Annotated in this window: 55 protein-coding genes and 1 tRNA gene (1 of these 56 only partly in view); 18 read left to right on the top strand and 38 right to left on the bottom strand. The window is 72.8% G+C overall.

All coding sequences use genetic code 11. The features are described 5' to 3' along the window. Both ABD207_RS10055 and ABD207_RS10050 read left to right on the top strand, forming a co-directional pair. Positions 1–313: the 3' portion of an ABC transporter ATP-binding protein gene (locus ABD207_RS10055; RefSeq protein ID WP_344011738.1), read on the top strand. Its footprint begins 596 nt before the window's first position; only the last 313 of its 909 coding nucleotides appear in the window; its start codon lies beyond the left edge, outside the window; the stop codon is at positions 311–313. Further along, positions 310–1,026: an ABC transporter ATP-binding protein gene (locus tag ABD207_RS10050; protein ID WP_344011735.1), complete on the top strand. Its 717-nt coding sequence runs from the start codon at positions 310–312 to the stop codon at positions 1,024–1,026. The genes ABD207_RS10055 and ABD207_RS10050 overlap by 4 nt, the downstream gene beginning before the upstream one ends. A gap of 129 nt (positions 1,027–1,155) precedes the next feature. Here the strand turns inward: ABD207_RS10050 and ABD207_RS10045 are convergent, their stop codons facing one another. Further along, the gene (locus ABD207_RS10045) at positions 1,156–1,812 is read right to left on the bottom strand and encodes an ANTAR domain-containing response regulator (RefSeq protein WP_344011733.1); all 657 of its coding nucleotides are present in this window, start codon (positions 1,810–1,812) and stop codon (positions 1,156–1,158) included. 105 nt (positions 1,813–1,917) lie between these two features. On the opposite strand from ABD207_RS10045, the gene ABD207_RS10040 reads away from it, so the two are divergent. After that, a tRNA-Leu gene (locus ABD207_RS10040) sits at positions 1,918–1,990 on the top strand. Between the two features lie 27 nt (positions 1,991–2,017). On the opposite strand, the gene pyk is transcribed toward ABD207_RS10040, so the two are convergent. After that, a complete protein-coding gene (gene pyk / locus ABD207_RS10035; protein WP_344011732.1) occupies positions 2,018–3,451 on the bottom strand; it encodes a pyruvate kinase in 1,434 nt (477 codons plus the stop codon). Between the two features lie 218 nt (positions 3,452–3,669). Next, positions 3,670–4,350: an SIMPL domain-containing protein gene (locus tag ABD207_RS10030; protein WP_344011730.1), complete on the bottom strand. Its 681-nt coding sequence runs from the start codon at positions 4,348–4,350 to the stop codon at positions 3,670–3,672. A 139-nt stretch (positions 4,351–4,489) separates the two neighbouring features. On the opposite strand from ABD207_RS10030, the gene ABD207_RS10025 reads away from it, so the two are divergent. Beyond that, a complete protein-coding gene (locus ABD207_RS10025) occupies positions 4,490–6,295 on the top strand; it encodes a bifunctional metallophosphatase/5'-nucleotidase (RefSeq protein ID WP_344011728.1) in 1,806 nt (601 codons plus the stop codon). A 22-nt stretch (positions 6,296–6,317) separates the two neighbouring features. Here ABD207_RS10025 and ABD207_RS10020 read toward each other — a convergent pair whose 3' ends face one another. Continuing rightward, positions 6,318–7,712 (bottom strand): lysine N(6)-hydroxylase/L-ornithine N(5)-oxygenase family protein, encoded by a 1,395-nt coding sequence (locus ABD207_RS10020; protein ID WP_344011726.1) that lies wholly within the window; start codon positions 7,710–7,712, stop codon positions 6,318–6,320. Between the two features lie 104 nt (positions 7,713–7,816). On the opposite strand from ABD207_RS10020, the gene ABD207_RS10015 reads away from it, so the two are divergent. Next, entirely contained in the window at positions 7,817–7,981 is a 165-nt protein-coding gene (locus ABD207_RS10015) for a hypothetical protein (protein ID WP_344011725.1), read from the top strand. Positions 7,982–8,182: 201 nt separating this feature from the next. Here ABD207_RS10015 and pepN read toward each other — a convergent pair whose 3' ends face one another. The 3 genes from pepN to ABD207_RS10000 all read right to left on the bottom strand — a co-directional run bounded on the left by pepN (position 8,183) and on the right by ABD207_RS10000 (position 11,787). Beyond that, positions 8,183–10,678, bottom strand: coding sequence for an aminopeptidase N (gene pepN, locus ABD207_RS10010; RefSeq protein WP_344011723.1), 2,496 nt, complete (start codon positions 10,676–10,678; stop codon positions 8,183–8,185). Between the two features lie 88 nt (positions 10,679–10,766). After that, on the bottom strand, positions 10,767–11,237 hold the full coding sequence (locus ABD207_RS10005) for a response regulator (RefSeq protein ID WP_344011721.1): 471 nt from the start codon (positions 11,235–11,237) through the stop codon (positions 10,767–10,769). A gap of 166 nt (positions 11,238–11,403) precedes the next feature. Further along, complete coding sequence (locus ABD207_RS10000) at positions 11,404–11,787, bottom strand: chorismate mutase (RefSeq protein ID WP_344011720.1); 384 nt, start codon at positions 11,785–11,787, stop codon at positions 11,404–11,406. 163 nt (positions 11,788–11,950) lie between these two features. On the opposite strand from ABD207_RS10000, the gene ABD207_RS09995 reads away from it, so the two are divergent. Beyond that, positions 11,951–12,850, top strand: a complete 900-nt coding sequence (locus tag ABD207_RS09995) for a hypothetical protein (RefSeq protein WP_344011719.1) — start codon at positions 11,951–11,953, stop codon at positions 12,848–12,850. Between the two features lie 106 nt (positions 12,851–12,956). Here the strand turns inward: ABD207_RS09995 and ABD207_RS09990 are convergent, their stop codons facing one another. Then, a complete protein-coding gene (locus tag ABD207_RS09990; protein ID WP_344011717.1) occupies positions 12,957–13,865 on the bottom strand; it encodes an SDR family oxidoreductase in 909 nt (302 codons plus the stop codon). A 66-nt stretch (positions 13,866–13,931) separates the two neighbouring features. Continuing rightward, positions 13,932–14,672: an SDR family oxidoreductase gene (locus tag ABD207_RS09985; RefSeq protein ID WP_344011715.1), complete on the bottom strand. Its 741-nt coding sequence runs from the start codon at positions 14,670–14,672 to the stop codon at positions 13,932–13,934. A gap of 51 nt (positions 14,673–14,723) precedes the next feature. On the opposite strand from ABD207_RS09985, the gene ABD207_RS09980 reads away from it, so the two are divergent. From ABD207_RS09980 to ABD207_RS09965, 4 genes are read left to right on the top strand one after another with little or no spacing between them, the layout of a single operon-like run. Next, the gene (locus ABD207_RS09980) at positions 14,724–15,515 is read left to right on the top strand and encodes an enoyl-CoA hydratase family protein (RefSeq protein WP_344011713.1); all 792 of its coding nucleotides are present in this window, start codon (positions 14,724–14,726) and stop codon (positions 15,513–15,515) included. Positions 15,516–15,520: 5 nt separating this feature from the next. Continuing rightward, positions 15,521–16,375: a CoA transferase subunit A gene (locus tag ABD207_RS09975; protein WP_344011756.1), complete on the top strand. Its 855-nt coding sequence runs from the start codon at positions 15,521–15,523 to the stop codon at positions 16,373–16,375. After that, complete coding sequence (locus tag ABD207_RS09970) at positions 16,372–17,106, top strand: CoA-transferase subunit beta (protein WP_344011712.1); 735 nt, start codon at positions 16,372–16,374, stop codon at positions 17,104–17,106. Before ABD207_RS09975 ends, ABD207_RS09970 begins: the two co-directional genes overlap by 4 nt. Then, a complete protein-coding gene (locus ABD207_RS09965) occupies positions 17,091–18,146 on the top strand; it encodes an NAD(P)H-dependent flavin oxidoreductase (RefSeq protein WP_344011711.1) in 1,056 nt (351 codons plus the stop codon). The genes ABD207_RS09970 and ABD207_RS09965 overlap by 16 nt, the downstream gene beginning before the upstream one ends. A 72-nt stretch (positions 18,147–18,218) precedes the next feature. Here ABD207_RS09965 and ABD207_RS09960 read toward each other — a convergent pair whose 3' ends face one another. From ABD207_RS09960 to ABD207_RS09950, 3 genes are read right to left on the bottom strand one after another with little or no spacing between them, the layout of a single operon-like run. Continuing rightward, positions 18,219–19,376 (bottom strand): acetyl-CoA C-acetyltransferase, encoded by a 1,158-nt coding sequence (locus ABD207_RS09960; protein WP_344011709.1) that lies wholly within the window; start codon positions 19,374–19,376, stop codon positions 18,219–18,221. 36 nt (positions 19,377–19,412) lie between these two features. Next, positions 19,413–20,024: a TetR/AcrR family transcriptional regulator gene (locus tag ABD207_RS09955; protein WP_344011707.1), complete on the bottom strand. Its 612-nt coding sequence runs from the start codon at positions 20,022–20,024 to the stop codon at positions 19,413–19,415. A gap of 21 nt (positions 20,025–20,045) precedes the next feature. Next, positions 20,046–20,831 (bottom strand): SDR family oxidoreductase, encoded by a 786-nt coding sequence (locus tag ABD207_RS09950; RefSeq protein ID WP_344011706.1) that lies wholly within the window; start codon positions 20,829–20,831, stop codon positions 20,046–20,048. Positions 20,832–20,896: 65 nt separating this feature from the next. On the opposite strand from ABD207_RS09950, the gene ABD207_RS09945 reads away from it, so the two are divergent. Both ABD207_RS09945 and ABD207_RS09940 read left to right on the top strand, forming a co-directional pair. Next, complete coding sequence (locus ABD207_RS09945; RefSeq protein ID WP_344011704.1) at positions 20,897–22,036, top strand: acyl-CoA dehydrogenase family protein; 1,140 nt, start codon at positions 20,897–20,899, stop codon at positions 22,034–22,036. Beyond that, complete coding sequence (locus tag ABD207_RS09940) at positions 22,036–22,983, top strand: acyl-CoA dehydrogenase family protein (RefSeq protein WP_344011702.1); 948 nt, start codon at positions 22,036–22,038, stop codon at positions 22,981–22,983. Before ABD207_RS09945 ends, ABD207_RS09940 begins: the two co-directional genes overlap by 1 nt. A 272-nt stretch (positions 22,984–23,255) precedes the next feature. Here the strand turns inward: ABD207_RS09940 and ABD207_RS09935 are convergent, their stop codons facing one another. From ABD207_RS09935 to hisI, 14 genes are all read right to left on the bottom strand, one after another. Next, positions 23,256–24,719: a glutamate synthase subunit beta gene (locus ABD207_RS09935; RefSeq protein ID WP_344011700.1), complete on the bottom strand. Its 1,464-nt coding sequence runs from the start codon at positions 24,717–24,719 to the stop codon at positions 23,256–23,258. Then, a complete protein-coding gene (gene gltB / locus ABD207_RS09930) occupies positions 24,712–29,307 on the bottom strand; it encodes a glutamate synthase large subunit (RefSeq protein WP_344011755.1) in 4,596 nt (1,531 codons plus the stop codon). The genes ABD207_RS09935 and gltB overlap by 8 nt, the downstream gene beginning before the upstream one ends. Before the next feature lie 375 nt (positions 29,308–29,682). Then, positions 29,683–30,414, bottom strand: a complete 732-nt coding sequence (locus ABD207_RS09925) for a VIT1/CCC1 transporter family protein (protein WP_344011698.1) — start codon at positions 30,412–30,414, stop codon at positions 29,683–29,685. 280 nt (positions 30,415–30,694) lie between these two features. Continuing rightward, positions 30,695–31,696: a prolipoprotein diacylglyceryl transferase gene (gene lgt / locus ABD207_RS09920; protein ID WP_344011697.1), complete on the bottom strand. Its 1,002-nt coding sequence runs from the start codon at positions 31,694–31,696 to the stop codon at positions 30,695–30,697. Between the two features lie 313 nt (positions 31,697–32,009). Next, on the bottom strand, positions 32,010–32,783 hold the full coding sequence (locus tag ABD207_RS09915) for a DsbA family protein (protein WP_344011695.1): 774 nt from the start codon (positions 32,781–32,783) through the stop codon (positions 32,010–32,012). 105 nt (positions 32,784–32,888) lie between these two features. Next, the gene (trpA, locus tag ABD207_RS09910) at positions 32,889–33,719 is read right to left on the bottom strand and encodes a tryptophan synthase subunit alpha (protein ID WP_344011693.1); all 831 of its coding nucleotides are present in this window, start codon (positions 33,717–33,719) and stop codon (positions 32,889–32,891) included. Further along, a complete protein-coding gene (gene trpB / locus ABD207_RS09905) occupies positions 33,716–34,999 on the bottom strand; it encodes a tryptophan synthase subunit beta (protein ID WP_344011691.1) in 1,284 nt (427 codons plus the stop codon). Before trpB ends, trpA begins: the two co-directional genes overlap by 4 nt. A gap of 81 nt (positions 35,000–35,080) precedes the next feature. Further along, entirely contained in the window at positions 35,081–35,287 is a 207-nt protein-coding gene (gene trpM / locus ABD207_RS09900; RefSeq protein ID WP_344011689.1) for a tryptophan biosynthesis modulator TrpM, read from the bottom strand. 21 nt (positions 35,288–35,308) lie between these two features. After that, positions 35,309–36,115: an indole-3-glycerol phosphate synthase TrpC gene (gene trpC, locus ABD207_RS09895; protein WP_344011687.1), complete on the bottom strand. Its 807-nt coding sequence runs from the start codon at positions 36,113–36,115 to the stop codon at positions 35,309–35,311. A gap of 142 nt (positions 36,116–36,257) precedes the next feature. Next, positions 36,258–36,734 carry a DUF2752 domain-containing protein gene (locus ABD207_RS09890; RefSeq protein ID WP_425580666.1) on the bottom strand — a complete coding sequence of 159 codons (477 nt, stop codon included), beginning with the start codon at positions 36,732–36,734 and terminating at the stop codon, positions 36,258–36,260. A gap of 104 nt (positions 36,735–36,838) precedes the next feature. Continuing rightward, positions 36,839–37,090 (bottom strand): HGxxPAAW family protein, encoded by a 252-nt coding sequence (locus ABD207_RS09885; protein ID WP_344011683.1) that lies wholly within the window; start codon positions 37,088–37,090, stop codon positions 36,839–36,841. Positions 37,091–37,196: 106 nt separating this feature from the next. Continuing rightward, positions 37,197–37,841 (bottom strand): TIGR02234 family membrane protein, encoded by a 645-nt coding sequence (locus ABD207_RS09880; protein ID WP_344011681.1) that lies wholly within the window; start codon positions 37,839–37,841, stop codon positions 37,197–37,199. Positions 37,842–37,882: 41 nt separating this feature from the next. Next, positions 37,883–39,406, bottom strand: a complete 1,524-nt coding sequence (locus ABD207_RS09875; protein ID WP_344011680.1) for an anthranilate synthase component I — start codon at positions 39,404–39,406, stop codon at positions 37,883–37,885. 11 nt (positions 39,407–39,417) lie between these two features. Beyond that, a complete protein-coding gene (gene hisI / locus ABD207_RS09870; RefSeq protein ID WP_344011679.1) occupies positions 39,418–39,861 on the bottom strand; it encodes a phosphoribosyl-AMP cyclohydrolase in 444 nt (147 codons plus the stop codon). A gap of 83 nt (positions 39,862–39,944) precedes the next feature. Between hisI and ABD207_RS09865 the strand changes: the two genes are divergently transcribed. Then, a complete protein-coding gene (locus ABD207_RS09865; protein ID WP_344011677.1) occupies positions 39,945–40,580 on the top strand; it encodes a TIGR03085 family metal-binding protein in 636 nt (211 codons plus the stop codon). 26 nt (positions 40,581–40,606) lie between these two features. Continuing rightward, positions 40,607–41,005, top strand: a complete 399-nt coding sequence (locus ABD207_RS09860; protein ID WP_344011675.1) for a VOC family protein — start codon at positions 40,607–40,609, stop codon at positions 41,003–41,005. Positions 41,006–41,014: 9 nt separating this feature from the next. Here the strand turns inward: ABD207_RS09860 and hisF are convergent, their stop codons facing one another. The 8 genes from hisF to hisD are packed head-to-tail and all read right to left on the bottom strand — an operon-like array spanning position 41,015 to position 46,730. After that, positions 41,015–41,770 (bottom strand): imidazole glycerol phosphate synthase subunit HisF, encoded by a 756-nt coding sequence (gene hisF / locus ABD207_RS09855; RefSeq protein WP_344011674.1) that lies wholly within the window; start codon positions 41,768–41,770, stop codon positions 41,015–41,017. Continuing rightward, complete coding sequence (locus tag ABD207_RS09850; protein WP_344011672.1) at positions 41,767–42,183, bottom strand: RidA family protein; 417 nt, start codon at positions 42,181–42,183, stop codon at positions 41,767–41,769. Before ABD207_RS09850 ends, hisF begins: the two co-directional genes overlap by 4 nt. Next, a complete protein-coding gene (gene priA, locus ABD207_RS09845; RefSeq protein ID WP_344011670.1) occupies positions 42,180–42,908 on the bottom strand; it encodes a bifunctional 1-(5-phosphoribosyl)-5-((5-phosphoribosylamino)methylideneamino)imidazole-4-carboxamide isomerase/phosphoribosylanthranilate isomerase PriA in 729 nt (242 codons plus the stop codon). The genes ABD207_RS09850 and priA overlap by 4 nt, the downstream gene beginning before the upstream one ends. Then, positions 42,908–43,549, bottom strand: coding sequence for an imidazole glycerol phosphate synthase subunit HisH (gene hisH / locus ABD207_RS09840; protein WP_344011668.1), 642 nt, complete (start codon positions 43,547–43,549; stop codon positions 42,908–42,910). Before hisH ends, priA begins: the two co-directional genes overlap by 1 nt. A gap of 1 nt (position 43,550) precedes the next feature. After that, a complete protein-coding gene (locus tag ABD207_RS09835; protein WP_167994775.1) occupies positions 43,551–43,709 on the bottom strand; it encodes a hypothetical protein in 159 nt (52 codons plus the stop codon). Beyond that, positions 43,706–44,299: an imidazoleglycerol-phosphate dehydratase HisB gene (gene hisB, locus ABD207_RS09830; RefSeq protein ID WP_344011666.1), complete on the bottom strand. Its 594-nt coding sequence runs from the start codon at positions 44,297–44,299 to the stop codon at positions 43,706–43,708. Before hisB ends, ABD207_RS09835 begins: the two co-directional genes overlap by 4 nt. Then, the gene (locus ABD207_RS09825) at positions 44,296–45,408 is read right to left on the bottom strand and encodes a histidinol-phosphate transaminase (RefSeq protein WP_344011664.1); all 1,113 of its coding nucleotides are present in this window, start codon (positions 45,406–45,408) and stop codon (positions 44,296–44,298) included. Before ABD207_RS09825 ends, hisB begins: the two co-directional genes overlap by 4 nt. Further along, a complete protein-coding gene (gene hisD / locus ABD207_RS09820; protein ID WP_344011661.1) occupies positions 45,405–46,730 on the bottom strand; it encodes a histidinol dehydrogenase in 1,326 nt (441 codons plus the stop codon). Before hisD ends, ABD207_RS09825 begins: the two co-directional genes overlap by 4 nt. Before the next feature lie 192 nt (positions 46,731–46,922). Here hisD and ABD207_RS09815 point away from each other — a divergent pair, with 192 nt between their 5' ends. The 4 genes from ABD207_RS09815 (at position 46,923) to ybaK (ending at position 50,983) form a co-directional block, all read left to right on the top strand. Further along, positions 46,923–48,500: an oxidoreductase gene (locus ABD207_RS09815; protein WP_344011659.1), complete on the top strand. Its 1,578-nt coding sequence runs from the start codon at positions 46,923–46,925 to the stop codon at positions 48,498–48,500. Positions 48,501–48,686: 186 nt separating this feature from the next. After that, complete coding sequence (locus ABD207_RS09810; protein ID WP_344011657.1) at positions 48,687–49,718, top strand: hypothetical protein; 1,032 nt, start codon at positions 48,687–48,689, stop codon at positions 49,716–49,718. 11 nt (positions 49,719–49,729) lie between these two features. Beyond that, on the top strand, positions 49,730–50,470 hold the full coding sequence (locus ABD207_RS09805; protein WP_344011656.1) for an LON peptidase substrate-binding domain-containing protein: 741 nt from the start codon (positions 49,730–49,732) through the stop codon (positions 50,468–50,470). Positions 50,471–50,482: 12 nt separating this feature from the next. Then, complete coding sequence (gene ybaK, locus ABD207_RS09800; RefSeq protein WP_344011654.1) at positions 50,483–50,983, top strand: Cys-tRNA(Pro) deacylase; 501 nt, start codon at positions 50,483–50,485, stop codon at positions 50,981–50,983. Between the two features lie 407 nt (positions 50,984–51,390). Here ybaK and ABD207_RS09795 read toward each other — a convergent pair whose 3' ends face one another. From ABD207_RS09795 to ABD207_RS09780, 4 genes are all read right to left on the bottom strand, one after another. Continuing rightward, positions 51,391–52,125 (bottom strand): AAA family ATPase, encoded by a 735-nt coding sequence (locus ABD207_RS09795; RefSeq protein WP_344011652.1) that lies wholly within the window; start codon positions 52,123–52,125, stop codon positions 51,391–51,393. A gap of 35 nt (positions 52,126–52,160) precedes the next feature. Continuing rightward, the gene (locus tag ABD207_RS09790; protein WP_344011651.1) at positions 52,161–52,982 is read right to left on the bottom strand and encodes an ABC transporter permease; all 822 of its coding nucleotides are present in this window, start codon (positions 52,980–52,982) and stop codon (positions 52,161–52,163) included. Between the two features lie 122 nt (positions 52,983–53,104). Next, positions 53,105–54,079 carry an ABC transporter ATP-binding protein gene (locus tag ABD207_RS09785; RefSeq protein ID WP_344011753.1) on the bottom strand — a complete coding sequence of 325 codons (975 nt, stop codon included), beginning with the start codon at positions 54,077–54,079 and terminating at the stop codon, positions 53,105–53,107. Positions 54,080–54,175: 96 nt separating this feature from the next. Further along, entirely contained in the window at positions 54,176–55,387 is a 1,212-nt protein-coding gene (locus ABD207_RS09780; RefSeq protein ID WP_344011649.1) for an NYN domain-containing protein, read from the bottom strand. Positions 55,388–55,641 lie beyond the last annotated feature (254 nt).

Below are 55,641 nucleotides of genomic sequence, written 5' to 3'. Positions count from 1 at the left end.
CCCGCAGGAGACGCGGGCGGCCGAGGAGCTGATCTTCGCCATCCGCGACAAGGGCATCGCCGTCCTCGTCATCGAGCACGACATGCGGTTCATCATGAACCTCTGTGACCGCGTGGCCGTGCTCGTCCAGGGCAAGAAGCTGATCGAGGGCGACGCCGCCACCGTGCAGAGCGACGAGCGGGTGATCGCCGCCTACCTGGGAGAACCCCTCGCGAACGACCCCGGCGCCGCGGAAGCTGCCGAGGTCGAGGCCGCCGAGGCCGCGGCCGAGGCCGCCACGGAGACCGCGCCCGCCAAGGAGAACGACCGATGACCGCACTTCTCGAAGTCGAGGACCTCCGGGTCGCCTACGGCAAGATCGAAGCCGTCAAGGGGATCTCGTTCAAGGTCGAGGCCGGTGAAGTGGTCACCCTCATCGGCACCAACGGCGCCGGCAAGACGACGACCCTGCGCACCCTGTCGGGTCTGCTGAAGCCGGTCGGCGGCCAGATCAAGTTCAACGGCAAGTCGCTGAAGAAGGTGCCCGCCCACGAGATCGTCGCCCGCGGTCTCGCCCACTCCCCGGAGGGGCGGCACATCTTCCCGCGCATGACCATCGAGGACAACCTGCGCCTCGGGGCCTTCCTGCGCAACGACAAGGCGGGCATCGAGAAGGACATGCAGCGCGCCTACGACCTGTTCCCCATCCTCGGGGAGCGCCGCAAGCAGGCCGCGGGCACCCTCTCCGGCGGTGAGCAGCAGATGCTCGCCATGGGCAGGGCGCTGATGTCCCAGCCGAAGCTGCTGATGCTCGACGAGCCCTCGATGGGTCTGTCGCCGATCATGATGCAGAAGATCATGGCGACCATCGCCGAGCTGAAGTCGCGGGGCACGACCATCCTGCTGGTCGAGCAGAACGCCCAGGCCGCGCTGTCCCTCGCGGACCACGGCCATGTGATGGAGGTCGGCAAGATCGTCCTGACCGGCTCCGGCCAGGACCTGCTCCACGACGAGTCGGTGCGCAAGGCGTACCTCGGCGAGGACTGAGGCCGGCGGCAGCCGCACACGCGAGCGGCCCGCGTCCCCCTCGGGGGCGCGGGCCGCATTCCGTTGTCCTCGGTCCGGGCGTCCTCGGTTCGGTGCGAGGGGCTCAGCCCTCGTTCCGTCGCGGGGCGCTCAGCCCTTCTGCGCCTTCTTCTCCTCGGCGTCGTCGATGACCGCCTGCGCCACCTGCTGCATGGACATCCGCCGGTCCATGGACGTCTTCTGGATCCAGCGGAACGCGGCCGGCTCGGTCAGCCCGTACTGCGTCTGCAGCACCGACTTGGCGCGGTCCACCAGCTTGCGGGTCTCCAGCCGCTGGCTCAGGTCCGCGACCTCGCGCTCCAGCTCCTTCAGCTCGGTGAACCGCGAGACGGCCATCTCGATCGCGGGCACCACGTCGCTCTTGCTGAACGGCTTGACCAGGTACGCCATCGCACCGGCGTCGCGGGCCCGTTCCACCAGGTCGCGCTGGGAGAACGCGGTCAGCATCAGCACCGGGGCGATCCGCTCCTCGGCGATCTTCTCCGCCGCGGAGATGCCGTCCAGCTTGGGCATCTTCACATCGAGGATCACCAGGTCGGGCCGGTGCTCACGGGCCAGTTCGACGGCCTGCTCGCCGTCGCCCGCCTCCCCGACGACGGTGTAGCCCTCCTCCTCCAGCATCTCTTTGAGGTCGAGCCGGATCAGCGCCTCGTCCTCGGCGATGACCACGCGGGTCGTCATGGGAGGCACGTGCGACTTGTCGTCTTCGGGCACGTCCACTGGCTGGGGCGACTCGGGGGCACTCACGTGAGCTCCTAGGTGCGGGGCAGGCAGATACTGCTGACAAGAGCGTACCCAGCTGCGATAAGGTAGGGGCACGGCGGGTGACCGCCGGCCTTCGTTTCAAAGGGAGCCCCGGTAGCCCAGCGGTAGAGGCAATGGTCTCAAACACCATACAGCGTCGGTTCGAATCCGACCCGGGGTACTTTTCCTCCGGTTCCAAGGTCGCCGCTCAGGGGTTGTCGTCCTCGCCGATCCGGTGAACGCGGACCATGTTGGTGGAGCCCGTCACGCCCGGCGGTGAGCCCGCCGTGATGATCACCACGTCGCCCCGGTCGCAGCGTCCGTACTGGGTGAGCAGCTCGTCCACCTGGTCGACCATGGCGTCCGTCGAGTCCATGTGCGGGCCGAGGAACGTCTCCACTCCCCACGACAGGCTGAGCTGCGAGCGGGTGGCCGGCTCCGGGGTGAAGGCCAGCAGCGGGATGGGCGAGCGGTAGCGGGACATCCGGCGGGCCGTGTCGCCGGACTGCGTGAAGGCGACCAGGAACCTCGCGCCCAGGAAATCGCCGATCTCCGCCGCCGCGCGGGCCACCGCCCCGCCCTGGGTGCGGGGCTTGTTGCGTTCGGTCAGCGGCGGCAGGCCCTTGGCGAGGATGTCCTCCTCGGCCGCCGCCACGATCTTCGCCATGGTGCGGACCGTCTCCACCGGGTGCTTGCCGACGCTGGTCTCGCCGGAGAGCATCACCGCGTCCGTGCCGTCGATGACCGCGTTGGCCACGTCGGAGGCCTCGGCACGGGTGGGGCGGGCGCTGTCGATCATCGAGTCCAGCATCTGGGTCGCGACGATCACCGGCTTGGCGTTGCGCTTGGCCAGCTTGATCGCGCGCTTCTGCACGATGGGCACCTGCTCCAGCGGCATCTCCACGCCGAGGTCCCCGCGGGCGACCATCAGGCCGTCGAAGGCGGCCACGATCTCGTCGATGTTCTCCACGGCCTGCGGCTTCTCGATCTTGGCGATCACGGGGAGGCGGCGGCCCTCCTCGTCCATGACCCGGTGGACGTCCCTGATGTCCCGTCCGGAGCGGACGAAGGACAGCGCGACCAGGTCGAAGCCGGTCCTCAGCGCCCAGCGCAGATCGTCCTCGTCCTTCTTGGACAGCGCGGGGACGGAGAGCGCGACGCCGGGCAGGTTGAGGCCCTTGTGGTCGGAGATCACGCCGCCCTCGAGGACCGTGGTGCGCACCCGGGGGCCGTCGACCTCGGTGACCTTGAGGGTGACCTTGCCGTCGTCGACGAGGATGCGCTCACCGGGAGCGACGTCCTCGGCGAGTCCCGCATAGGTGGTGCCGCAGAGGTGGCGGCCGCCCTCCACTCCGTCCTCGGCGGTGATGGTGAAGGTGTCGCCGCGTTCAAGCAGTACCGGACCTTCGGCGAAACGACCGAGGCGGATCTTCGGGCCCTGAAGGTCGGCGAGGACGCCGACGCTGCGGCCGGTCTCGTCGGACGCCTTGCGGACGTGGCGGTACCGCGCCTCGTGCTCGGCGTGCGTGCCATGGCTGAGGTTGAAGCGGGCGACGTCCATCCCCGCGTCGACCAGGGCTTTGATCCGGTCGTAGGAGTCGGTGGCGGGCCCCAGTGTGCAGACGATTTTCGCTCGGCGCATGGGCTGAGCCTATGGCTTACCGATGGGTAGTCAGGGAGTTGCGCGTGGCCGGCCAACGGACGGGCGATGAAGGGTTGTTGACAGGAATTGAATTCGAAAGGCGGTTCTAGGAGGCGTCCGCACAGGCGCCTCCTCGCCCCGAGGCGTCCGCACAGGCACCTTTTCGCCCGGAGGCGTCCGCACGGGCGCCTCTTCGCCCGGAGGCTGCCGTCAGCGGCTCACAGCTTTGGCGGCTGCATGGTGAAGCGGGCGGTGACCTCGGCGTGCAGGTGCTGGCGCTGGGGTTCGAGGTCGAGCGGCGGGGGTGCGGCCTCCCCGGCGAACGCGGCCGGTTCCATGCCGCGAGCGGCGAAGGCGGGCGGGCGGGGCAGTTCCGTTCCGGTGTCGGACAGCTCGATGAGGGCGGCCAGGGAGGTGCCGAGGGCCTCGGCGTAGGCGCGGGCGCGCTGCACGGCGTCGTGCACCGCCCGCCGGCGGGCCTCGGCGTACGCCGGGGAGTCCGGGCGCAGCGCCCACCAGGGGCCGTCGACGCGGGTGAGCTCCAGGTCGGCGAGGCGGGTGACCAGTTCCCCGAGGGCGGCGAAGTCGCCCAGTTCGGCGGTGAGGCGGACGGTGCCGTGGTAGGTGCGGACGCGCTCGCCGCGGCCGTGCCGGGTGAGTTCGGGAGCGACGGTGAGGGAGCCCGTCTCCAGGCGCTCCACGGCCTCGCCGTGGCTCTTGATCAGCTCGAGGACCGAGGCGTTGCGGCGGCTGAGGTCGTCCAGGGCGCCGCGGCGGTCGCGGTCCCGGACGGTGAGGGTGATGCCGATGCCGGCGATCTCGGGGGGCACGTCGAGGTCGGCCTCGCCGCGGACGGTGAGGTGGGGGGTCTCGGGGGTGCCGTAGGGGGTGGCCGTCATGGGGCCAGTGTGCCGGTCACCGGATCGCTATGTGAGGGGACTGTTGCGGATGGGCGTGTTCAGGTCAGAATCTGCGGACGCGTCTACGCGCGTTGCGACGTGGACCGTCCGAGTGACCGCTGCACGAGGGGAAGCTGACATGCCGTTGAACCGCCGGAAGTTCCTGGAGAGGTCCGCCGTGACGGGAGCGGGGGTGGCGCTGGCCGCGGCCGTGCAGGCCTCCCCGGCGGCGGCCGGAGAGGCGGGGCACGGCAAGAAGCGGCCCAAGCGGTACGCGCTGACCGTGATGGGCACCACCGACCTGCACGGGCACGTCTTCAACTGGGACTACTACAAGGACGCGGAGTACACCGACAAGGACGGCAACGCCCAGGGCCTGGCCCGGATCTCCACGCTGGTCAACCAGGTCCGCGAGGAGAAGGGCCCCGGCAACACGCTGCTGCTGGACGCGGGCGACACCATCCAGGGCACCCCGCTGACCTACTACTACGCCAAGGTCGACCCGATCACCGCCGAGGGCGGCCCGGTGCATCCGATGGCCCAGGCGATGAACGCCATCGGGTACGACGCGGTGGCGCTCGGCAACCACGAGTTCAACTACGGCATCGACACCCTGCGCAAGTTCGAGGAGCAGTGCGATTTCCCGCTCCTCGGGGCGAACGCGCTGGACGCGAAGACGCTGCGGCCGGCGTTCCCGCCGTACTTCATCAAGGCCTTCCGGGTGAAGGGCGCGCCGCCGGTCAAGGTGGCGGTGCTGGGCCTGACGAACCCGGGCATCGCGATCTGGGACAAGGCCTATGTGCAGGGCAGGCTGACGTTCCCGGGCCTGGAGGAGCAGGCGGCCAAGTGGGTGCCCAGGCTGCGGTCGATGGGCGCGGACGTCGTGGTGGTGTCGGCGCACTCCGGGACGTCGGGCACCTCCTCCTACGGGGACCAGCTGCCGCACGTGGAGAACGCGGCGGCGAACGTGGCCCGGCAGGTGCCCGGCATCGACGCGATCCTGGTCGGGCACGCGCATACCGAGATCTCCGAGATGCGGGTGGTGAACGAGAAGACCGGCAAGGAGGTCGTGCTGTCGGAGCCGCTGTGCTTCGCCGAGCGGCTCACCCTCTTCGACTTCGAGCTGGTCTTCGAGCGGGGCCGCTGGCAGGTCGAATCGGTGAAGGCCTCCCTGCGGGACTCCCGCACGGTCCAGGACGACCCGCGGATCACCAAGCTGCTCACCGACGAGCACCGCAAGGTCGTCGAGTACGTCAACCAGGTGGTCGGCACCGCGACCGAGACGCTGACCACGGTCGAGGCCCGCTACAAGGACGCGCCGATCGTCGACCTGATCACCAGGGTGCAGGAGGACGTCGTCCGGGCCGCGCTGGCCGGCACCGAGCACGCCTCGCTGCCGGTGCTCTCGCAGGCGTCGCCGTTCTCGCGCACCTCCGAGATCCCGGCCGGCGAGGTGACCATCCGGGACCTGTCGAGCCTGTACGTCTACGACAACACCCTGGTCGCCAAGCTGATGACGGGCGCGCAGGTGCGGGCGTACCTGGAGTACTCCGCCGAGTATTTCGTGCAGACGGCGCCCGGTGCTCCGGTGGACGTGGACAAGCTGACCAACGCGAACGGCCGTCCGGACTACAACTACGACTACGTCTCCGGGCTGACCTACGACATCGACATCGCCCAGCCGGCCGGCTCGCGGATCAAGAACCTCTCCTTCGGCGGTGCCCCGCTGGACGACGAGCAGCAGTTCGTGTTCGCGGTGAACAACTACCGGGCCAACGGCGGCGGCGCCTTCCCGCATGTGGCCTCGGCTCCCGAGCTGTGGTCGGAGTCGACCGAGATCCGCACCCGGATCGCGGAGTGGGTGACGGCCAAGGGCGTGCTGGACCCGAAGGACTTCGCCTCGGTGGACTGGCGGCTGACGCGGGACGGCACGCCGGTGTTCTGACCCTCCGCACCGGGTTCCTGCCTCAGGTCCCGTCCGCCGGCGGGGTGAGCCGTACGGCCTCGCCCCGGGCGGGCGGGACCTGCCCACTCTCCGGTGACAGCCCGAAGGTGGTGAAGGCGGTGCGGGCCGGCATCGGGTAGACCTCGCTGCCGGTCAGGGAGTTGAGGATGACGGCGCTGCGCCAGGCGGCCAGCCCGAGGTCGGGGGCGCCGACGCCGTGCGTGTGGATCTCGGCGTTCTGGACGTGGACGGCGCCGGTGACGGACGGGTCCAGGACCAGGCGGAAGCTTTCGTCGACGCACGGGCGGCCGCTGCCGTCGCGGCGCAGATACGGGTCGAGGCCGGCCAGGAGGCGCTCCAGGGTGCGCGGCCGGTGGCCGGTGGCGAGGACCACGGCGTCCGTGGTCAGGCGTGAGCGGGTGCCCTGCTGGACGTGCTCCAGGTGGAGTTCGATCTGCGCGGTGCCGAGGCGTCCGGCGGTGCGCACCCGGACGCCGGGGGTGAGGACGGTGTCGGGCCAGCCGCCGTCGAGGGTGCGCCGGTAGAGCTCGTCGTGGATGGCGGCGATGGTGCCGGCGTCGATGGCCTTGTGCAGCTGCCACTGGGCGGGCAGCAGCCGGTCCCTGACCTCCTCGGGCAGCGCGTGGAAGTAGCGGGTGTGGTCCGGGGTGAAGTGCTCCAGGCCCAGCTTGGAGTACTCCATGGGCGCGAACGCCTCGGTGCGGCCGATCCAGTGCAGCCGTTCCCGGCCGGCGGGGCGCCGGCGCAGCAGGTCCTGGAAGACCTCGGCGCCGGACTGCCCGGTGCCGACGACGGTGACGTGGCCCGCGGCGAGCAGCGCCTCGCGGTGGGCGAGGTAGTCGTCGGAGTGGATCACCAGCACACCGGGGGCGTCCACCAGGGGCTTGAGCGGGCCGGGCACATGGGGTTCGGTGCCGACGCCGAGCACGACGTTGCGGGTGTGGGCGCGGCCCAGGGCCTCGGCCTCACCGTCGGCGTCGAGCTGGGTGAAGTCCACCTCGAACAGCTCGCGTCCGGCGTTCCAGCGCACCGCGTCGACCTGGTGGCCGAAGCGCAGGGCGGGCAGCCGCCCGGCGACCCAGCGGCAGTAGGCGTCGTACTCGGTGCGGCGGATGTGGAACGTCTCGGCGAAGTAGAACGGGTAGAGGCGTTCGCGGTCCCTGAGGTGGTTGAGGAAGCTGAAGGGGCTGGTGGGGTCGGCGAGGGTGACCAGATCGGCGAGGAACGGCACCTGGACGGTGGCGTCGTCGAGCAGCAGGCCGGGGTGCCAGGTGAACTCGGAACGCTGGTCGTAGAAGACGGCGTCGAGCCCGGTCAGGGGGTGGGCGAGGGCGGCGAGGGAGAGGTTGAAGGGGCCGATGCCGATGCCGACGAGGTCGCGGGGTGGCGTGGTCAACGGGGGTTCCTTCCTGGCAGATGCAGTGAACGTCGCCGGGGAGGCCGGCCGGGTCCCCCTGCGCTGAGCACCGCGCCGGTTCCTGAGGGGAGGTGCCCGGGGGCATGAAGGACATCGCGGTGGGGGTGGCCGTCGCGCTGGTCGTGCTGGTCACGTTCTGGGCGGTGCTGTGGATGCTGGGCCGCAGCAGTGAGACGAACGAGCGCCAGTGCCGGTCAGAGGCGGAGAAGCACGGGGACCGGGCGACCTGCGTCGTGGTGACCAGGTGACGGGGCGCACCGGCTGACCGGGCGGGGCGTGCGGCGGGGCGCACCGGGCGTGCGCGGGGCCGGCGGAGGCGACGTGCTCATGGGCTGTCCTCCCGGACGCGGCACGGGACTTCTCCCGCGGGTGCGCGGCCGGTGTGCCGCGCCCGGTGAACCCAACGAGCGAACCGGGGCCGGGGGTACGTCCCCCGGCCCCGGTTCTCGCTACGCCTGCCTGACCCGCAGCGCGCGGGCGAGGTCGTCGAGCTGGTCGGCGAGCGTGCGGCGCAGGGCGGGGACCGGGTCGTGCTCGCGCAGGCACCGCTCGCCGAGCTCCAGATGGTCCGGGTCGACCTCGTGGACGGGGAAGGCCCAGCGTCCGGTGGCGACGGCGATGGCGGGGCCGCGCCGGGCGGCGAGCCGCACGGCGTCCTCGTAGTAGCGGGCCACATAGGGGCGGACCAGGTCGGCCTGCTCGGGCTGCCAGAAGCCCTGGGCGGTCGCGGTGAACAGGTAGTTGGACACCTCGTCGGAGTGGAACATCGTCTCCCAGGCGCGGGCCTTGGCGTCCTCGTCGGGCAGGGCGGCCCGGCAGCGGGCGGCGCCCTCCTGGCCGGTGGCGCTGGGGTCGCGTTCCAGTTCGGCGGCGATGGCGGCCTCGTCCGTGGCGCCGAGCACGGCGAGCCGGGCGAGGATGCGCCAGCGCAGCTCCGGGTCCAGCTCGGGCCCGCCCGGCACGGTGCCCTCGGCGAGCCAGGCGGCGATGGTGTCGGGGTGGGCGGCGGCGGAGATGAAGTGCCGTACCGCGATCAGCCGCAGGCCGGGGTGGTCGCCGTCCTCGGTGCGGCGGATGACGTCCCGGCACAGCGAGGTGAGGGCGCTCAGCGCGGCGGGCCGCTCCTTCGGCTCCAGGTACCGGTCGGCGATGTGCCCGGCGGCGAAGGCGAGGACGCCCTGCACCAGCGCGAGGTCCGTCTCCTCGGGCAGGTGGGCCGAGGCGGTGGCCAGGTAGTCGGAGGGGGCCAGTTCGCCGTCGCGGACCATGTCGCGCAGGCTGTTCCAGACGACGGCCCGGGTGAGCGGGTCCGGGATGCCCGACAGGCCGCGCAGGGCGGTCTCCAGGGAGGTCTCGTCGAGGCGGACCTTGGCGTAGGTCAGGTCCAGGTCGTTGGGGACGACCAGGGCGGGCCGGGTGCCGGGGCGCGGCTCGGGCCCGGCGGCGTGCGGCACGTCGGTCTCGTAGCGCTCGCGCAGCACCAGGGTGCGCCCGTCGCCGAGGTCGCGGTCGTACACGCCGACGGTCACCCGGTGCGGGCGGCTGCCGTCGCGGTCCAGGGCGAGGGTCCACCGGCCGGGCACCGCGTCGACGGAGGCGGTGAGCGTGTCGACGCCGGTGGTGCGCAGCCAGGCGTCGGCCCAGGCGTGCACGTCGCGGTCGGTGGCCGAGGCGAGGGAGTCGATGAAGTCGGCGAGCGTGGCGTTGCCGAACCGGTGCCGGGCGAAGTGAGTGTTGATGCCGGCGAGGAAGTCCTCCTCGCCGAGCCAGGTCACCAGCTGCCGCAGGGCGCTGGCGCCCTTGGCGTAGGAGATCCCGTCGAAGTTGAGGAGGGCGGAGGCGGTGTCGGGGACCGCCTCGGGTGCGACGGGGTGGGTGGTGGGGCGCTGGTCGGCGTCGTAGCCCCAGGCCTTGCGGGTGACGCCGAACTCGGTCCACGGGCCGGTGAAGCGGGTGGCCTCGGCGGTGGTCCGGTAGCCCATGTACTCGGCGAAGGACTCGTTGAGCCAGATGTCGTCCCACCACTTGAGGGTGACCAGGTCGCCGAACCACATGTGGGCCATCTCGTGCGCGATGACCATGGCGCGGGTCTGCCGCTCGGTGTCGGTGACGGCGGAGCGGTAGACGAACTCGTCGCGGAAGGTGACCAGGCCCGGGTTCTCCATGGCGCCCGCGTTGAACTCGGGGACGAAGGCCTGGTCGTAGGAGTCGAACGGGTACGGCTCGGTGAACTTCTCGTGGTAGCGGTCGAAGCAGGCGCGGGTGATGCCGAGGATCTCCTCGGCGTCCGCGTCGAGGTGGGGGGCGAGCGAACGGCGGCAGTGGATGCCGAAGGGCAGGCCGCGGTGCTCGGTGCGCACGGAGTGCCAGGGGCCCGCGGCGACGGCGACGAGGTAGGTGGAGATGCGGGGGGTGGCGGCGGCCCGCCACACGCCGTCGCCGGTGTGCTCGGTGACGCCGTTGGCGAGGACGGTCCAGTGCTCGGGTGCCTTCACCGTCAGCTCGAAGACGGCCTTGAGGTCCGGCTGGTCGAAGGTGGCGAAGACCCGCTGCACGTCGTCCAGGAACATCTGGGTGTAGACGTAGGTCTCCCCGTCGGTGGGGTCGGTGAAGCGGTGCATGCCCTCGCCGGTGCGGGAGTAGCGCATCACGGCGTCGACGCGCAGCTCGTGCTCGCCCTCGGTGAGGTTCTTCAGCGGCAGCCGGTTGCCGTCGAGGCTGCCGGTGTCCAGCGGCTCGCCGTCGAGGGTGACGGAACGCAGCTCGTGGGGCTTGACCTCGACGAAGGTGTCCGCGTCCGTGCGTGCGGTGAACCGGATCAGGGTGCGGGAGCCGAAGGTCTCGTCGCCGGTGGTCAGATCGAGTTCGACGGTGTAGCGGTGGACGTCGAGGAGCTGTGCACGGTTCTGCGCTTCGTCGCGCGTCAGTACGGACATGCAGGCCATGCTGCCTGATGTCGCTTTCCCGGCACAGAGGCGGATCGGTTCACACCCCTTTGTCCCTTCGTGCCGGGGGCGGGCGGCGGCGGACGGCTCAGGTCCGGTCGCGTTCCAGCCGGTCGGTGTGCGCGGCGTGCAGCTGGGCGCGCAGTTCGAGGATCTCGCGCTCCAGGGCCCGCCGCTGCCGGTACGCCCGGTACAGATGGCCGGCCTTGAGGCGCAGGATCCAGGGATCGACGGGTTTGGCGACGAGGTCGGCGACACCGAGGCCCTGGGCGGCGGCGCTCAGCTCCGGGTCGCGGCCGAAGGCGGTGAGCAGCATCACGGGGATGTGCTGGGTCTGTTCCAGGCGCCGCATGTAGCGCACGACCTCCAGACCGCCGGCGCCGGGCACCCGGACGTCGAGGAGCAGCAGGCCCACGTTCCCGCGCAGGATCTGCTTGAGGGCCTCGTCGCCGGTGGTGGCCCGGCCCAGCGGATGGCCCAGCGGGGCCAGGGCGCTCTCCAGTGCGTAGAGGCTGTCCTTGTGGTCGTCGACGATGAGGATGCGGGCATCCGGCTGCATGGCGGACCGTCCCTCCTCGTAAGGGACCGGTGTGCGGTCCGGCTGGTGGACCGGGCGTGGACCGTGGGTGCTGTCCTCGGGGGTGCGGACATCCCCTGGGGCTGACGCGTGGTGCTCGTCGGCTGACGGGGAGTGCACAGCAGCATGCCGCGCGGGGGCCGCCCTGTCACTCCCCCGGGGCGGGTGTGCGGGTCCGGCCGCCGGTGCGGGCCGAGCCGCCCAGGGTGTCGTCGGCGATCCGTTCGTGGTGGCGGATCACCTCCGCGACGATGAAGTTGAGGAACTTCTCCGCGAAGGCCGGGTCGAGCTTGGCGTCCTCGGCGAGGGCGCGCAGCCGGGCGATCTGGCGGGCCTCGCGGGCCGGGTCGGCGGGCGGCAGCCGGTGCTCGGCCTTGAGCCGGCCGACCTGCTGGGTGCACTTGAAGCGCTCGGCGAGCATGTGGACGACGGCCGCGTCGATGTTGTCGATGCTGTCACGCAGCCGGGTGAGCTCCTCCTCCACGGCCGGGTCGATCCCGCCGGCCGGGGAACCGGTGTTGCTGGTGGTCATGGTGGGCCAGCCTACGGCGCGCCGGGCGCCCGGCAGCGGGCCGTCTCAGCACCTGGTAACGGCCCGCGCGCCGGGGAGCGGGTCCCGTGCCGCTCGCCTCCGGTGCGGGCGGGCGGACGGCCCGTACAGTGGAAGACGGGTTCAGGGCGTCCGGGGGTGAGGCGTGGCGAACGGCGGACCGGTCGAGCACGGCTACCCACATCTCCAGACGGTGCGGGCGGCCGTCACCGCGCTGTACCGCCGCCTGTCGTACGAGACGATCCGCACCTTCGACACCAGCGTCGCCCCGGCGGACGTGGCCTTCTCCGACGTGGACGACCTGCACCTGGGCGCGCACCGGGTGGCGCGGGAGATCGTGCGGCACTACCGGCTGCCGGACGCGCGCCTTGTGGTCTGTTTCCGCGAGATGACGCATGCGGCGAACATCGAACTCACCTCCGGCCCCGAGTACTTCGTGGAGCTGAACGACCGATTCCGCACGCACCGGCGGGACATCGGGGCGGCCCTCGCGCACGAGGTGATGCATGTGTATCTGCACCGCCTGGGGCTGTCGTTCCCCGGCACGCGGGACAACGAGATCCTCACCGACACCGCGGCCACCTATCTGGGCGCGGGCTGGCTGCTCCTTGACGCGTTCCGGGAGGACGGGGCGTCCTCGCAGAAGCTGGGGTATCTCACCCCGGAGGAGTTCGGGTACGTGCTGGCCAAGCGGTCGCTGCTGTTCGGCGAGGACCCCGCGGTGTGGTTCACCAGCCCGCAGGCGTACGAGGCGTACGGCAAGGGCCTGGCGCTGGCCCGCCGCGACGAGCAGCAGCCCCCGCTGACGGCGGCGGGCTGGGCGGGCCGCCGCCGCTACGCCCGCGACCGCCGCCACGCCCAGGACTTTCCCGGCACCGCGCCGTCCCGCGCCGACGCGCCGTACGCGTTCACCCCGGACAGCCACGGCCCGCTGCGGGTCTCCTTCGCGTGCCCGACCTGCCACCAGCGCATCCGGATCCCGGTCCGGGGCCGGGTGCGGGCCCGCTGCGGGCTGTGCCGGACGGTGCTGGAGTGCGACACCTGAGGCGGTGACCGGGCCGGCCCCGGCAGGTGCCCCGGTCGGTGCGCCTCGGCCGGCGCGCATCGGTTCAGTGCGCTGCGGTCCGCGCGCCGAACCCAGTGGTCGCCGGTCAGCGGGCCCCGTACACCGGCTCCGGGTCTCGGGCCGCCGCCAGCAGGGCGCGGGCGGTCTCGCCGGCCTCCTCGGGGGTGAGGCGGGTGCCCTTGTCGGTGGTGGGGCCGGGGTGCCAGCCCTCCATCACCGTGATGCGGCCGCCGGCCGTCTCGAAGACGCGGCCGGTGGCGCCCTCGCTCGCGGCGGAGCCGAGCCAGACCACCAGGGGCGAGACGTTCTCGGGCGCCATGGCGTCGAAGCCGGAGGCCGGGGGCGCCATGGCATCGGCGAAGGTGTGCTCGGTCATCCGGGTGCGGGCGGCGGGGGCGATGGCGTTGACCTGGACGCCGTAGCGGCCGAGTTCCGCCGCCGCGACCAGGGTGAGGGCGGCGATCCCGGCCTTGGCGGCGCTGTAGTTGCCCTGGCCCGCCGAACCCAGCAGCCCCGCCCCGCTGGTGGTGTTGACGATCCGGGCGGCAGGCCGGCGTCCGGCCCTGGTCTCGGCGCGCCAGTGGGCGGCGGCGTGCCGCAGGGGCAGGAAGTGCCCCTTGAGGTGGACGCGCAGCACCGCGTCCCAGTCGTCCTCGCCGAGGTTGACCAGCATCCGGTCGCGCAGGAAGCCGGCGTTGTTGACCAGGGTGTCGAACCGGCCGTAGGTGTCCAGCGCGGTGCGCACCAGGGAGGCGGCGCCCTCGGGGGTGGCTATGTCGGCGCCGTGGGCCACCGCCTCGCCGCCCGCCGCGCGGATCTCGGCGGCGACCCGGGCAGCGGGGCTGTCCGCGCCCGGTGTTCCGTCCAGGCCCACGCCGAGGTCGTTGACGACCACCCGGGCGCCCTCGGCCGCGAACGCCAGCGCGTGGGCGCGGCCCAGCCCCCGCCCGGCCCCGGTGACCGCGACCACCCGCCCCTCGCAGATGCCGCTCATCCCACCGCTCCTCCCGGCATGGTCACCGCTCCCTCCGGCATGCGTCACCGCTCCCTCCGGCATGCGTCACCGCCCCTTCCCGGCGTTCGACGCGTCGAGGAACGCGGGCCGCTCCCCTCCGCCGTGCACCTGCAGGCTCGCCCCGGTGATGTAGGCGGCGGCGTCCGAGGCGAGGAAGACGGCCGCCGCGCCCACGTCCGACGGCTCGGCCAGCCGCCCCAGCGGGACGGTGCGGGCGACGGCGGCGACGCCCTCGGCGTCGCCGTAGTGCAACTGGGACCGCTCGGTGCGGACCATGCCGACGACCAGGGTGTTGACCCGGACCTCGGGGGCCCACTCCACCGCCATGGAGCGGGCCAGCATCTCCAGTCCCGCCTTGGCCGCCCCGTAGGCCGCCGTTCCGGGCGAGGGCCGGGTGCCGCTGACGCTGCCGATCATGACCACCGAGCCCCGTGCCCGCCGCAGCGGCTGGTACGCGGCGAGGGTGGCCGTGAGCGGGGCGAGGAGGTTGAGCTCCACCACCCTGGCGTGGCGTTCCGGCTCGGCCTCGGTGAGCAGCCGGTACGGGGTGCCGCCCGCGTTGTTGACCAGGACGTCGAGGCGGGGCAGTGCGGCGAAGAAGTCCCGCACGGCGGCCGGGTCGCGCAGGTCGAGGGGCCGGAACTCGGTGCCGGGCAGGGGCGTTCCGGGCGGTCTGCGGGCGCAGGTCACCACCCGCGCCCCCGCCTCGGCGAAGGCCCGTGCGATGCCCGCGCCGACTCCCCGGGTGCCGCCGGTGACGACGGCGACCTTCCCGTCCAGCCTCATCCGCCGTAGCCTCCCTAACAAACGTTTGGTGGAAAGGTAGCTGATGCGCCCATGTCTGTCTCCACCTCGTCCCCGGAGAAGGGGATCCGTCTGGTCACGGTCGACTTCCCTCCCGTCAACGCGCTGCCGGTGGCCGGCTGGTCGGAACTGGCCGGTGCGGTGGGTGAGGCGGGCCGTGACCCGGAGGTCCGGTGCGTGGTGCTGGCGGCCGAGGGGCGGGGCTTCAACGCGGGCGTGGACATCAAGGAGATCCAGGCGGGCGGCCCGGCCGCGCTGCTCGGGGCCAGTCGCGGCTGCGCCCGGGCGTTCGCGGCGGTGTACGAGTGCGAGGTGCCGGTGGTGGCGGCGGTGCACGGTCACTGTCTGGGCGGCGGCATCGGGCTGGTGGGCAACGCCGACGCGATCGTGGCGAGCGAGGACGCCGTCTTCGGCCTGCCGGAGCTGGACCGGGGGGCGCTCGGCGCGGCCACCCATCTGGCCCGGCTGGTGCCCCCGCATCTGCTGCGGACCCTGTACTACACCGCGGGCACGGTGAGCGCGGCCGAGCTGCACCGGCACGGCGCGGTGTGGCGGGTGGTACCGCGCGAGGGGCTGCGGGAGGCCGCCCTGGAGCTGGCCGGACGGATCGCGGCGAAGGACGGACGGCTGCTGCGGCTGGCCAAGGCGGCCCTCAACGGCATCGACCCCGTGGACGTACACCGCTCCTACCGCTTCGAACAGGGCTTCACCTTCGAGGCCGAGCTCAGCGGCACCGGCGCCCGGGTGCGGGACGCCTTCGGGACCGTTGGCGGGAACTCCGGCGCGGGCTCCGGCGGCAACTCCGGGAAGGGTGCGGCCGGATGACGGCCGTGGCGGACAAGACGACGACCGCCGACGCGGTGGTCGCCCGGCTGTCCAGCGGGATGACGCTGGGCATCGGCGGCTGGGGCTCGCGCCGCAAACCGATGGCGCTGGTGCGGGCGTTGCTGCGCTCGGACATCGGGGACCTGACGGTGGTCTCCTGCGGCGGCCCGGACGTGGGCCTGCTGGCCGCGGCCGGCCGGATCCGGCGGCTGGTCACGGCGTTCGTCACCCTCGACTCCGTCCCGCTGGAACCGCACTACCGGGCCGCCCGCGAGCGCGGCACCCTCGAACTGACGGAGATCGACGAGGCGATGCTGCTGAGCGGGCTGCGCGCGGCGGCGCACCGGCTGCCGTTCCTGCCCGTGCGGGCGGGGCTGGGCTCGGACGTGATGCGGGTGAACCCCGGCCTGCGGACGGTCACCTCGCCGTACGACGACCGGGAGACCCTGGTGGCGATGCCGGCGCTGCGCCTGGACGCGGCCCTGGTGCACCTCAACCGGGCGGACCGGGCGGGCAACGGCCAGTACCTGGGCCCGGACCCGTACTTCGACGACCTGTTCTGCGCGGCGGCGGAGACCGCGTACGTCTCCTGCGAGCGGATCGTGGAGACGGCCGAGCTGACCAAGGACGCGCCGCCGCAGACACTGCTGGTCCCCCGGCACCGGGTGGCCGGGGTCGTGGAGGCGCCCAACGGGGCGCACTTCACCTCCTGCACGCCGGACTACGGCCGGGACGAGGCCTTTCAGCGGTACTACGCCGCGACGGGCTGGGCGGCGTTCGCGGGGCGGTTCCTGGCCGGGGACGAGCGGGCCTACCAGGAGGCCGTCGCCGCGTGGCACGGGGAGGAGGAGCACCCATGACGGCGGTCAGCCGGGCCGAGTACTGCGTCGTCGCCTGCGCCGAGGTCTGGCGCGGTGCCGGGGAGATCCTGGCCGCCCCCATGGGCGTCATCCCCTCCCTGGGCGCCCGGCTGGCCCGGCTGGCCTTCGCGCCGGAGCTGCTGCTGACCGACGGCGAGGCGCTGCTGGTCGGCGCCGACGGCACGGTGGAGGGCTGGCTGCCGTACCGGCGTCATCTGGACCTGGTCACCGGCGGCCGGCGGCACGTGATGATGGGCGCGAGCCAGCTCGACCGGTACGGCAACCAGAACATCTCCTGCATCGGCGACTGGGCGCGGCCCCGGCGGCAACTCCTCGGGGTGCGCGGGGCGCCGGTCAACACGCTGAACAACCGGACCAGTTACTGGGTGCCCCGGCACTCGAGGCGGGTGTTCGTGGAGCGGGTCGACATGGTGTGCGGGGTCGGCCACGACCGGGCCGGCGGCGCCCGCTACCACCACCTCGACCGGGTGGTCACCGACCTCGCCGTCCTGGACTTCGCCACCCCCGACCGCTCGCTGCGGCTGGCCGCGCTGCATCCGGGGGTGACGGTGGCGGAGGTGCGGGCGGCGACCGGGTTCCCGCTCGCCGTCCCGGACGAGGTGCCGTGCACCCGTGAACCGACGGCGCACGAACTGGAGTTGATCCGTACCGTGCTCGATCCGCCGGGCGCCCGCGAGCGGGAGGTGGCCCGCTGGTGGAGACCGCGCTGACCCGGCTGACCGGGGTCCGGCACCCGATCGTGCAGACCGGCATGGGCTGGGTGTCCGGGCCCCGGCTGGTGTCCGCGACGGCGAACGCGGGGGCGCTCGGCATCCTCGCCTCCGCGACGATGACGCCGGACCGGCTGCGCGAGGCCATACGGGAGGTCAGGTCCCGGACGCGGGCGCCGTTCGGAGTCAATCTGCGGGCGGACGCGGCGGACGCGGGCGACCGGGTGCGCATCCTGATCGAGGAGGGCGTCCGGGTCGCCTCCTTCGCCCTGGCGCCGGACCCCGGGCTCGTCGCGGAGCTGAAGGAGGCCGGGGTCGTGGTGATCCCGACCGTGGGGGCCCGGCGTCACGCCGAGAAGGTCGCGGCCTGGGGCGCGGACGCGGTGATCGTGCAGGGCGCGGAGGGCGGCGGGCACACCGGCCGGGTGGCGACGACGGTGCTGCTGCCGCAGGTGGTGGACGCGGTGCGGATCCCGGTGGTGGCGGCGGGCGGGTTCTTCGACGGGCGGGGCCTGGTCGCGGCGCTGGCGTACGGGGCGGCGGGCGTGGCGATGGGAACGCGGTTCCTGCTGACCTCCGACTCCACGGTCCCGGACGCGGTGAAGGCGCGCTATCTGGCGGCGACGGCGGCCGATGTCACCGTCACCACGGCGGTCGACGGCCTGCCGCACCGCATGCTGCGCACGGAGCTGGTCACCGCCCTGGAGCGCTCCGGCCGCGCGGGCACGCTGCTGGGCGCCCTGCGCAGCGCGGCCGCCTACCGGAGGCTGTCGGGCACGGGGTGGCTGCGGATGCTGCGCGAGGGCCGGTCCCTGCGCCGGGGCAAGGACCTGACCTGGAGCCAGGTGCTGCGGGCGGCGAACACCCCGATGCTGCTGCGGGCGGCGATGGTGGACGGCCGCCCGGACACCGGCGTGATGGCGGCGGGGCAGGTCGCCGGGGTGATCGAGGATCTCCCGTCCTGCACGGAGCTGGTGGAACGGATCATGACGGAGGCCGACGAAATCCTCGGCGCGCTGCAGGCGGGCAAACTCCCCTGAGCCTGCCCTCGCCGGCGAGGTAGCCCGCAGCGCCGAGGGTGCGCGCACATGGCTGAGTGGGCCGACCCCCGCTCAAACGCGTTCGATGATGGTCACATTGGCCTGCCCGCCGCCCTCGCACATGGTCTGCAGGCCGTAGCGGCCGCCGGTGCGTTCCAGTTCGTGCAGGAGGGTGGTCATCAGCCGGGCGCCCGTCGCGCCCAGCGGGTGGCCCAGGGCGATGGCGCCGCCGTTGACGTTGACCTTGTCCGGGTCCGCCCCGGTCTCCTTCAGCCAGGCCAGGACGACCGGTGCGAAGGCCTCGTTGATCTCCACCAGGTCGATGTCGTCGAGGGTGAGCCCGGTCTTCTTCAGGGCGTGGGCGGTGGCCGGGATGGGGGCGGTGAGCATGCGGATGGGGTCCTCCCCGCGCACCGAGAGGTGGTGCACCCGGGCCCGCGGGGTGAGCCCGTGCTCGGCGACCGCCCGCTCGGAGGCCAGCAGCAGGGCGGCCGCGCCGTCGGAGACCTGGGAGGAGCAGGCCGCGGTGACGGTGCCGCCGTCGAGGACCGGCTTCAGCGCGGCCATCTTCTCCAGCGAGGTGTCCCGGCGCGGGCCCTCGTCGGCCGTCATGGCCCCGTAGGGCACGATCTCCCGGGCGAAGCGCCCCTCGTCGGCGGCGCGCACCGCCCGCTGGTGCGAGCGCAGCGCGTACTCCTCCTGAGCCCGCCGGCTGATCCCCCACTGTGCGGCGATCATCTCGGCGCCGGCGAACTGGTTGACCGGCCGGTCCCCGTAGCGGGCCCGCCAGCCGGTGCTCCCGGCGAACGGCCCCTGGGTCAGGCCCAGCGGCTCCGCGGCCTGCCGGGTGGCGTACGCGATCGGGATCTGCGACATGTTCTGCACGCCGCCCGCGACGACCAGGTCCTGGGTGCCGGAGAGCACCGCCTGGGCGGCGAAGTGCACCGCCTGCTGCGAGGAGCCGCACTGCCGGTCCACCGTCACGCCCGGCACCTGCTCGGGCAGCCCGGCGGCCAGCCAGCAGGTCCGGGCGATGTCCCCGGCCTGCGGCCCCACCGCGTCCAGGCAGCCGAAGACCACGTCCTCCACGGCCGCCGGATCGACCCCGGCGCGCGCCACCAGCTCCCGCAGCACATGCGCGCCGAGATCGGCCGGATGGACCTCGCTCAGTCCTCCCCCGCGCCGCCCGACGGGCGTGCGGAGCGCTTCGACGATGCAGGCCTCGGCCATGGCAACTCCCTCTGGCTGGAAGACTGACTGGAAGGGCTATTCGCGTACGGCGATGCCGTCCAGGAGCATCGACAGGTACTGCCGGGCGATCTCCTCGGGGCTGTGCTGTCCACCCGGCCGGTACCAGGAGGCGGCGACCCACACCGTGTCGCGCACGAACCGGTAGGTCAGCCGGACGTCGAGGTCGTCGCGGAAGACACCCTCGGCGACCCCGCGTTCCAGCGTTTCGAGCCAGGTCTTCTCGAATCTGCGCTGCGACTCGGCGAGGAAGGCGAACCGCTCCTGCCCGGCCAGCTGCCTGGACTCCTTCTGGTAGATGGCGACGGCGGCGCGGTGCCGGTCGATCTCCCGGAACGACTCGGTGACCAGGGCCTCCAACGTCTCTCTGGGACCCAGGCCGGCCTTGAGCACGGCGTCGTAGCCGTCCCAGAGCTCGTCGAGGAAAGTGCGCAGGATCTCCTCCAGCATCGACTCCTTGGAGTCGAAGTGGTAGTAGAGGCTGCCCGCGAGCATGCCCGCGTGGTCGGCGATCCTGCGGACGGTGGTGGCTTTGTAGCCCTGCTCGGCGAACACCTCGGCGGCGGTGGCCAGGAGCTCACCGCGCCGCGCGGGAGCCGCGGTCACCTGGGAATTCTTCTTGGTCGGCACACCCTCCATTGTGGTGGCCGCCTAGGGGTGCCTGCTGCTGACGGAGACGGTCTCGCCCGTCATGTAGGAGGAGTAGCCGGAGGCCAGGAACACGATCACATTGGCCACCTCCCACGGCTCGGCGGCCCGCCCGAAGGCCTCCCGCGCGGTGAGCTCCTCCAGCAGTCCGGGCGTCGTCACCCTGGCCAGGTGCGGGTGCAGGGCGAGGCTCGGCGCGACCGCGTTGACCCGCACCCCGTACTCCGCCGCCTCCACCGCGGCGCACCGGGTCAGCGCCATCACCCCCGCCTTGGCGGCGGCGTAGTGGGCCTGGCCGGCCTGGGCGCGCCAGCCCACCACGGAGGCGTTGTTGACGATCACGCCGCCGGAGCCCTCGCGCATCCGGCGCAGGGCCGCGCGGATGCAGCGGAAGGTGCCGTTCAGCGTCACGTCCAGCACCCTGGTCCACTGCTCATCCGTCATGTCGACGAGGTGCGCGGTGCCGCCGAGGCCCGCGTTGTTGACCACGATGTCGAGCCGCCCGTACAGCCGGACGGCGGTGTCGAACAGCGCCCCCACCTGGGTCTCGTCGGTGACGTCGCAGACGGTCGCCGCCACCGCCTCGGGGAAGTCGCGGCCCAGCTCGCGCTCCTGCTCCTTCAGCCGCCGGGCGTGCGCGTCGCTGATCAGCACCCGGGCGCCCTCCTCCAGGAAGCGCCGCGCGGTGGCACCGCCGATGCCGGCGCCCGCGGCGGCTGTGATCACGGCCGTGCGGCCGGTGAGCAGCGCGTGGCCGGGGACGTACGCGGGGCTCTCGACGCCTGTCATACGGGCACGCTAGCCTGCCAAACACTTGTTAGGGAAGGTCTCGTGACGCGGGCACGGAGGTGCCGATGGACCTCGCCTTCACCGATGCCGAGGACGCCTTCCGGGCCGAGGCCCGCAGCTGGCTGCGCGCGCATGTGCCGGACCGCCCGCTGCCCTCGCTGGAGACCGAGGAGGGGTTCGAGGCGCACCGTGCCTGGGAGGCCGAACTGGCCGCCGGCCGCTGGTCGGTGGTGCACTGGCCGGCCGCCTGCGGCGGGCGGGACGCGGACCTGATCCGCTGGCTGATCTTCGAGGAGGAGTACTGGGCGGCGGGCGCGCCGGGCCGGGTCGGCCAGAACGGCATCAGCCTGCTGGCCCCCGCCCTCTTCGACCACGGCACGCCGGAGCAGCGGGCGCGGGTGCTGCCGCCGATGGCGCGAGGCGAGGTGGTCTGGGCCCAGGCCTGGTCGGAACCGGAGGCGGGCTCGGACCTGGCCGCGCTGCGCTCCCGGGCGGTGCGCACCGACGGCGGCTGGCTGCTGCACGGGCACAAGACCTGGTCGTCGCGGGCGGCCTTCGCCGACGCCGCCTTCGGGCTGTTCCGCAGCGATCCGGACGCCGCGCGACCCCATCTGGGCCTCGTGCACCTGATGTTCGGCCTGCGCGCACCGGGGGTGACGGTGCGTCCGATCGCCCGCCTGGACGGCCGGCCGGCCTTCGCGGAGCTGATCCTGGACGGCGTGTTCGTGCCGGACCGGGACGTGATCGGCGCACCGGGCGAGGGCTGGCGGATCGCGATGTCCACCGCGGGCAACGAGCGCGGCCTGATGCTGCGCTCCCCCGGCCGCTATCTCGCCGCCGCGCGGGCCCTGCGGGAGCTGTGGCGCTCGCACGGCAGCCCCTCCTGGGCCCGGCCGCGGGTGGCCGACGCGCTGATCGGCGCCCGCGCCCATCAGCTCGCCGGGTATGCCACCGCCTCCCGGCTCCTGGGCGGGGAGCGGGTGGGCCCCGAGGCCAGCCTGAACAAGGTGTTCTGGTCCGAGTACGACCTCGCCGTGCAGGAGACGGCGCTCGATCTGCTGGGCGCGGGAGGTGAGTTCGCGGACGGCGAGTGGGCCGAGCGGTACGTCTTCGCCCTGGCCGGCCCCGTCTACGCGGGCACCAACGAGATCCAGCGCGACATCATCGCCGAGCGGCTGCTCGGCCTGCCGAAGGGACGCCGCTGATGCGTTTCCTCCCCGACCCGGAGCAACGCGCCTTCGCCGCCTCGCTGGACGCCCTGCTCACCGCGGCCGGCGCCCCGGCGGTGATACGGGACTGGAGCCGCGGCGAGCGGGAGGGCGGCCGCAAGCTGTGGGTCCGCCTCGCGGAGGCGGGGGTGTTCGGGCTCGCGGTGCCGGAGGAGTACGGCGGGCTGGGCCGGCGGCCCGCCGATCTGGCCGTCGCCTTCGTGGAGCTGGGCCGGCATGCGATGCCGGGTCCGCTGGTGGAGACGGTGGTGGCGGCCGTCCTGCTCACCGGACCGGAGCCCGTGGAGCGCCTGTTGCCGGCGCTGCTGACCGGCGAGGCGATGGCGACGGCGGCACCGGAGGGCGAGTACGCCCTGGACGGAGACGCCGCGGCGATCCGCCTCACCTGGTCCGCCGAGGGCCTGCGCCTGGCTCCCGGGCACGGTCCCGTCCGCCCCGGCCTCGACCCGGCGCGCCGGCTCACCCGCCTCTCCCCCGGCGGCGAGCTGCTCACCACCGCGCCGCCGCTGCCCCTGGCCGTCACCTGGGCCCGCCTGGCCACGGCGGCGCAAGCGCTGGGAGTGGGCCTCGCGCTCCTTGACCGGACCGTCGCCTACGTCCGGCAGCGCACCCAGTTCGGTGTGCCGGTGGGTTCCTTCCAGGCGGTCAAGCACCGGCTGGCGGACGCCGCGATCGCGCTGCACTTCGCCCGCCCGCTGGTCCTCGGGGCGGCCCTGACGATGGACCCGGCGGACGTGGCCGCGGCGAAGGCTGCCGCCTGCGAGGCGGCGTACGGCACGGCCCGCACGGCGCTCCAGCTGCACGGCGCGATCGGCTACACGGCGGAGTACGACCTGTCCCTGTGGTTCACCAAGTCCCGCGCCCTGCGCACGGCGTGGGGTACCCCGCAGGAGTGCCGGGCCCTGGTCGCCGACTGCGGCTGACGTGCTCAGGTCGGGTCGCCGACAGCGGCTGACTTTCTCCGGCCGGGTTGCCGACGGCGCTGACTTTCTCCGGCCGAGTCGCCAACGGCGGCTGCCACCCCGGCCGTAGCGCCTCCGGACGTGCGACGGCGCCTGCCCAGTGTCCGGTCGGGGACGGGAGGCAGGCGCCGTCAGTGTTCCGCACGCCTTTGTGCGGGACGTTCATGGAGGTTGTGCGGGTGCCGGCCCGACAGGACCGTCAGACCGCCAGGACCGTCAGACCGCCAGGACCGTCAGACCGCCAGGGCCCGGTCGGTCGGGCGGATCGGCGCCGGCAGGTCGCTGGCCCCGGTCAGGTACCGGTCGCAGGCCCGTGCGGCGGACCGGCCCTCGGCGATCGCCCAGACGATGAGCGACTGGCCGCGGCCCGCGTCACCGGCGACGAACACGCCGGGCACATTGGTCTGGAAGTCGGCGTCGCGGGCGATGTTGCCCCGCTCGTCCAGCTCCAGGCCGAACTGCTCGACCAGGCCGTTCTCCCGGTCCGTGCCGGTGAAGCCCATGGCCAGCGTGACCAGCTGGGCCGGGATCTTGCGCTCGGTGCCCGGCTTCTGCTGGAGCTTGCCGTCGACGAACTCCACCTCGGTCATGTGCAGCCACTGGACGTTGCCGTCCTCGTCGCCCTCGAAGTGGGTGGTGGAGACGGAGTAGACCCGCTCGCCGCCCTCCTCGTGGGCGCTGGTGACCTTGTAGAGCATGGGGAAGGTCGGCCACGGCTGGGTGACCGGGTCCCGCTCGTCGTTCGGGCGGGGCATGATCTCCAGCTGGGTGACGGACGCCGCGCCCTGGCGGTGGGCGGTGCCCACACAGTCGGCGCCGGTGTCACCGCCGCCGATCACCACGACGTGCTTGCCCTCGGCCGAGACCGGCGAGGTGACGTAGTCGCCCTCCTGCACCTTGTTGGCCAGCGGCAGGTACTCCATGGCCTGGTAGATGCCCTTGAGCTCGCGGCCCGGCACCGGCAGGTCCCGCGGGGTGGTGGCACCGACGGCGAGGACCACGGCGTCGTACCGCTTGCGCAGGTCGGTCGCCGGGATGTCCCGGCCGATCTCGATGCCGGTGCGGAACTTGGTGCCCTCCGCCCGCATCTGCTCGATACGCCGGTTGATGTGCCGCTTCTCCATCTTGAACTCGGGGATGCCGTACCGGAGGAGGCCCCCGATGCGGTCCGCGCGCTCGTAGACGGCGACCGTGTGGCCGGCCCGGGTCAGCTGCTGGGCGGCGGCCAGACCGGCCGGGCCGGAGCCGACGACCGCGACGGTCTTGCCGGACAGGCGCTCGGGGATCTGCGGCGCGACGTTGCCGGACTCCCACGCCTTGTCGATGATCGAGACCTCGACGTTCTTGATGGTGACCGGCGGCTGGTTGATGCCGAGCACGCACGCCGACTCGCACGGAGCGGGGCACAGCCGCCCGGTGAACTCCGGGAAGTTGTTGGTGGCGTGCAGCCGCTCGGACGCGGCCTGCCAGTCCTCGCGGTAGGCGTAGTCGTTCCACTCGGGGATGAGGTTCCCGAGCGGGCAGCCGTTGTGACAGAACGGGATGCCGCAGTCCATGCACCGGCTGGCCTGCTTGCTGATGATCGGCAGCAGGGAGCCGGGGACGTAGACCTCGTTCCAGTCCTTGACGCGCTCCTCGACCGGACGGGACTTGGCGACCTCGCGGCCGTGCTTCAGAAAGCCCTTCGGGTCAGCCATTGATCGCCGCCTCCATCATCTTCTCGTGGGTCTCGGACTCGGAGAGACCGGCTCGCTCGGCGGCGTCCTTGGCGGCGAGCACTGCCTTGTACGTCTTGGGGATGATCTTGCTGAAGCGCTCGACCGCCGTGTCCCACTCGGCCAGGAGCTTCTCGGCGACGGTGGATCCGGTCTCCTCCTGGTGACGGCGGACGACGTCGTGCAGCCACTGCTTGTCGGCCTCGTCCAGCGCCTCGACGGCGTCCAGGTTGCCGGCGTTGACGTTGTCCCGGTCGAGGTCGATCACGTACGCGATGCCGCCGGACATGCCGGCCGCGAAGTTGCGCCCGGTCTCGCCGAGGACGACCGCGTGACCGCCGGTCATGTACTCGCAGCCGTGGTCGCCCACGCCCTCGGAGACGACCAGCGCGCCGGAGTTGCGCACGCAGAAGCGTTCGCCGACCTTGCCGCGCAGGAACATCTCGCCGCCGGTGGCGCCGTAGGCGAGGGTATTGCCCGCGATGACGCTGTATTCGGCGAGGTGGTCGGCGCTGCGGTCCGGCCGGACGATGATCCGGCCGCCGGACAGGCCCTTGCCGACGTAGTCGTTGGCGTCGCCCTCCAGGCGCAGCGTGACACCGCGCGGGATGAAGGCGCCGAACGACTGGCCGGCGGAGCCGGTGAAGGTGATGTCGATGGTGTCGTCGGGCAGGCCCGCGCCGCCGAACTTCTTGGTCACCTCGTGGCCGAGCATGGTGCCGACGGTGCGGTTGATGTTGCGGATGGGCACCTGGGCGCGCACCGGCTGGGCCTGCTCGGCACCGGAGGCGGAGAGCGCGTCGGCGGCGAGCTTGATCAGCTCGTTGTCGAGCGCCTTCTCCAGACCGTGGTCCTGCGGGACGACCTGGTGCCGGGCGGCGCCCTCGGGCAGCTCGGGCACGTGGAACAGCGGGGCCAGGTCCAGGCCCTGGGCCTTCCAGTGGTTCACCGCGCGGGTGACGTCGAGGACCTCGGCGTGGCCGACCGCCTCGTCGATGGAGCGGAAGCCCAGCTCGGCGAGGAGCTCGCGGACCTCCTGCGCGATGAACTCGAAGAAGTTCACCACGTACTCGGCCTTGCCGGAGAAGCGGTCGCGCAGCACCGGGTTCTGGGTGGCGATGCCGACCGGGCAGGTGTCCAGGTGGCAGACGCGCATCATCACGCAGCCGGAGACGACCAGCGGCGCGGTCGCGAAGCCGAACTCCTCGGCGCCGAGCAGCGCGGCGACGACCACGTCACGGCCGGTCTTGAGCTGGCCGTCGGTCTGCACCACGATCCGGTCGCGCAGGCCGTTGAGCAGCAGCGTCTGCTGCGTCTCGGCCAGGCCCAGCTCCCAGGGGCCGCCGGCGTGCTTCAGCGAGGTCAGCGGCGAGGCGCCGGTGCCGCCGTCGTGGCCGGAGATCAGCACCACGTCCGCGTGGGCCTTGGAGACGCCCGCGGCGACGGTGCCGACGCCGACCTCGGAGACCAGCTTGACGTGAATGCGCGCCTGGGGGTTGGCGTTCTTCAGGTCGTGGATCAGCTGGGCGAGGTCCTCGATGGAGTAGATGTCGTGGTGCGGCGGCGGGGAGATCAGCCCCACGCCCGGCGTGGAGTGCCGGGTCTTGGCCACCCACGGGTAGACCTTGTGGCCGGGCAGCTGGCCGCCCTCGCCGGGCTTGGCGCCCTGGGCCATCTTGATCTGGATGTCGTCGGAGTTGACCAGGTACTCGCTGGTCACGCCGAAGCGGCCGGAGGCGACCTGCTTGATGGCCGAGCGGCGCTCCGGGTCGTACAGGCGCTCCGGGTCCTCGCCGCCCTCACCGGTGTTGGACTTGCCGCCCAGCCGGTTCATGGCGATGGCGAGGGTCTCGTGCGCCTCCTGGGAGATGGAGCCGTACGACATGGCGCCGGTGGAGAACCGCTTGACGATCTCGGAGACCGGCTCGACCTCCTCGATCGGCACGGGCTTGCGGTCGCTCTTGAAGCCGAAGAGCCCGCGGAGCGTCATCAGCCGCTCGGACTGCTCGTTCACGCGCTCGGTGTACTTCTTGAAGATGTCGTAGCGGCCGGTGCGCGTGGAGTGCTGCAGGCGGAAGACCGTCTCCGGGTCGAACAGGTGCGGCTCGCCCTCGCGGCGCCACTGGTACTCGCCGCCGATCTCCAGGGCGCGGTGCGCCGGGGCGATGCCGGAGGCCGGGTAGGCCTTGGCGTGGCGGGCGGCGACCTCCTTGGCGATGACGTCGATGCCCACGCCGCCGATCTTGGTGGCGGTGCCGTTGAAGTACTTGTCCACGAAGGCCTCGTCGAGACCGACGGCCTCGAAGACCTGGGCGCCGCGGTAGGAGGCGACGGTGGAGATGCCCATCTTGGACATGACCTTCAGCACGCCCTTGCCGAGGGCGTGGATCAGGTTGCGGATGGCCTTCTCCGGCTCGATGCCGGGCAGGAAGGTGCCGGCCCGGACCAGGTCCTCGACGGACTCCATCGCCAGGTACGGGTTGACGGCGGCGGCGCCGTAGCCGATGAGCAGGGCGACGTGGTGGACCTCGCGGACGTCACCGGCCTCGACCAGCAGGCCCACCTGGGTGCGCTGCTTGGTGCGGATGAGGTGGTGGTGGACGGCCGCGGTGAGCAGCAGCGAGGGGATCGGCGCGTGCTCGGCGTCCGAGTGCCGGTCGGACAGCACGATCAGACGGGCGCCGTTCTCGATGGCGGCGTCGGCCTCGGCGCAGATCTCCTCGATGCGCGCGGCGAGCGCCTCGCCGCCGCCGTGCACCCGGTACAGGCCGGAGAGGGTCGCGGCCTTGAAGCCGGGCATGTCGCCGTCGGCGTTGATGTGGATGAGCTTGGCCAGCTCGTCGTTGTCGATGACCGGGAAGGGCAGCACCACGCTGCGACAGGAGGCGGCCGTCGGCTCCAGCAGGTTGCCCTCGGGGCCCAGCGAGCTGCGCAGCGAGGTGACCAGCTCCTCGCGGATCGCGTCCAGCGGCGGGTTGGTGACCTGCGCGAACAGCTGGGTGAAGTAGTCGAACAGCAGCCGCGGGCGCTCGCTGAGCGCGGCGATCGGCGAGTCGGTGCCCATGGAACCGATCGGCTCGGCACCGGTCTTGGCCATCGGCGCCAGGATGACGCGCAGCTCCTCCTCGGTGTAGCCGAAGGTCTGCTGGCGGCGGGTGACCGAGGCGTGGGTGTGCACGATGTGCTCGCGCTCGGGCAGGTCCGACAGCTCGATCTCGCCGGCCTCGAGCCACTCCTGGTACGGGTGCTCGGCGGCCAGCTGGGCCTTGATCTCGTCGTCCTCGATGATGCGGTGCTCGGCGGTGTCGACGAGGAACATCCGGCCGGGCTGCAGGCGGCCCTTGCGGACGACCTTGGCCGGGTCGATGTCGAGGACGCCGACCTCGGAGCCGAGGACGACCAGGCCGTCGTCGGTGACCCAGTAGCGGCCGGGGCGCAGACCGTTGCGGTCGAGCACGGCGCCGACCTGGGTGCCGTCGGTGAAGGTGACGCAGGCCGGGCCGTCCCAGGGCTCCATCATCGTGGAGTGGTACTGGTAGAAGGCGCGCCGGGCCGGGTCCATGGACTCGTGGTTCTCCCACGCCTCCGGGATCATCATCAGCACGGAGTGCGGCAGCGAGCGCCCGCCGAGGTGCAGCAGCTCCAGCACCTCGTCGAAGGACGCGGAGTCGGAGGCGTCGGGCGTGCAGACCGGGAAGATCCGCTCCAGGTCCTTGCCGGTGCCGAACAGGTCGGACATCAGCTGGGACTCGCGGGCGCGCATCCAGTTGCGGTTGCCCTTGACGGTGTTGATCTCACCGTTGTGCGCCACGAACCGGTAGGGGTGCGCCAGCGGCCACGACGGGAAGGTGTTGGTGGAGAACCGGGAGTGGACCAGGGCGATCGCGGTGCCGAAGCGGCGGTCGGACAGGTCCGGGAAGAACGGCTCGAGCTGGCCGGTGGTCAGCATGCCCTTGTAGACGATGGTCCGCGCGGACAGCGAGGGGAAGTAGACGTTCACCTCGCGCTCGGCGCGCTTGCGCAGCACGAAGGCCTTGCGGTCGAGGTCGATGCCCTTGCTCTGTCCGTCGGCGACGAAGAGCTGGCGGAAGACCGGCATGGTGGAGCGGGCGGTGGCGCCGAGCAGGTCGGGCGCGACCGGGACCTCGCGCCAGCCGAGGACGTTCAGGTCCTCCTCGCCGGCGATCGCCTCGATCCGGGCGACGGCCTCGTCGGTGCCCTCGGTGGGCAGGAAGGCGATGCCGACGGCGTAGGCGCCGGCCTCGGGCAGCTCGAATCCGGCCACCTCGCGGAAGAAGGCGTCCGGGACCTGGGAGAGGATGCCGGCACCGTCACCGGAGTCCGGCTCGGAGCCGGTGGCTCCGCGGTGCTCGAGATTGCGCAGGACGGTCAGGGCCTGCTCGACCAGGGTGTGGGACGCCTCGCCGGTGAGGGTGGCGACGAAGCCGACGCCGCAGGCGTCGTGCTCGTTGCGGGGGTCGTACATACCCTGCGCAGCAGGGCGAGCATCCATGAAGGACCAGTTCTGGCCATTCACGGAGTGCTGGGACGGCTGGCGCGGCGTACGCATCGGCTCTCCCGTCGTCGTCATGTGGCATGTGCAGGTGCCGAGGGACGACGTTGGCCCTCTGCGTTGGGATGCGAAATTTCACGCAGGTTACATGATGGACTGGTTCTCGGGAACCGGGATATCCCATTCCAGCATGCGGACACCGCCGGGGGGTCGCGGCAGGGTTGCGCGCCTGGCGGTGGAAGTCGTGGGGACCGAGCGGGACAGATCCATGTCCGCCGGCCCGGGGCGCGGAGAGGGCTTCGTCGCCCGCTCCACGGTCGCACTGCCGGGCCTCATTGCCCGCAGTGCTTACGGCTCATGCCCAGTCGTCACGCGGCCGAAACCAACGAGTAATGAAAATCTATGCGCGCTCTCGCATAGTACCGGGCGCGATCATCCTACGGCCGTTCCGAACAGCGAGCCCAGGGCGTACGTCACACCGGCCGCGGCCCCGCCGAGGGCGAGCTGCCGCAGCCCGCTGAACCACCAGGTCCGCGCCGTCACCTTGGCCACCACGGCACCGCACAGGAACAGTCCGAGCAGCGCCACCGCCACGGCCGGCCAGATGCTGCTCGCGCCGAGCAGATAGGGCAGCACGGGCAGCAGGGCGCCCAGCGCGAAGGAGCCGAAGCTGGACAGGGCGGCGACGGAGGGCGACGGCAGGTCGCCGGGGTCTATGCCCAGCTCCTCGCGGGCGTGGATCTCCAGCGCCTGCTCGGGGTCCTTGGACAGCTGCCGGGCCACCTCGCGGGCCAGCTCGGGCTCGACCCCGCGGGCCTGGTAGAGCGCGGCGAGCTCGGCCTCCTCGTCCTTGGGGTGGCGGTGCAGCTCACGGCGCTCGACGTCCAGCTCGGCCTCGACCAGCTCGCGCTGGGAGGCGACGGAGGTGTACTCGCCGGCGGCCATGGAGAAGGCGCCGGCCGCGAGCCCGGCGAGGCCGCTGAGCACCACGGTCTGCTGGCTCACCGAGCCGCCGGCGACGCCGGTCATCAGGGCGAGGTTGGAGACCAGGCCGTCCATGGCGCCGAACACCGCGGGCCGCAGCCAGCCGCCGTTGACGTCCCGGTGCGTGTGGTTGTCGCGGTGGGCGTCGTGCAGGACGGCTTCGGTCTCGATGATGGCCATACGGTCCCCCAGAGTCGTCGGGTCGCCCCTTTTTTGGACGAGTTCTACTTTTCGACGACCCCCAATCTACGCTTCCGGCGGGCCCGCCGCCAGCAAGGAAAGGCTGGGCTAACCTGCGGTTTTGCCGTTGCGGATCACCGCATGAACTCTCGCACAGCACCTCGACAGCACGCCGGCCGGGTGACGCCGGGCACGGGTGACGTGGCCGCCCGCAGACACACCGAGGGCGCCCGGAGAGTCTCCGGGCGCCCTCGCGCGTGCGTACGGCGGACGGCCGGCGTCAGCGCTTCTTGGCCGACCCCGCCCCGTCCTTGTCGGCGGCCTCGGCCTCGTCCTCCTCCGCGTCCGCGTCCGCGGCAGCGGCAGCGGCAGTGACCTTGCTGTCCTCGCTCTTGCGCAGCGACACCTCGCCGTCGGCGTCCCCGGCGGCCTCCTCGCCCTCGCCCGCGGAGCCCGGGGAGCCGGCGGCGCCGGGTTCCACGACCTCCTCGCGGCCGGGCCGCTTCCTGGCGGACACCACGATGTAGAGCACCGCCAGCAGGAACACCAGGATGGACGTCCAGTTGTTCAGCCGCAGACCGAGGATGTGGTGGGCCTCGTCGACCCGCATGTACTCGATCCAGAACCGGCCCGCGCAGTACGCGGCCACATACAGCGCGAACGCCCGCCCGTGCCCCAGCCGGAACCTGCGGTCGGCCCAGATCACCAGCAGCGCGACGCCGACGCACCACAGCGACTCGTACAGGAACGTCGGGTGGTAGGTGCCGGGCACCCGCCCGTCCGCGGAGGAGGTGATCTCCAGCGCCCACGGCAGATCGGTGGCCCGCCCGTAGAGCTCCTGGTTGAACCAGTTGCCCCAGCGTCCGAGCGCTTGCGCCAGGGCGATGCCCGGCGCGACGGCGTCGGCGTAGGCGGGCAGCGGGATGCCCCGGCGCCGGCAGCCGATCCAGGCGCCCAGCGCGCCGAGCGCGATCGCGCCCCAGATGCCGAGACCGCCCTCCCAGATCTTGAAGGCGTCCACCCAGTTGCGGCCCTCGCTGAAGTACAGCTCGTAGTCCGTGACGACGTGGTAGAGCCTTCCGCCGATCAGGCCGAACGGGACGGCCCAGACAGCGATGTCGGCGACCGTGCCGGCCCGTCCGCCCCGGGCGATCCAGCGCTTGTTGCCGAGCCAGACGGCTACGAAGACGCCGATGATGATGCAGAACGCGTAGCCGCGCAGCGGAACGGGGCCGAGGTACAGCACCCCGCTCGACGGGCTGGGAATGTAGGCAAGTTCCATGGCAAGGTCGACGCTACCGTGCCGGACCCGGCACACGGCAGGCAGCCCGGCTACGGCTCCATAACAGGGCCGGTGCCGCCCTCGCGCATCCAGTGCCTGTCTTTCGGATCTTGCCGCGGGTCGCGGGGTCCGGCACGCGCATCTGCGGCGTTGTCGTCGGTTGCCGACTCCCCCACGCTCGGCTGCGCTCGCGCGGGAGGGACCCCCAACGCGTCGGCGCCCTCCTCCGCCTTGCAGCTGCATGCACCAGACCCCGCTCGGGTCAACTGAAAGGGCACCGTCACCAGAAGCGACAAGATCCGAAAGACGGGCCCTAGCGGTTCGCCTCCTGCACCATCTTCTTCAGCTTCTCCGGGGTCATCGAGCGGTCCTCGTAGATGTTCTTGCCGTCGAACAGCACGGTCGGGGTGCCCGAGAAGCCGCCCTTCTGGAAGGCGTCGTTGGACTTCACGACCCAGCTGTCGTGCTTGCCGTCCTCCACACAGGAGCGGAAGGCGGGCGTGTCGAGGCCGCGCACCTTGCCGGCCAGCTCGATCAGCCTGGCGTTGTCGGAGAAGGCGTCGTCCGTCTCGGGCGGCTGGTTGTCGAAGAGCACGTCGTGGTACGCGGCGAACTTGCCCGCGTCCTGGGCGCAGGCTGCGGCGTTGGCGGCGTTGCGGGAGCCGGTGCCGCCCAGATTGCCGTCGATGAGGGTGACCAGGTGGTACTCGATCTGGAGGTCACCGGACTCGGTCAGCTCGTGGAGGGTGGGGCGGTAGGCCAGTTCGAAGGACTTGCAGGCCGGGCAGCGGAAGTCCTCCCACACCGTGAGCGTGGACTTGGCGCCCTCCTTGCCGACCGGGATGGCGAGCGCGTCCTCGCCGAGGGCGCCCGAGGGCGCCACGACCGGGCCCGCGGAGTCACTGCCGTCGTCCTTGCCGGCGTTGGCGGCGACCACGCCGATCACCGCCGCGAGGCCCAGGACACAGGCCACGCTCGCACCCACGATCAGGGTGCGGCGCCGCTTCTCGGCGGCCTTCTGCTTCTCACGCTCGATCGCCAGCCGCTCCCGGGCGGTGCGCTTTCCGTCACGGTTCTTCTCGCTCACACCCCGCAGAACGAACCGGGGAGGCGCACCGCGCCTCCCCGGCCCCAGGTCCACCCTTACGAGGGACCCGTACGACTGGCTGCGGTTGCCCGCGGCCGACGGCGGCTATCCGGCCTGCGGCGCCCGTCCGCGCACGCCCTCGGCCAGGTCGGCGGCGAGCTCGCGGACCGCGGCGAGGCCGGCGGCCTCGTCGCGGGCGTCCAGCATCCGCTTGACGAAGGCCGAGCCGACGATCACCCCGTCGGCGAAGCCCGCCACCTCGGCGGCCTGGGCCGCGTTGGAGACGCCGAGGCCCACGCAGACCGGCAGGCCGGTGCCGGTGGCCCGGGTGCGCCGCACCAGGTCCTCGGCCTGCGAGCTGACCGACTCACGGGTGCCGGTGACGCCCATCAGGGAGGCCGCGTAGACGAAGCCGCTGCCCGCCGCGGTGATCTCGGCGAGCCGGGCGTCCTTGCTGCTGGGCGCCACCACGAACACGGTCGCCAGGTTGTGCTTCTCGGCGTGCTCCCGCCACAGTGCGGACTCCTGCACCGGCAGGTCGGGCAGGATGCAGCCCGCGCCGCCCGCCTCGGCCAGCTCGGCGGTGAAGCGCTCCACGCCGTAGCGGTCGATGGGGTTCCAGTAGGTCATGACCAGGACCGGCTTGCCGGTGGCGGTGTGCGCCTCGCGCACCGTGCGCATCACGTCGGCGATCTTCACACCGCCGCGCAGCGCGATGTCGTCGGCGGTCTGGATGACCGGCCCGTCGAGCACCGGGTCGCTGTGCGGCAGGCCCACCTCGACCACGTCGGCGCCGCTGTCCAGGACGGCCTTGACCGCCTCGATGCCGCCGTCCACGGTCGGGAAGCCGGCCGGGAGGTAGGCGATGAGGGCGGCGCGGCCCTCGCTCTTGGCCGCCGCGAGGGTGTCGGCCAGCAGCTGCAGGTTCCCGCTCACTTGGCGTCCTCCTCGATCTCGGCGGTGCCGGAGGCGTCCTCGGCGACCTCCGCGTCGGTGTCGTACAGGCCGAAGTAGCGGGCGGCGGTGTCCATGTCCTTGTCGCCGCGGCCGGAGAGGTTGACCACGATCAGCCCGTCCCTGCCCAGCTCCTTGCCGACCTCCAGGGCGCCGGCCAGCGCGTGGGCGCTCTCGATGGCCGGGATGATGCCCTCGGTGCGCGACAGCAGCCGCAGGGCCTGCATCGCGGCGTCGTCGGTGACCGCGCGGTACTCGCCGCGGCCGGTGTCCTTGAGGTAGGCGTGCTCGGGGCCGATGCCGGGGTAGTCCAGGCCGGCCGAGATGGAGTAGGGCTCGGTGATCTGGCCCTCGTCGTCCTGGAGGACGTAGGAGCGCGAGCCGTGCAGGATGCCGGGCTCGCCGGCGGTCAGGGTGGCCGCGTGCTCCCCGGTCTCGATGCCGTGGCCCGCGGGCTCGCAGCCGATCAGGCGCACCTGGGTGTCGGGGACGAAGGCGTGGAAGAGGCCGATGGCGTTGGAGCCGCCGCCGACGCAGGCGATCGCGGCGTCGGGCAGGCGCCCGGTGCGCTCCAGCAGCTGGCGGCGGGCCTCGACGCCGATGACGCGGTGGAAGTCGCGGACCATCGCCGGGAAGGGGTGGGGGCCGGCGACGGTGCCGAAGAGGTAGTGGGTGTGGTCGACGTTGGCGACCCAGTCGCGGAACGCCTCGTTGATGGCGTCCTTCAGGGTGCGGCTGCCGGACTTCACGGCCACCACCTCGGCGCCGAGCATGCGCATCCGGGCCACGTTGAGGGCCTGGCGTCTGGTGTCGATCTCGCCCATGTAGATGGTGCAGTCGAGGCCGAACAGGGCGCAGGCGGTGGCGGTGGCGACGCCGTGCTGGCCGGCGCCGGTCTCGGCGATGACCCGGGTCTTGCCCATGCGCTTGGTGAGCAGGGCCTGGCCGAGCACGTTGTTGATCTTGTGGCTGCCGGTGTGGTTCAGGTCCTCGCGCTTGAGGAAGACGCGGGCGCCCCCGGCGTGCTCGGCGAACCGGGGCACCTCGGTGAGGGCGCTGGGGCGGCCGGTGTAGTTGACCAGGAGGTCGTCGAGTTCCCGGGCGAACTCCGGGTCCTGCTTTGCCTTGTCGTACTCGACGGCGACCTCGTCGACCGCGGCGACCAGGGCCTCGGGGATGAACTTGCCGCCGAACGCGCCGAAGTAGCCCTCGGGTGAGGGGACCTGGCCCTCCGGGTCGGGGATGAAGAAGTTGCTGGGCATGCGAAACCTCACGGTGAGTGCGTGACAGAACACTAAGCGCCGTGGGGGCGGGGCGGGGGCGGTCGGCCGACCGCCGATGCGTCAGAAAGTGCTCGCGAGGAAACCCCGCGCCCCTCGGGCGGGCCGCTGCCATCGCATGCCGTTGACCTGCCCCGGTTCGTCGCCGATCACATAGCGGACCCGGCGGCCGTGCACCCGGCGGGCGGGCGCGCGGCAGCCACGGGGCCGGCAGCCGCGCGCGAGGCGGGCGTACGGGTCCCTGGTCGCCAGGGTGATCGGAAGGGACATCGGGGCAAGCCTAGCGGGGGGTCAGCGGCCGTGACGGAGTGCGGGGTGCTCGCCCGCGGCAACCAGGTCGGCGACGGCCGTCTTGGGGTCCTTGCCGGTGACCAGGGACTCGCCGACGAGCACCGCGTCGGCGCCCGCGTTGGCATAGGCGATCAGGTCGTGCGGGCCGCGCACACCGGACTCGGCGACCTTGACGAGGTGCGCCGGGATCTCGGGGGCCACCCGCTCGAAGGTGCCGCGGTCGACCTCGAGGGTCTTGAGGTTGCGGGCGTTGACACCGATGACCTTGGCGCCCGCGTCCACGGCGCGCTCGACCTCCTCCTCGTCGTGCACCTCGACGAGCGGGGTGAGGCCGATGGACTCGGCGCGCTCGATGAGGGACTCCAGGGCGGGCTGCTCGAGGGCGGCCACGATCAGCAGGGCGAGGTCGGCGCCGTAGGCGCGCGCCTCCCAGAGCTGGTAGGAGGTGACGATGAAGTCCTTGCGCAGCACGGGGATGTCCACGCGTGCGCGCACCGCCTCCAGGTCGGCCAGCGAGCCGCCGAAGCGGCGCTGCTCGGTGAGGACGGAGATGACGGCGGCGCCGCCCGCCTCGTAGTCGGCGGCGAGCCCGGCCGGGTCGGCGATCGCGGCCAGCGCGCCCTTGGACGGGCTGGAGCGCTTGACCTCGCAGATGACCTTGACGCCCTCGCCGCGCAGGGCGGCCACGCCGTCCTTGGCCGCCGGGGCCTTCGCCGCACGTTCCTTGAGCTCGTCGAGGCTGACGCGCGCCTGCCGCTCCGCGAGGTCGGCACGGACTCCGTCGATGATCTCGTCGAGCACACTCACGCGAGCGGCCCCCTTCCAGAAGGTCGGGCTTCGGTCGGTTCGTCGGACAAAAACCGATGGTCACTGCGATGGTATCCGCAGCGGGCAGCCGGCCCCGCATCCGGTCGGCCCGGGTCCCACCAGCTGGACGGAAGGGCGCCGGTCAGGGGTGCAGCCAGCCGCCGAACGGCAGGTTGCGGACGACCGTGAAGACCAGCAGCAACGCGCCGAGGGACCACATCAGCAGCGGCGGCGGGTCGAGCCGGAAGGGCCGGTCCCGCAGGACGCGGACCACCCAGACGGTCCACAGCACGGCGAAGGCCGCGTAGCCGAGGACGGCGGGGGCGTTGGCCTGCAGGGCGGCCGGCAGATCGCCGTGGGCGACGGCGTGGGCGCTGCGCAGGCCGCCGCAGCCGGGGCAGTACAGGCCGGTGAGCCGCAGCAGCGGGCAGGCCGGGTAGTGGCCGGGCTCGTTGGGGTCGACGGCCGCCACATGGGCGAAGGCCCCGGCGACGGCCGCGAGGACACCGGCGGGGACGGCGAGCCGGGCGGCCCTGGTTCGGCGGGGCGTGGCGGGCGGGCTGCTGGCGGCGTTCACCCGTGCATTGTGCCCGCCCCGGCCGGGGCGCGCCCGCCGCATGCGTCAGGGGCGGTCCCGGCACCGTGTGTGTGCCGGCCGCCCCTGTCCTGGGCGGACACTTGCCGGGGTGCCGCCCGGTTGTTCCCCGATGCCGCCCGGTGCGGTCAGCTCTCGGCGCCGGCCTCGGCGCGGTCGCCGGTGGTCTGGTGCACGGGGTGGGCGTGCTTCGGCTGGCCCAGACCCATCGAGCGCATGATGGCGCCGACGACGCCGCCGAGGAGCACGATGCCCATGCCGGCCCAGAAGCCCACCGGTTGAGCCATCACCATGAACGCGCCCGCGACGCAGAAACCGATGAAGGCGATGATGACACCGGTCCAGGCGGCCGGGGTGTGACCGTGGCTGCTGCCCGCCATTGCTTGCTCCTCGTTGCTGTGTGCGTGTCTGAGCAGGACGCTCGGCCTCATTGTCCCGCACGCGCACGCGTGCCGTACTCGGGGGTGCACTCCGCGCGGGTCGCGGTCAGGCTCCGGTGGGATCCTCGCCCCTGTCCAGCGCCTTCCACATCTCCTCGGGGCGGTCCGGGTCGGCGGGGGCGGCCCGGCGGCGGGGGCGCGGCGTGCCGCCGCCGCGCTCGTAGCGGCCGGACATGGCGGGCCACAGGCGGCCGTAGCGCAGCGCCAGGAGTCCGGCGAGCAGCAGCAGCACTCCGCCGACGGCGGCGACGTAGGGCCAGGCCGTGTGGCTGAGCACCTCGACGGTGGCGGAGGTGTCGCCGGAGGCCTGTGCGGCCTTCTCGTCGAGGGCGGAGCTGTCGGAGGCGCCGAGCAGCGCCGCGACCACGGTGCCCGCCCCGCACAGGGCGAGCAGCGCGGCGACGGTGACGCGCCCGGCCCGGCGGACGGCGAAGACGGCGACCAGCGCGGCGAGGCCGACCACGGCCAGGGCGGCGGGGACGCCGGTGACGTCGCTGCCCTTGGCGGTCAGCGGGAACGCGCCGCCGGCCACCGTCGCGGTGCCCTCGGACCACTGCTGCCGGGTGGCGAGCAGGGCGACGGCCGCGCCCAGGGCGCCGCTGAGCAGGGCGGCGGCGAGGCTGATCCGCCCCGCGCGGGCGGGTCCTGCGGCTTCGGAACGGGGGTGAGGTACGGCAGTCACGTCCTCCACTATCGCCCGGACCGGGCGCGGACCGTCATCCGGGGGGCGTCTCAGGCCGTGGCCAGCCGGTTCGCGGTGTGCACGGCCCGCAGCACCGCCGCCGCCTTGTTGCGGCACTCGGTGTCCTCGGCGACCGGGTCGGAGTCGGCGACGATCCCGGCGCCGGCCTGCACATAGGCGGTGCCGTCGCGCAGCAGCGCGGTGCGGATGGCGATGGCGGTGTCGGAGTCGCCGGCGAAGTCGAGGTAGCCGACGCAGCCGCCGTACAGGCCGCGCCGGGACGGCTCCAGCTCGTCGATGATCTGCATGGCGCGCGGCTTGGGGGCGCCGGAGAGCGTGCCGGCCGGGAAGCAGGCGGTGAGCACGTCGAAGGCGGTGCGGTCGGCGGCGACCCGCCCGGTGACCGTCGAGACGATGTGCATGACGTGCGAGTAGCGCTCGATGGACATGAAGTCGACCACCTCGACCGAGCCGGGCTCGCAGACCCGTCCGAGGTCGTTGCGGCCGAGGTCGACGAGCATCAGGTGCTCGGCGCGCTCCTTGGGGTCGGCGAGCAGCTCCTCGGCGAGGGCCTGGTCCTCCTGCGGGGTGGTGCCGCGGTGCCGGGTGCCGGCGATGGGGTGCACCATGGCCTGCCCGTCCTCGACCTTCACCAGCGCCTCGGGGGAGGAGCCGACCACGTCGAAGCCGTCGAACCGGAACAGGTACATGTACGGGGACGGGTTGGTGGCCCGCAGCACCCGGTAGACGTCGAGCGCGGTGGCCGTGCAGGAGGTCTCGAACCGCTGGGAGGGGACGACCTGGAAGGCCTCTCCGGCGCGGATGCGCTCCTTGATGTCCTCGACGGCCGCCTGGAAGTCGGGGCCGCCCCACAGGGCGGTGTACTCGGGCAGTTCGGAAGGCGGCAGCACGGCCGGGGGCTGGGCGACCGCGCGGGTGAGGTCGGCCTGCATGGCGTCGAGGCGGGCCACGGCATCGGCGTAGGCCTCGTCGACCCCCGTCTCCAGGTCGTTGTGGTTGATCGCGTTGGCGATCAGCCAGACGGCGCCCTCCCAGTGGTCCATCACGGCGAGGTCGCTGGTGAGCAGCATGGTCAGCTCGGGCAGTTTCAGGTCGTCGCGCTCGCCGGGGCCGATCTTCTCCAGGCGGCGCACGATGTCGTAGCCGAGGTAGCCGACCATGCCGCCGGTGAAGGGCGGCAGGCCCAGGTCGTGGGCGAGGTCGCGGGGGGTGTGCAGGGCTTCGAGGGTGGCGCGCAGCGCGGCCAGCGGGTCGCCGCCGGTGGGGACGCCGACGGGCGGCGCGCCCAGCCAGTGGGCCTGCCCGTCGCGCTCGGTGAGGGTGGCGGCCGACCGTACGCCGACGAAGGAGTAGCGGGACCAGGAGCGTCCTCCCCCAGTGCTGAACGCCTGGGAGGTACCCCCATCCGCGGACTCCAGCAGGAAGGTGCCGGGGCGCTCGGCGGCGAGCTTGCGGTAGAGCGCCACCGGTGTGTCGCCGTCGGCGAGGAGCTTGCGGGTGACCGGGATGACGCGGCGGTCGGTGGCCAGCTTGCGGAACGTCTCGAGGTCCATGACGGCTGACCTTACTGACCGTCGCCGGGGACGCCGTGATCGCCGTCCTTCAGCAGCACGTCGGCGTCGAAGCAGGTGCGGGCGCCGGTGTGGCAGGCGGCGCCGACCTGGTCGACCTTGACCAGCACCGTGTCGGCGTCGCAGTCCAGGGCGACGGACTTCACGTGCTGGACGTGCCCGGAGGTGTCGCCCTTGACCCAGTACTCCTGGCGGCTGCGCGACCAGTAGGTGCAGCGGCCGGTGGTGAGCGTACGGTGCAGCGCCTCGTCGTCCATCCAGCCGAGCATCAGCACCTCCCCGGTGTCGTACTGCTGGGCGATGGCGGGCAGGAGGCCGTCGGGGCTGCGCTTGAGCCGCGCGGCGATCTCCGGGTCGAGGCCGCCGGGTGGAGCGCTGTGGCGCGATGCGCCTCCCTGAGGGGCGGTGGCCGGGCGACGGGGGGGCGTGCTGGTCATGCGGTCCATTGTGCCGCGCCGGGCCCTCCCGCCCGGACGGCGTCCACTGTCCGGACCGGTGGGGCGGCCGTAGGCTGGCAGGCATGTCGACCCATGCGAAGCGTGAACGACTTCTCCTGGCCGATCTGCTGGAGACCGCGGGCCCCGACGCCCCGACCCTGTGCGAGGGCTGGACAACCCGGGACCTGGCCGCGCACGTGGTGGTGCGCGAGCGCCGCCCCGACGCCGCCGGCGGCATCCTGATCAAGCAGCTGGCGCCGCGACTGGAACGGGTCATGGCGGAGTTCGCCGACAAGCCGTACGCGGAGCTGATCCAGCTGATCCGGACCGGCCCGCCGCGCTTCTCGCCGTTCTCCCTGAAACAGGTCGACGAGCTGTCCAACATCGTGGAGTTCTACGTCCACACCGAGGACGTCCGCCGCGCCCAGCCCGACTGGACCCCGCGGGAGCTGGACCCGGTGTTCCAGGACGCGCTGTGGTCGCGGCTGGAGCGCACGGCCCGGCTGATGGGCCGGGGCGTGCCGACGGGTCTGGTGCTGCGCCGCCCGGACGGTCAGACGGCGGTGGCCCGCCGCGGCACCCCGGTGGTCACGGTGACCGGGGAGCCCTCGGAGCTGGTGCTGTTCGCCTACGGCCGGCAGAACGCGGCCAGGGTCGAGCTGGAGGGCGACAAGGACGCGATCGCCAAGCTGCAGGAGACCAAGCAGCTCGGGATCTGATCGCCGCACCACCCGAAAGGCCCGTCATGATCAAGCTCGCCATGACCAGCGTCTACGTGGACGATGTGGCGAAGGCGCACGCCTTCTACACCGATGTCCTGGGGTTCGAGACCCGCAGGCGCCGGGACCTGGGCGACGGCGCGCTGCTGGTCACGGTGGGCGCGCGGGACGGGGCGCAGCCAGATCTGGAGCTGCTGCTCGAACCCGGTCAGGGGCCGATCGCCGAGCCGTACCGCCGGGCGGTGCGCGAGGCGGGGCTGCCCGCGGTCGTCCTCTCGGTGGACGACCTCCGCGCGGAGTACGAACGGCTGCGCGGGGAGGGCGTCCACTTCGTGGAGGATCCGCAGGAGCGGGGCCGGGTGCTCACGGCCGTCGCGGACGACACGGTGGGCAATCTGATCCAGCTGATCCAGCCGCTCGGCTGAACGCCGGCGTCAGCGGACGGGGTGGCCGGCCTCGCGCAGGGCCTCCTTGACCTCGCCGATCCGCAGGTCGCCGAAGTGGAAGACGGAGGCCGCGAGGACCGCGTCGGCGCCCGCGGCGACGGCCGGCGGGAAGTCGGCGAGCTTGCCGGCGCCGCCGGAGGCGATCAGCGGGACGGTGACGTGCTTGCGGACCGCGGTGATCATCTCCAGGTCGTAGCCGTCCTTGGTGCCGTCGGCGTCCATGGAGTTGAGCAGGATCTCCCCCGCGCCCAGTTCGGCGGCCTGGTGGGCCCATTCGACGGCGTCGATGCCGGTGCCGCGCCGGCCGCCGTGGGTGGTGACCTCGAAGCCGCCGCTCGGAGTGCGGCGGGCGTCCACCGACAGGACCAGGACCTGGCGGCCGAAGCGCTCGGCGATCTCCCGGATCAGCTCGGGGCGGGCGATCGCCGCCGTGTTGACGCCGACCTTGTCGGCGCCCGCGCGCAGCAGCTTGTCCACGTCCTCGGCGGTGCGGACGCCGCCGCCCACGGTGAGCGGGATGAAGACCTGCTCGGCGGTGCGGCGCACCACGTCGTAGGTGGTCTCGCGGTTCCCGGACGAGGCGGTGATGTCCAGGAACGTCAGCTCGTCGGCGCCCTCGGCGTCGTAGACCTTGGCCATCTCGACGGGGTCGCCCGCGTCGCGCAGGTTCTTGAAGTTGACGCCCTTGACGACCCGGCCGTTGTCCACGTCCAGGCAGGGGATGACTCGGACCGCCAGGGTCATGAAGTCACGGCTCCTTGGTGATTTCCTCGGAATGCTTCCAGTTCCACCGAGACCAGGACGCGGGGGTCGACGAACCCCTCGACGACCAGCACGGTGGTGACCGGTCGCACCCGGTCGAACAGCTCCTTGTGGGCCCGGCCGACCTCGTCGACGTCGCGGGCGTGGGCGAGGTGGACCCGGGTGCGGACCACGGACTCCACGCCCAGCCCGAACTCGCCGATGGCCTCGAGCGCGGTGGTGAAGGCGACCTTGGCCTGCTCGTACGGGTCGCCCTCGCCGTAGAGCACATCGCCCTTGAACGCGGTGGTGCCCGCGACCAGGACGAGGTCGCCCGCCGCGACGGCGCGAGCGAAGCCGAAGGACTCCTCCCAGGGGTTTCCGCTCTGCACACGCCGCACGGCATCGATGGTCATCGCGACACAGCCTCCAGGGCCTCTTCCAGGGTGAATGCCTTCGCGTACAGGGCCTTCCCGACGATGGCGCCCTCGACACCGAGGGGGACCAGCTCGGCGATCGCCCTGAGGTCGTCCAGCGAGGACACCCCGCCGGAGGCGACGACCGGGCGGTCGGTGGCGGCGCAGACGTTCTTCAGCAGCTCCAGGTTGGGGCCCTGCAGGGTGCCGTCCTTGGCGATGTCGGTGACGACGTAGCGGGCGCAGCCCTCCTTGTTGAGGCGCTCCAGCGTCTCGTAGAGGTCGCCGCCGTCGCGGGTCCAGCCGCGGCCGCGCAGGGTGGTGCCGCGCACATCGAGGCCGACGGCGATCTTGTCGCCGTGCTCGGCGATGACCTTGGCGACCCACTCGGGGGTCTCCAGGGCGGCCGTGCCCAGGTTGACGCGGGTGCAGCCGGTGGCGAGCGCGGCGGCGAGGGTCTCGTCGTCGCGGATGCCGCCGGACAGCTCCACCTTGATGTCCATGGCCCGGGTGACCTCGGCGATCAGCTCCCGGTTGTCGCCGGTGCCGAACGCGGCGTCCAGGTCGACCAGGTGCAGCCACTCGGCGCCCGAGCGCTGCCAGGCGAGGGCGGCCTCGAGCGGCGAGCCGTAGGAGGTCTCGGTGCCGGACTCGCCGTGCACCAGACGGACGGCCTGGCCGTCGCGGACGTCGACGGCGGGGAGGAGTTCGAGCTTGGCAGCCATCAGAGGGTTCCGATCCAGTTGTTCAGCAGCTGGGCACCGGCGTCGCCGGACTTCTCGGGGTGGAACTGGGTGGCCCACAGGGCGCCGTTCTCCACCGCCGCCACGAACGGCTTGCCGTGCGTGGCCCAGGTGACCTTGGGCGCCTGCATCGCCGGGTTGTGCGCCTCCAGCTGCCAGTCGTGGACGGCGTAGGAGTGCACGAAGTAGAAGCGGGTGCCGTCGTCGAGACCGGCGAACAGCTGGGAGCCGGGCGCGATGTCGACGGTGTTCCAGCCCATGTGGGGCACGACGTCGGCCTCGAGCGGGCCGACCGTGCCGGGCCACTCGTCCAGGCCCTCGGTCTCGACCCCGTGCTCGATGCCGCGGGCGAACAGGATCTGCATGCCGACGCAGATGCCCATCACGGGGCGGCCGCCGGACAGCCGGCGGTCCACGATCCAGTCGCCGCGCGCCTCCTTCAGCCCCTGCATGCAGGCGGCGAAGGCACCGACGCCCGGCACCAGCAGGCCATCGGCGTTCATGGCCTTGTCGTAGTCGCGGGTGATCTCGACGTCCGCACCCACGCGGGCGAGGGCGCGCTCGGCGGAGCGCACATTGCCGAAGCCGTAGTCGAAGACCACGACCTTCTTGGTGGTGCTCACCTCACACCTCCAGCCTGAGGACGCCGGCGAGGAGGCACATCGCGGCGCCGATGGAGAGCAGCACGATCAGGCTCGTGGGCATCTTCTGCTTGACGAAGGAGATGATGCCGCCGACGAGGAAGAGCCCGACCACGATCAGGACGGTCGAGAGCCCGTTCACAGCGCACCCTTGGTGGACGGAATGATCCCTTCCGCGCGCGGGTCGCGCTCGCAGGCGTAGCGCAGGGCCCGGGCCAGGGCCTTGAACTGGCACTCCACGATGTGGTGCGCGTTGCGCCCGTAGGGCACGTGCACGTGCAGCGCGATCTGGGCCTGGGCGACGAAGGACTCCAGGATGTGCCGGGTCATCGTCACGTCGTACTCGCCGATCATCGGCGCCATGTTCTCCGGCTCGGTGTGCACCAGGTAGGGGCGGCCGGAGAGGTCGACGGTGACCTGCGCGAGGGACTCGTCCAGCGGGACCGTGCAGTTGCCGAAGCGGTAGATCCCCTTCTTGTCGCCGAGCGCCTGCTTGAAGGCGGCGCCCAGCGCGAGGGCGGTGTCCTCGATGGTGTGGTGGGAGTCGATGTGCAGGTCACCCTCGGTCTTCACGGTCAGGTCGAACAGACCGTGCCGGCCGAGCTGGTCGAGCATGTGGTCGTAGAAGCCGACCCCGGTGGAGATCTCGGTCCGCCCGGTGCCGTCGAGGTCTATCTCGACCAGCACCGAGGTCTCCTTGGTGGTGCGCTCCACGCGTCCAACGCGGCTCATTCGCTCTGCTCCTTCTTGATGTCCCGTACCGCGTCGAGGAACGCGTCGTTCTCCTCCGGAGTGCCGGCGGTGACCCGCAGCCACCCCGGCACGCCGTTGTCCCGGACCAGGACGCCCCGGTCGAGGATCCGCTGCCAGGCCCGGTGGGCGTCGTCGAACCGGCCGAACTGCACGAAGTTGGCGTCCGACTCGATCACCTCATAGCCGATCGCCCGCAGCTCGGCGACCAGCCGGTCCCGTTCGGCCTTCAGCTGCTCGACATAACCGAGCAGCATGTCGGTGTGTTCCAGGGCGGCCAGCGCGGTGGCCTGGGTCACCGCCGAGAGGTGGTAGGGCAGCCGGACCAGCTGGACGGCGTCCACCACCGCCGGGTGGGCGGCCAGATAGCCGAGGCGCAGCCCGGCCGCGCCGAACGCCTTGGACATGGTCCGCGAGATCACCAGGTGCGGCCGGCCCTCGAGCAGGCCGAGCAGCGAGTCGCCGTGGCTGAACTCGATGTACGCCTCGTCCACCACCACCATCGACGGCTTGGCCGCCTGCGCGGCCTCGTACAGCGCGAGGACGGTCTCGCGCGGCACCGCGTTGCCGGTGGGGTTGTTGGGGGTGGTGACGAAGACGACGTCCGGCTGGTTCTCGGCGATCGCCTTCTCGGCGGCGGGCAGGTCGATGGTGAAGTCGTCGGCGCGCGGGCCGGACATCCAGCCGGTGCCGGTGCCGCGCGCGATCAGGGCGTGCATCGAGTACGACGGCTCGAAGCCGATCGCGGTGCGGCCCGGGCCGCCGAAGGTCTGCAGCAGCTGCTGGATGACCTCGTTGGAGCCGTTGGCCGCCCAGACGTTCTCCACGCCGACCCGGTATCCGGAGGTGCGGGTCAGGTACTCGGCGAGGCGGGTGCGCAGCTCCACCGCGTCCCGGTCCGGGTAGCGGTTGAGGCCGCGGGCGGCCTCGCGGACCCGCTCGGCGATCCGCTCGACCAGCGGCTCGGGCAGCGGGTAGGGGTTCTCGTTGGTGTTCAGCCGTACGGGCACGTCGAGCTGGGGCGCCCCGTAGGGGGACTTGCCGCGCAGCTCGTCCCGCACGGGCAGGTCGTCGATCCTCACGTCGCTCACTTGCTCTCGGGCACCTTCCAGCCGAACCTCGCCTTGATCGCCGCGCCGTGCGCCGGGAGGTCCTCCGCCTCCGCCAGCGTCACCACGTGGTGCGCGACCTCGGCCAGCGCGTCCTCGGTGTAGTCGACGATGTGGATGCCGCGCAGGAAGGACTGCACGGACAGGCCGGAGGAGTGGCAGGCGCAGCCGCCGGTGGGCAGGACGTGGTTGGATCCGGCCGCGTAGTCGCCGAGCGAGACGGGTGCCCAGGGGCCGAGGAAGATCGCGCCGGCGTTGCGCACCCGGTCGGCGACGGCGGCGGCGTCGGCGGTCTGGATCTCCAGGTGCTCGGCGCCGTAGGCGTCGACCACCCGCAGGCCCTCGTCGATGCCGTCGACCAGCACGATGGCGGACTGCTTGCCGCTGAGGGCGGGCACGATCCGGTCGTCGATGTGCTTGGTGGCCTTGACCTGCGGCTCCAGCTCCCTCTCCACCGCGTCCGCGAGCTCGGCGGAGTCGGTGACCAGGACGGCGGCGGCCAGCGGGTCGTGTTCGGCCTGGCTGATCAGGTCGGCGGCGACGTGCACCGGGTCGGCGGTGGAGTCCGCGAGGATCGCGATCTCGGTGGGGCCGGCCTCGGCGTCGATGCCGATCTTCCCGGTGAAGTAGCGCTTGGCGGCGGCGACCCAGATGTTGCCGGGGCCGGTGACCATGTTCGCCGGCGGGCAGGACTCGGTGCCGTGCGCGAACATCGCGACGGCGGTGGCGCCGCCGGCCGCGTACACCTCGTCGACGCCGAGCAGCGCGCACGCCGCGAGGATCGTCGGGTGCGGCAGGCCGCCGAACTCGGCCTGCGCCGGCGAGGCCAGCGCGATCGACGGGACGCCGGCCTCCTGCGCCGGGACCGCATTCATGATCACGGACGAGGGGTAGACCGAGCGGCCGCCGGGCGCGTACAGGCCCACGCGGTCGACGGGCACCCACTTCTCGGTGACCGTGCCGCCGGGCACGACCTGGGTGGTGCGGGTGGAGCGGCGCTGCTCGCGGTGGACGAGCCGGGCGCGGCGGATGGACTCCTCCAGGGCCGCCCGCACGGCCGGGTCCAGCTGCTCGAGGGCGTCGGTGAGCGCCTGGGTCGGCACCCGGACGCTTTCCAGCCGCACCCCGTCGAACTTCTCGGCGAAGTCGATCAGCGCCGCGTCGCCACGATGATGCACGGCCTCGCAGATGGGACGCACCTTCTCCAGGGCGGCCGCGACGTCGAAGTCGGCTCGGGGCAGCAGGTCACGCAGGGCGGGGCCCTCGGGGAGGGCGTCGCCGCGCAGATCGATTCGGGAGATCACGTGCCCAATTCTCTCAGACCCGCGCGCGGGGACGTCCGCGCGGTCCAATGGCTGATACGCGTGTCACGCGGTGACCCTCCGCACACATCGGCGCGATCCGTCTCACGTTCCGTGTTCAAGCGGTGACATGACCGGGCACAACGGCTGTACGAAGCGATGAACCAGCAAGTAGCTGGGGAGGAGGGGGCAGTCGTGGCCACAGGGGCGGGACCGGGGGCCGCGCGGCCGCCGGAGGACCTGACCGCCGTCGAGGCGGGCATGTGGCAGGCGTTCCGCAGCGGCAGCCTGTACGACCTGAGCAGCGGCGACACGGTCGTGGACGATCCGCACGGGGGCCACCCGTGGGGGCCGGAGCGCACGGTGCGGGCGCGCGTCGTGTGCTGGCTGCTGCTGGACGGCCCGCCCGCGCTGGCCGGCCGGGTCTCCTCGCTGAAGCTGGCCGGGGTGCTGATCAGCGGCACGCTGGACCTGGCCGGCGGCGCCGTGGTCCCGTACGTGGAGCTGCGCGGCTGCCGCTTCGAGCGGGAGGTGCTGCTGCCGGAGGCCCGCTTCACCACGGTGCGGCTGGTGGACTGCGCGGTGCCGCGCCTGGAGGCCGCCCGGCTGCACACCGAGGGCGATCTGCATCTGCCGCGCTGCCGCTTCCTGCGCGGCATACGGCTGACCGACGCCCGGATAGGCACCGATCTGCTGCTCAACCAGGCGGTGGTGCACCGCGACCGCAGCGGCCGCTCGCTCGCCGGGGACGGCCTGACGGTCGGTCAGGACCTGCAGGCGGAGATGCTCCAGTCGCACGGGGAGCTGAGCCTGCGCGGCGCCACGATCGGCGTCTCGCTGAACCTGCGCGGGGCCCGGCTGCTCAACCCGAACACCCGGCACGCGCTCAACGCGCCCCAGCTGACGGTCGGGCGGTCGCTGTATCTGACCCCGGCGGGCCTCGGCCCCCACGCGAGGAGCGGGATGACCCCGGCGCGCGGCACCCGGATCCAGCGCTTCGAGTGCCAGGGCGGGGTGCGGCTGGACGACGGGCGCTTCGGGGACGCGGTGGACCTCGAGGGGGCCCGGTTCGCCTTCACCGACGAGCAGGAGCTGTCGATGCGCCGGGTGCAGACGCCCGAGCTGCGCTTCCTCTGCGAGCGTCCGGTGCGCGGCCAGGTGGTGCTGTCGGGGGCCCGGGTGGTGAACCTGATGGACCGGGTGGACAGCTGGCCCGGCCCGGGGCGGCTGCAGATGGGCGGCTTCACCTACGAGAACCTGGTGCCGCGCGGGCCGTTCCCGCTGGAGAAGCGGATCCGGTGGGCGGGGGCGGCGAGCGCCGAGTACAACCCGGAGCCCTACGAGCGGCTGGCCGCCGTGCTGCGGGAGGGCGGCGCGGACGAGGACGCCCGCGAGGTACTGCTCGCCAAGCAGCGCAGGCGCCGCGAGAGCCTGCCGCTCGCGGCCAAGCTGTGGGGGTACGCCCAGGACTGGACCGTCGCCTACGGGTACCGGCCGGGCCGGGCCGCGGTGTGGATGGCGGTGCTGTGGGCGGCCGGCTCGGTGGCCTTCGCCCGCGCCGACCATCCGCCGATCAAGGAGGGCGAGCACCCGGCGTGGAACCCGTCGCTGTTCGCCCTGGATCTGCTGCTGCCGGTCATCGACCTGGGCCAGGTGGGTTTCTGGCAGCTGCGCGGCGGCTGGCAGTGGCTGGCGGCGGCGTTCATCCTGATGGGCTGGATCCTGGCGACGACGGTGGCGGCGGGCGCGACCCGCACGCTGCGGCGCAACTAGCCAGCTGGCTAGCGCCCGCGGGCCGGAGTTCTCGGGCGGTATGCCCCGGCCGGGCTGGGCATCCCCTGCTCCGCCCGCCCGCCTGACGTTGTTTTACCTGCCCTTGACCGGCCGCAGTACAACTTTCCGCGACTTCGGCGATGCCTCTGGCGCGCCTGTGACCAGCGGACTTTCAATGGTTGGACCATGGCTCTGCTGCACGCGTTCACCCGCTCTCCCCGGGTGCGAAGAAGGGCGGCTCCCTCGCCCGCCGTCGGCGCCGTGCTGCCCGCCGACGACGAGGTGCTGCTCGACGCGCCCGACGACGCGCTGGGCCCGGCGCTGGTCGGTGCCGCGCAGGGGGACTTCGTCCCGGCCGCGGAGCTGCTCGCGGCCACCCGGCGCACCAAGGCCTGGGAGCGCCGCGACCGCTACGTACGGCGCCTGGCGGTCTTCGCGCGGTCGCGGCCCGGCTGGCTGACCTCCTGGCGGGCCGCCGCCCCGCACGACGGGGACGCGCTGCTGGTCGACGCCCAGGTGGCGGTGGACCGCGCCTGGGACTCCCCCGCGCGCACGGAACTGCTGCGCGAGGTGAGCCCGCTGATCACCGCGGCGGCCAAGGCGGACAACGGTGACCCGGTGCCCTGGCGGCTCGCCCTGGACCACGCCCGGGGCGCCCGCGCCGGCCACACCTACTTCGAGGATCTGTGGGCGGCGGCCGTCCGCCGCGCCCCGCACCACTACGGCTGCCATGTCGCGGCCCTGAGCTATCTCGCGTCCTCCTGGCACGGCTCGCACCGCGAGTGCTTCGATTTCGCCGAGCTGGCCGCCCAGGACGCGCCGGACGACTCGCTCACCCAGGCGCTGCCGCTGCGGGCGGCGTTCGGCTACCTCACCGACGGCTGCGGTCCCCCGCTGCCGCGGGCGCGGCTGGAGGCGGCGGCCGACCGGGCCGTGGCCCTGTCCGCGCGGTTCCCGGCGGGCCACGCCTGGCCGGCCGAGCCGCGCAATCTGCTGACGTATGTGCTGGTCCGCCTGGAGCGCTGGGCGGAGGCGCTGGAGCAGCTGGGCCTCATCGGCGTGTACGCCACGAGCTTCCCCTGGGACCGGGACGCGGACGATCCGCTCGGCCGGTTCCTCCAGGTGCGCCGGGAGGTGCGGGCGGCCTTGGCCACGGGTCGCGGGCGCGGCCATCCACTCCGTGAACGGGGACGGCACGTGCGCTCCGGCGACCATTAGGCTTTTGCGTCGTGACCACCGTCCGGCTCCCGCTCTTTCCCCTGAACTCGGTGCTGTTCCCGGGGCTCGTGCTTCCGCTCAACGTCTTCGAGGAGCGCTACCGCGCCATGATGCGCGACCTGCTGAAGACGCCCGAGGACGAACCCCGCCGGTTCGCCGTCGTGGCGATCCGTGACGGGCACGAGGTCGCGCCGAGCGCCCCCGGCATGCCCGACCCGACGGCGCTGCCGGAGCGCGGGCCCGCGGCGGGCTTCGGCCCGGATCCGATGAAGGCCTTCCACAAGGTGGGCTGTGTGGCCGACGCGGCGACGGTCCGGGAGCGGGCGGACGGCACCTTCGAGGTCCTGGCGACCGGGACGACCCGGGTGAAGCTGCTGTCGGTGGACGCCTCCGGGCCGTTCCTCACCGCCGAACTGGAGCCGGTCGCCGAGGAGCCGGGCGACGAGGCGGGGGCTCTGGCGGAGGGCGTGCTGCGGGCGTTCCGGCAGTACCAGAAGCGGCTGGCGGGGGCGCGGGAGCGGTCGCTGGCGACCGGCGCGGAACTGCCGGACGAGCCGGGCGTCGTCTCCTATCTGGTCGCCGCGGCGATGGTGCTGGACACGCCGACGAAGCAGCGGCTGCTGCAGGCACCGGACACCGCGTCCCGGCTCCGCGACGAACTGAAACTCCTGCGCGCGGAGACGGCGATCATCCGTAGCCTGCCGTCGTTGCCCGCGCCGGATCTGACGCGCGGCCCGACGCATCTCAACTGAGGTCTGTGCCTGATGGCGAAGAAGTCCAAGAAGCAGCAGTCCGGCGGGACGCCGGCGACGGTGGCCCTGGCCGCGGCGGGCGCCGAGTTCACGCTCCACTCCTACGAGCACGACCCGTCCCACCCCTCCTACGGCGAGGAGGCGGCCGAGGCCATGGGCGTCTCCCCCGAGCGGGTGTTCAAGACCCTGGTCGCCGAGGTCGACGGCCGACTGACGGTGGCCGTCGTGCCGGTGGCGGGCCAGCTGGACCTGAAGGCCCTGGCGTCGGCGGTGGGCGGCAAGCGGGCGACGATGGCCGACCCGGCGCTCGCGGAACGCACCACCGGCTATGTCCGCGGCGGCATCTCGCCGCTGGGGCAGCGCAAGAAGCTGCCCACGGTCCTGGACGAGTCGGCGACGGGCCACACCACGATCTGCGTCTCGGCGGGCCGCAGGGGCCTGGAGGTGGAACTCGCCCCGGACACCCTGGCCAAGCTGACCTCGGCGACGCTGGCGCCCATCGCCCGCCCGTAGCCTCCCCGGGCGCCCGCGCAGGGCCTCTCGGCGAGCGCCGCGGGCGGCTCCCGGCGGGCGCGTGTTTTCGGACGTGCTTCCGGCGTTCGCGCGGGGCCCCTCGACGTCCCTCTCCTCCTCGGCTATCGAGAAAGGACATGTCGAAGAGGACGCGCAAACGCAGGTGGCGTACCAGGAAGGGCCGCGCGAACCACGGGCGCCGGCCGGCGTAGGAATCCGAGGTATCCGAGGTATCCGAGGTACCCGTCGTCCGCCGGCGAGCCGCTGCGGACGGCGTCATGCACGGGCGCGACGTACCGGGCCCCGGTCCCCGTACCGGACGTACGAGGGCCGGGGCCCGGTGCTGCGTCGCGGGGCCCGGAGTTCTCCGGCGCCCGGTGCCGCTTCTTCCGTTGCGTTGCCCGGTGCTACTTCTCCAGGCGCACGGTGCTGTTCTGCTCCGGGGGCGGCGGGAAGTGCTCGGGGTCGCGCGGGCCGAACAGGGCCGTCAGGCCGAGGTGCAGCACAAGCGCCGCCATGGACCAGGCCAGCAGTGCCCCCTTCGCGCCCAGTTCGAGCGGCGCGTCGAAGGCGACGCCCCGGCCCGCCTCCCGGGCCTGGGCGATCAGGTCCTGGTCCGGTCCCAGCCACACGCCGACCCGCCAGGCCAGCAGCGAGCCCAGCAGCCCGCCGAGCGCCATCCCGGCCACCAGCGGCACTCCCCCGCGCCGCCGCAGCAGGAAGACGACCAGCCCGCTCACCACGCCGAAGCCCAGGGCCAGCAGGGTGAAGGTGCCGTCGGCGCCCACCGCCTGCTCGCCCTCGGTGTCCTTGACGTAGACGACCCAGCTGTCGCCGGTCACGTCGCCCACGTACGCCACGCGCGGCGCCAGCCACCACCACAGCAGGCCCAGCAGCACCCCGCTGAGCGCCACCGCGACCGCCGTCACCACGGCTTCCCGCATCTCCGTCTTCATCCCGGGCCCGTCCTGCCCGTACCACCCGAGCCCGGTGTCCGCGGCATGCCCCGGCTTCCCCGGCCCGGCGTCCTTGGGCGTCGCCGCCGCGAGCTGCCCCGCGGCGGGCGACGACGGCGACTGACCCCGCCACCCGTCGGGCGAGGAGTGTTCGTGCGGCGGTGGTGGTGTCAGAGGTGCGCTCACCCTGCCCATCGTGCCAGGCTCCGCCCCGGCGTGTGTCACCGGACGGCGGCCCTGCGGTAGGCCCAGGTGGCGACGCCCAGCGAGAGCACCCCGACCACCCCGCACACGGCGAGGTCGCCGAGCACCAGCCCCCAGCCGGGCTGCGCCTCGAAGGTGCGGGCGAAGGCGTCCACCCCGTAGGTCGAGGGCAGCAGGTCCCGGGCGAGGCGCACCGCCTCGGGCATCCGCTCGGCCGGCAGCACCCCGAGCAGCAGCGCGGCGGACATGCCCAGCTGCCCCAGCAGGGTCGCCAGTTCCGGCCGCGGGGCGAGCAGGCCCAGCGCCGCCCCTAGCCCGGCGAGCGCGGCCCCGGCGAGCGGGATCACCGCGGCCAGCACCCACAGATGCGCCAGCGGCAGCCCGAACAGCACGCAGCCGAACACGGCCGTCACCACGGTCCCGGGCACGGTGAACGAGGCGTATGCGCCGGCCGCGCCCAGCACCACCGCGGCCGGCGGCACCGGCAGCGTGGCGTAGTGGTCGAGCCCGCCGCTCGCCCGCAGCTGCCCGAAGTACTGCGCCAGCAGGTTCAGCGCCACGAAGGCGACGACCAGCACCGAGGAGCCGGCGACCACCGCCCGCGCCTCGCCGCCGCCGTCGACGACCCCGCGCATCAGGATCATGATCCCGACCGACTGGAAGGTCGCCACGAACAGCAGCGGGATGCGCGCCACCCGCGCCCGGGACAGCTGCGCCCGGTACACGGCCGCCAGCGAGGGCCACAGCCGTGCCCGCGGACCGAGCTCGGCCGGCCGGCCGGCGGTCTCCTCCGCGGCCAGGACGCCGCCCGGCAGGACATCGGCGGGTACGACACTCACGTCGTGCTGCTCCCCTTCGCCAGAAGATGCGCTCGCAGGGTCCCCGGGAGGTGCGTCCGGTCCCGCCGAGGCGGTCGCCCTGTTCCGTACGGATGCCGTGCCGGGTGTGCTCACCGTGCCGCTCACGCCTTCACCAGCCCTCGCCGCACGGCTCCGCCGAGCGCCAGATAGACGTCCTCCAGGCTGGGCGTGGCCAGCGTGAAGTCGTCCAGGGCGGCGAAGGCGGCCCCGCCGGTGACGGTGGCGACGACCGTACGGGCCTCCTCGGGGGCGAGCCGCAGGGTCCACCGGCGGCCCGACTCGGCCGCCCGGTCCCGCAGCGCGGCGACCTCGGGCACGTGCAGCGGCGCGGCCTCGCGCCACACCAGCTCGACCCGGACCTCGCCGGCGACCTGCTCCTTCAGCCCGGCGGGGCTGTCGCAGGCGATGACCCGGCCCCGGTCGAGCACGGCGACGCGGTCGAGGACGGTCTCGGCCTCGATGACGTTGTGGGTGACCAGCAGCACCGTGGTGCCGTGCTCGGCGCGCCGCCGGTCGACGGCGGACCACACGGCGCGCCGCGCCACCGGGTCCATGCCGGTGGTGGGCTCGTCGAGCACCAGCAGGGGGCGCTCGCCCACCAGCGCGGCGGCGAAGCAGGCGAGCCGCCGCTGGCCGCCGGAGAGCTTGCGCAGCGGGCGGCCGGCCAGCGCGGTCAGGCCCAGCTCCTCCAGCACCGCGTCGCGCTCGGCCCGCGCCCGCCGGACGCCGAGGCCGCGCAGCCGTCCGGTGGTCTCGGCGGCGAGGGACACGGTCAGCTCGTCCAGCGCGGTGGACTCCTGGCCGAGGTAGGCGAGGATGCGGGAGGCGCGCTCGGGGTGGCGGACGATGTCGTGGCCGAGGATCTGAACCGTGCCGCGGTCGGGGCGCATAAGCCCGGTGAGCTGGCGCACCAGGGTGGACTTGCCGGCGCCGTTCGGCCCGAGCAGTCCGAAGATCTCCCCGCGCCGGATGTCGAGGTCCACGTCGTCGGTGGCCCTGACCTCGGGCGTCGCCGGCACCCCGCGGCGGCCGCGCGCCGCCGGGTAGGTCTTGGTCAGCCCGCGCACCGTGCACACGGCCTCACCGCCGTGCCGGAATGCCTGTGCCGCGCGCGTACTCACAAGGGACGAGACTACGGGGTCGGCGGGCCCGCCCGGTTTCCGGGGCGGAGGTTACTCGGCGGCCGCCGCCCGCTCGGTGCCGGTGCGCACGTCGATCTCTCGCCAGAATCCCGCACGGATGGCGTAACGGTCGCGCTCGTCGATCTGGTCGTCCTTGTGGGCGAGCAGGCCGAAGCGGGCGGCGTAGCGCAGCAGCTCGCCGTCGATGCGGTGCGGGATGCGCGGGTACATGCCGGACAGCCTCTGCAGGTGGCTCTGGTCGCCGAGACGTTCCACCCAGCGCCGGGCGAAGACCTGCCCCACCTCGTAGGGGTCGCCGCCGACGGTGGTGATGTCCTCCTCGCGGTCGGCCCACCGCTGCTCGGCGGTGGTGAGCTGGGCGAGCGTCGGCATGGACGCGGCCTCGGGGGGCTCGGTGACGGGCCGGTCCACCCAGCCCTTGTCGGAGGACCAGCGCAGGGTGGCGGAGGCGGGCGGCGCGGGCGGCGCGGCGGTGCCGGGGGCGCGCAGGGCGGCCAGGTCCTTCGGGGTGGGCACGGCCCTGGCCACCGGTGTGCGCTCCGCCGAGCCGTTGGACACGGCGGGCGCGGGGTGCGCGGCCGGCTGGGCGGCGCGTTCGGAGGCGGCGGGGAGCGCGGACTCGGGCAGCGGGGCGGAGAGGATCGCGGCGATCTCGGGGCGGGCGACGGGCGGGGGCGCGCACACCCCGCTGATGTCCTTGGCCCGTACCGCCTTGACGATCCAGGCCCGGTCGAGCACCCGGCGCTCGTCGGCCTCGGCGACCAGGTCCTCGGACTGGTTGTAGTCGCCGTCGGCGGCCTGCACGGCCCACAGGTGGACGGCGACGCCGTGCTCCTTGGCGGCCATCATGCCCGGCAGCAGGTCGCCGTCGCCGGTGACCAGCACGATGTCGGAGCAGGCGCGGTTGCGGGCCAGTTCGGTCAGCTCGGCGTGCATGGCGGCGTCCACGCCCTTCTGCGCCCAGCGGCCGTCACTGCGGGTGAGGGCGCCGAGCCGGACGGTGACCCGGGGCATCACGCGCAGCCGCCGGTGCTCGGGCTGCGGGACGCGGTCGGGCGCGCCGTCGAACCAGTAGATGCGCAGCAGCGGCTGCTGGGTGTCGGACTCGGCGCGTTCGCGCAGGCCCTGGATGAGAGCGGCGTGGTCCACGGTGATCCGGGACCGTGAGGGTTCCCCGGCGAGGAGACTTGCGGCGGCCCCCAGCAGATACCCGGCGTCCACCAGGACGATGCAGCGGTCCACGCGATCCACCCTCTTTCCGGGAGGTTTGCTTCGGGCTTGAGTCGAGTCTGCCCGACCGTGCCGGGGTTAACGGCTCGAACTCGATCTTCGGCGTGGCGTTTCCACACTTCCTCCCCCGACCGCACTTGTGACACACGGTAATTGTCCGACTCGCGCGCGTTATACGACTATGTGAACCTGGTTCCGGCCCTGGCCCCTAGATGAATGAGTCCAAGGGATCGCCTGCGGACATGAGACGAGGGCGTCCAACGTCG

It is taken from the genome of Streptomyces thermospinosisporus, from assembly GCF_039526425.1.
Lineage (GTDB): Bacteria > Actinomycetota > Actinomycetes > Streptomycetales > Streptomycetaceae > Streptomyces > Streptomyces thermocarboxydovorans.
Note: the sequence above shows the minus strand (reverse complement) of the source record. Positions and strands in the feature narration are given on the sequence as shown.

Bases quoted from the DNA above. Each gene is read 5' to 3' on its own strand.
- ABD207_RS10050 (WP_344011735.1), top strand. From the start codon at position 310: ATGACCGCACTTCTCGAAGTCGAGGACCTCCGGGTCGCCTACGGCAAG.
- pyk (WP_344011732.1), bottom strand. From the start codon at position 3,451: ATGCGCCGAGCGAAAATCGTCTGCACACTGGGGCCCGCCACCGACTCC.
- ABD207_RS10030 (WP_344011730.1), bottom strand. From the start codon at position 4,350: ATGACGGCCACCCCCTACGGCACCCCCGAGACCCCCCACCTCACCGTC.
- ABD207_RS10025 (WP_344011728.1), top strand. From the start codon at position 4,490: ATGCCGTTGAACCGCCGGAAGTTCCTGGAGAGGTCCGCCGTGACGGGA.
- ABD207_RS10015 (WP_344011725.1), top strand. From the start codon at position 7,817: ATGAAGGACATCGCGGTGGGGGTGGCCGTCGCGCTGGTCGTGCTGGTC.
- pepN (WP_344011723.1), bottom strand. From the start codon at position 10,678: ATGGCCTGCATGTCCGTACTGACGCGCGACGAAGCGCAGAACCGTGCA.
- ABD207_RS10005 (WP_344011721.1), bottom strand. From the start codon at position 11,237: ATGCAGCCGGATGCCCGCATCCTCATCGTCGACGACCACAAGGACAGC.
- ABD207_RS10000 (WP_344011720.1), bottom strand. From the start codon at position 11,787: ATGACCACCAGCAACACCGGTTCCCCGGCCGGCGGGATCGACCCGGCC.
- ABD207_RS09990 (WP_344011717.1), bottom strand. From the start codon at position 13,865: ATGAGCGGCATCTGCGAGGGGCGGGTGGTCGCGGTCACCGGGGCCGGG.
- ABD207_RS09985 (WP_344011715.1), bottom strand. From the start codon at position 14,672: ATGAGGCTGGACGGGAAGGTCGCCGTCGTCACCGGCGGCACCCGGGGA.
- ABD207_RS09980 (WP_344011713.1), top strand. From the start codon at position 14,724: ATGTCTGTCTCCACCTCGTCCCCGGAGAAGGGGATCCGTCTGGTCACG.
- ABD207_RS09970 (WP_344011712.1), top strand. From the start codon at position 16,372: ATGACGGCGGTCAGCCGGGCCGAGTACTGCGTCGTCGCCTGCGCCGAG.
- ABD207_RS09960 (WP_344011709.1), bottom strand. From the start codon at position 19,376: ATGGCCGAGGCCTGCATCGTCGAAGCGCTCCGCACGCCCGTCGGGCGG.
- ABD207_RS09950 (WP_344011706.1), bottom strand. From the start codon at position 20,831: ATGACAGGCGTCGAGAGCCCCGCGTACGTCCCCGGCCACGCGCTGCTC.
- ABD207_RS09945 (WP_344011704.1), top strand. From the start codon at position 20,897: ATGGACCTCGCCTTCACCGATGCCGAGGACGCCTTCCGGGCCGAGGCC.
- ABD207_RS09940 (WP_344011702.1), top strand. From the start codon at position 22,036: ATGCGTTTCCTCCCCGACCCGGAGCAACGCGCCTTCGCCGCCTCGCTG.
- ABD207_RS09935 (WP_344011700.1), bottom strand. From the start codon at position 24,719: ATGGCTGACCCGAAGGGCTTTCTGAAGCACGGCCGCGAGGTCGCCAAG.
- gltB (WP_344011755.1), bottom strand. From the start codon at position 29,307: ATGCGTACGCCGCGCCAGCCGTCCCAGCACTCCGTGAATGGCCAGAAC.
- ABD207_RS09925 (WP_344011698.1), bottom strand. From the start codon at position 30,414: ATGGCCATCATCGAGACCGAAGCCGTCCTGCACGACGCCCACCGCGAC.
- lgt (WP_344011697.1), bottom strand. From the start codon at position 31,696: ATGGAACTTGCCTACATTCCCAGCCCGTCGAGCGGGGTGCTGTACCTC.
- trpB (WP_344011691.1), bottom strand. From the start codon at position 34,999: ATGCCCAGCAACTTCTTCATCCCCGACCCGGAGGGCCAGGTCCCCTCA.
- trpM (WP_344011689.1), bottom strand. From the start codon at position 35,287: ATGTCCCTTCCGATCACCCTGGCGACCAGGGACCCGTACGCCCGCCTC.
- ABD207_RS09890 (WP_425580666.1), bottom strand. From the start codon at position 36,734: ATGCGGCGGGCGCGCCCCGGCCGGGGCGGGCACAATGCACGGGTGAAC.
- ABD207_RS09885 (WP_344011683.1), bottom strand. From the start codon at position 37,090: ATGGCGGGCAGCAGCCACGGTCACACCCCGGCCGCCTGGACCGGTGTC.
- ABD207_RS09875 (WP_344011680.1), bottom strand. From the start codon at position 39,406: ATGGACCTCGAGACGTTCCGCAAGCTGGCCACCGACCGCCGCGTCATC.
- hisI (WP_344011679.1), bottom strand. From the start codon at position 39,861: ATGACCAGCACGCCCCCCCGTCGCCCGGCCACCGCCCCTCAGGGAGGC.
- ABD207_RS09865 (WP_344011677.1), top strand. From the start codon at position 39,945: ATGTCGACCCATGCGAAGCGTGAACGACTTCTCCTGGCCGATCTGCTG.
- ABD207_RS09860 (WP_344011675.1), top strand. From the start codon at position 40,607: ATGATCAAGCTCGCCATGACCAGCGTCTACGTGGACGATGTGGCGAAG.
- hisF (WP_344011674.1), bottom strand. From the start codon at position 41,770: ATGACCCTGGCGGTCCGAGTCATCCCCTGCCTGGACGTGGACAACGGC.
- ABD207_RS09850 (WP_344011672.1), bottom strand. From the start codon at position 42,183: ATGACCATCGATGCCGTGCGGCGTGTGCAGAGCGGAAACCCCTGGGAG.
- priA (WP_344011670.1), bottom strand. From the start codon at position 42,908: ATGGCTGCCAAGCTCGAACTCCTCCCCGCCGTCGACGTCCGCGACGGC.
- hisB (WP_344011666.1), bottom strand. From the start codon at position 44,299: ATGAGCCGCGTTGGACGCGTGGAGCGCACCACCAAGGAGACCTCGGTG.
- ABD207_RS09810 (WP_344011657.1), top strand. From the start codon at position 48,687: ATGGCTCTGCTGCACGCGTTCACCCGCTCTCCCCGGGTGCGAAGAAGG.
- ybaK (WP_344011654.1), top strand. From the start codon at position 50,483: ATGGCGAAGAAGTCCAAGAAGCAGCAGTCCGGCGGGACGCCGGCGACG.